We start from the raw sequence: 56,684 nt of genomic DNA on the forward strand, positions 1-56,684 counted from the left end.
CGTTTATCGTCACGTGGAATATTCCAATGACCTCTGGTGGGATTTCGCATGGAACGGCAATGCGCCCCGGTTCTTGCGTGCGACTGTCCTTGTCTTCGCCGTGGTCGCTGCAGTGGGCCTTTACTCGATTATCAACCGGGCTGGTCACCGCAAACGCAAGGTGGATTATTCCATACCTGATGCCGTGCCGGATCTCGTTGCCCAATGGCCACATACGGATGCCGCTTTGGCAATGCTTGGTGACAAGCAATTCCTCCTCGCGCCAGACAAGAGCGCCTTCATCATGTATGCGCAATCAGGGGGCAGCCTGATTGCGCTTGGAGAACCCATAGGCCAGGGACAGACGGCTAAGGAGCTTGCATGGTCATTTCACGCACTGGCCGACGAACTTGCCCTGCGAACCGTATTCTACGGTGTTGGCCCGCAAAGCCTGCCCCTGTTTCTGGATATGGGACTGATTGCCCTGAAGCTCGGCGAAGTCGCCCGTGTTGATCTCACCAATTTCTCGCTCGATGGTCCGCGTCGCCAGCCATTCCGATATGCCGACCGCAAGATCGACAAGGACGGCCTGACGTTTGAAATCATTCCGGCGGCTGACGTACCGCCACTCATTCCACGCCTGCGCGAGATTTCCGATGCGTGGCTCGATTTCAAGTCGGGCAGCGAGAAAGGCTTCTCGCTGGGGTACTTCGATGACGAATACATGAAACGCTTCGACGTCGCAGTGCTGAAAAGTGACGGAGAAATCGTGGCTTTCGCCAATATGTGGCGTGGTGCGGACAAGTATGAAATCACCGTCGACCTCATGCGCTACATGCCCAATGTACACAAGCTTCTTATGGACGCGCTGTTTGCAAAACTGCTGATGGCCAGCAAGGAAGAAGGTTACAAGTGGTTCAATCTTGGTGCCGCCCCGCTTTCCGGCCTGAGCGGCAGCAGGCTGGCATCCCGATGGAACCGCTTCGGCTCGTTCATCTACAAGCGTGGAGCCGATCTCTATCATTTTGACGGACTGAAAGCTTTCAAGGAAAAGTTCGATCCGGTCTGGACCCCGCATTACATGGTTTGCCCGGGCGGCCTGGAAACGCCGCGCGCGCTTCTCGATGCCACAACCCTCATCAATGGCAGTCCTTTGGAGTTCATCCGCAAATGACGAAAAGACGCGTTCTCTTCATTTTTCTTGGACTGGCGTTGGTGGCTGCGGTGGGCGCGTATGGCGCAATGCATACAGGCAAGATCGCCCGGCTCTGGACGAAAATCACCGATTCCGATGAACCGGTCATCCACGCCAGTGCTGAAAGACTGTCCAATATTCCGGTCTACATGCCGAAGAATGATCCCGTCGGCCTTGCGATTTTACTGAGTGACGAAGGAGGTATGAGCGACCGGGAGAAGAGCTTCATGGACGCCATGCTTGCCCGGAACATGATCGTTCTGCCGGTCGAGCTCGGCCCGTGGCGCGCCGCACTCGATAAGGAAGATGGCGATTGCAACTATCTCGACTCTGATTTCGAAGCCATCGCCAAGGAGGCTCTGCGTGGACTTGATTTGGGCGTCTATTTTCATCCCGTTCTGACAGGCGTTGGACAAGGCGCTACCATCGCATATGCCGCAGCCTCGGATTCTCCGGATGCGACGATTGCAGGCGCCGTATCGCTTGATCCGGTCCCAGCCAAGACCCGTCTGCCTTCCTGCACCGAGAAAGCCGAAGCGACCAAGGCGCCCGATGGCGGCTTCACCTATGGCTTCAACGCGGTAATTCCCGCCCCTGCCCTTGTGGTCGGTCCCAGCGGATCGCCGGTCAACAATCCGGTTACAGCCCGCCAGGAAAATGTTGCCGTGCTTCAATCCGCTCCGGAATTTCCTGCTCGCATGAAAATGGCTGTCGACAATGTCGTCGCCATGGCGGATCAGGATGCCAAGAACGAGGCCCTGCCTATCGTCGATCTTCCCGCCAAAGGCGGCAAAGCCGATATGGTTGCCGTTTTCTATTCGGGTGATGGTGGCTGGCGAGATCTCGACAAATCCATTGGTGAATGGCTGCAGGCTCATGGCGTTCACGTGATCGGTGTGGATTCGCTTCGCTATTTCTGGTCGGAACGAACGCCGGAAGAAATAGCCAATGACACGACGGCCATGATCAAGAAGGCCGACCCGACGAACAAATTGCCGGTTGCAGTTCTGGGCTACTCATTCGGCGCCGATACATTCCCCTTTGCCTGGAAATATCTCGACCCTTCCATACAGGACCGGACGAAAATGATCGGGCTTCTCGGTGTCGAGACGACGACGACCTTCCAGGTTTCGATTGAAGGCTGGCTCGGAATGGATGGCGACAAGGATGTCGTTCCTGCTATCTCGACAATCCCGCTTGATCGGGTTGTTTGCGTCTATGGCGAAGAAGAAGACGATACCGCCTGCACAGCTGCCGAGCTCAAAGGGATGGAAGTCATGAAACTGGCCGGCGGTCATCATTTCGATGAAAATTATGAGCCAATTGCCGCCAGTCTTCTGGAAAAGATGCGCGTCCGTGCCGGACTGCCGCCACGACCGGCCAGTTGATAATTAAGCCAGAGCTGGCGCCCGGAAGACGGACGCCAGCTTTTGATTTAGCGCACGACAGGTTTTTGACCACCAAACCACCAGCGCACGGAATCAACCAGCAAGAATGCAATCAGACTAATACCGACCAATGGCAGCGTCCAACCTACAAATACAGCAGCGATTGCGATCCCAATCTGTTGCGCGGCAGTGAGACGTCTCCAGCTTGCGATCAACGTTCTGGGCATTGATCCGGCAGGCGGGCGACGCTGCCACCAGATGCGATAGCCATAGACAATCATCACAATCAGCGAGAGGCCGAGCGCAGCCATCACGATCTGATTAGTGACCCCGAACAGGACACCCATATGGAGATCGATACCCCAGCGGATCAATTTTGCGATAAGCGGAAAACTCTCGAAGTCAGCACGGCTGATAACCTCCATATTTTGGGGATCGAGAGCAATCGTATCCACTTGTGTCGGCCAGGAACGGTCATATTCACGCACCAGCCAGCCTTGATCCGATGAACGGGGCAGTCGGATTTCAAGCATCGGGGAATCGAGGCCTGCCTGTTGTGCAGCCAGATAAACACTATCCAGCTGTCCGACATGATCCTGCACATCCCCTGTTCCGGACGGCATCGGCATGCCGCCATGGTCCTGATGCGCACGCTCTTGGCTAGATTCTGTCGCCTTATTCAGAACTGTCGAAACTGAAGGCGTAATCCAGCCAACCGCCGCTCTGAACTGATCAATCCTTTCCCCCGCCAATTGCGACCAGGTCATGCCGGTTGCCGAAAGGAACAAAAGACCGACAGCTATCCAGATACCGACCTGACTGTGAAAGCGACGGGTCTTCAGGTGGAGATTTTTCGTTTGTTTTTGTTTTCGCCGGATCTTCCGATTCCACCACCAAAGCAGAGTGCCGCCTAGAGCCGCGATCCACAGCCAGGATGCTGCGAGTTCACTGTAGTAACGCCCAAAATCCCCAAGCATCAGATTGCGGTGTAGGTAGTCGATCGCCGCGCGAAACGGCAAGGTCCCACTTGTGCCATAGACAACGAGGTCGCCCTTTACTGCCAGCGTGACGGGATCAATGAAGATTGCCCGGCTTTCAGATTCTCCCAATCCAGGCTGGGTGAACATGACCCGTGTATTCCAGCCGGGCGCAATTGAAGGCCTCACGGCAAAAAGTTTTGGGCCCTCGCCTATAAAGGCTTCGGCCGCCTTCACCTGGTCCGCCAATGGCTGCAAGGTTCCAAGTGATGCGGTACGCAACTGGTCGCGGTAGATGTAGTTTTCAAGCTGAGGCGTCAGCACATAAAGCGTGCCCGTCACAGCTGCAATCAAGATAAAAGGACCAACAAACAGGCCGACATAGAAATGAAGCCGTGTGATGAAGGCCTGGAAGCCGGAGTTCGCAGAACTAGTGGTATTCGGCCGTGCCTGTACCCCAGCTTTTCCTTCAAGAAGCGTATCCGTCATGGAACCCTCCTTGAAAAGCAGTCGAAGCACAGCACAGTGCGTGGGCAGCCAGCATTGGCTGCCGCGATAAAATCATGATTTTGCATCGATATCTCCAAACGATATGAAATTGCCGTCGCGGGGCGGCGGCGTCGTTTTCAAAGATCGTGCAAAGCGGGAGGCCCTCTGGCTTGAGCAGCCGTAACAAACTGACCAGGAGGTGCGCGAACCGCGAGAGGAAAAGCGACCGTGTCTTTCGCAACAATCGAATCGAAAGACACGGTGACAGGCTGTTCTGGCAATCCTGTCCCAATGGCACACGCGGCCTGACATAGGGTCGAGCAGCAATGTCTGGCGAGATCTTTCAGGGGAGCGTTCGCATCTGCCTGCGTCGTGTGGACTGAACAGATCACGGACGAGGGACCAGCGCTCCACGCCGCCATGGAAGCCTGCGCGTATGCCGTTACCAGCCCTTGCAGAAGAATAACAAGCGTCAGCGATACAACCCAAAGGGCGGTATCCGACCGATCGCCAACAATTCTTCTACGCAAGGTCATGATCGCTCATGGCATTCTTGCAATGCAAAGTCACTGCGACAAAGGTGAAATGAACCAATTTGAAGAGAAAGTGGTGAGCGCGCAGGGATTCGAACCCTGGACCTACTGATTAAAAGTCAGTTGCTCTACCGGCTGAGCTACGCGCTCCCTGTAGGAGCAAATCGCCCCCGGAAGTGCGGCGGAACATAAGGGCGGCTTACGGATTGGTCAACACCATAAAATCAGGTTTCTTCAACATAAATTCAAAAAAATCACAGGTTTGGGATACTCCATGCCAGACCGCCTCTTCCATATGCCGGTAAACAGGCGCTTTTCATGCTCGTTTGGATACTTAACACCCTGAGCAGAGGGGCGATTCTGAACCGCGAGGTGCCTAACCAGGACTATTCAGCTCCTGCTTCTCCGTGCCGGGCCTTGCCGCCCGCTCTTGCTACAGCTAGTTTCATTCCAATGACTTAATCTGCGTGGTGCTTCATGTCTCTGGCCACCAAGGCATTTTCTCATTTCCGACGTTCCTTGTCCGGCGTGGGTATCGCGCTCGGAACACTGTTTTTCGCCGCAGCCCTCACCCCCAGCCTTATCCCGCGAACCTACGTCATGCAGGGAATTCTCGGAGGTGTCGCCTTCGGAGCCGGTTATGGCATCGGCGTATTGTGGCGCTGGCTATGGCATTATCTGGAATTGCCTGAACCCCGGAATCGGCTGCGCAGTCGGGCCAATCTTGTGGTGGGTTTGGTTTGTCTCGCCGTGGCCGTCGTAGCACTCTATTTTGCCGCGGGCTGGCAGAACTCAGTTCGTGCAGTCATGGATATGGAGCCGGTGCCCAGCGCCTATCCAATGAGTGTCTCCGCGTTAGCTGTGCTGACATTTCTGGTTCTGCTAATTCTGGTTCGCCTTCTCATTCTACTAGGGAAATTCGTCTCCGCCAAAGTACAACTCGTTATGCCTCGCCGGTTAGCCAATGTCCTGGGCATTACGATCACTGTTGTGCTCATCTGGACCATCGCCAACGGCCTGCTCATCCAGTCCACTTTCAAGGTTCTGGATCGTTCGTTTCGCGAGTTTGACGCTCTGATCGAACCGGATCGCCCACAACCGACATCACCGAACGAGACTGGCAGCGCCGCTTCGCTTTTACACTGGAACGAGCTTGGGCGGGCTGGACGTGAGTTCGTTTCCTCGGGTCCCGGAGCTGCCGATATTGCTGCCTTGACTGGCGAAAAGGCTATAGACCCGATACGGGTCTATGCAGGTCTGCAAGTAGCCGATACGCCTGAACAACGAGCCGAACTAGCACTTGAGGAACTGAAGCGTCAGAACGGTTTTGAACGTTCTGTGCTGGTCGTCATCACTCCAACCGGTACAGGGTGGGTAGATCCAGCAGCCATGGACGGACTGGAGTTTCTGCACAATGGCGATGTGGCCAGCGTTGCCATGCAATATTCCTATCTTTCCAGTCCCTTGTCGTTGTTGTTCCAACCCGAATACGGAGCAGAAGCGTCCCGAGCTCTGTTCATAACCGTCTATAATTACTGGAAAGAACTTCCGCACGATCAGCGCCCACGTCTGTATCTCTATGGCTTGAGCCTTGGGGCGATGAATTCTGAAGTCTCAGCCGAGCTTTTCGAAATGCTTGACGATCCAATCAACGGTGCCTTGTGGAGCGGGCCACCTTTCCCGAGCAGGGATTGGAAAGCCATGACCAGACGAAGAAACCCTGGAACTCCAGAATGGCTACCAGTGTTCCGAGACGGCTCCTTTGCCCGTTTCATGAATCAGCATGGTGAAGCGCCGGGAAATGGAACCCGCTGGGGGCCGTTGCGGGTGGTGTATCTGCAATATGCCAGCGATCCGGTGACATTCTTCGACAGTCTATCGTTCTATCGTCAACCTGACTGGATGCAAGCACCGCGCGGACCGGATGTTTCACCGGAACTGCGGTGGTATCCTGTCGTGACCATGCTGCAATTGGCACTAGATATGGCTTTTGGGACCGCCACGCCGATAGGACACGGGCATGTTTATGCTCCGGAACACTATGTCAATGCGTGGTTGGAAGTCACCGACGTGACCGGATGGGACGCAGACAAGATCATGAGGCTAAAGCAGCACCTGCGCCAGAAAATGGACGGAGAAAACGTCGAAGGTTATGACCAGCGTGGCGGATAGAACACATCCCGAAAAGGGTGAAACGGTTTTCGGGATGTGCGTCAAACGTGACAGTCACGACCCAGCTGGTCTTTCTGCAACTATATCAATAGCCAGGTGACTTCTGCTGCGTCTGGGAACTGTTCAGGTTCAGCATGGGAATCGCCCCGTTCGGTAGCATCGTGCTTGGCAGCTGGCCGTCCCATCGTTCTGCTTGCGTCAGTGCGACAAGACCCGGATTGTCACGCAGTGCATCGCCACGCGCCTTGATCGCGGTTGCTTCCGCCTCGCCCTTTACCCGTATCGCTTCTGCGTCGGCTTCAGCCTGCAGACGAACCGCATCGGCCTGAGCCTGGGCTTCGGCACGGCGCGCATCTGCTTGAGCCTTTGCCTGCGTCACGGTGATTTCAGCCTGTACCTTTTCGCGCTCTGCATTCTGGCGGAGACGTTGCACTTCAACTTCGGCCAACATACGCTGTTCGATGGACTGCTCATAGGAGTCCGAAAAATCGATATTCTCGATCTGCACCGTGTCGATAATAACCGGACCGCGTACACTGCTCTGAATTGCCTCCGCAATTTCCTGATTGAGACGGCTACGCTCCTGAATGGCTTCCACAGCATTGAATTTGCCGAAAACAGTCTTGCTTTCCTCAAAAACGCGTCGCTCGACAAGGCGGGACAAGAGGCCGTCTTCACCGCCGTAGGTCGCGTAGACTTCCTCCACACGGTCTGGCGGAATGCGATAATTGACCGACAGGTTCATCGTAGCTGGTTGCTGATCGCGGCTATAGGCTTCCATGCTGTTATAGATCGCAGCCTTGGATTGCACCGATATTCGCACAATCGAATCGATCACCGGAATTTTGAAGCCCAGCCCCGGTTGTGCAACGCCGGAAACCGCCCCATAGCGCAAAACAACGCCGCGCTCACCTTCGTCAATCGTGTACCAGGAACCAAGTACTACGCTCAGTATGCCGAGTATAACTATACCGGCCAAAGCCTTGGGTAAAATCTGGCGCATCCCGTCTCCTTTAGCGCTTCATTATGAAATGGGGAGACCGAAGCGATTCAACAAATGCACCCCGGAATCTTATCCCGCCGCCTTTTAGAATGCACTGATATGGATGACAATTACTCACGGATACAGTTGATAGACTTAGTCCACAAAAACAAAGCCGCCCATGAAGGGCGGCTTCATTGAGTTTAACAAATTTCCACTGTCAGTATGGCGAATAACACTGCTGACGAGGACCGTTATACGGCTGGAAAGTGTTGTCGGAAGCCCGATAGGACCGATAACGATTATAACACCACTGGACATGCGAGTTGCTGTAACCGTAAGCAGGCGCGCGATAGACCGGTGGGGGCGGCGGAGCTGCAATTGCACCACCAATGATTGCGCCAGCGCCGAAAGCTGCGAGCGGATACCACCACCCGTCATTGCTGCGACGATAGCCATGACGGTAGTGCCGATAACCGCGGTGTCCATTCCAATAGCCAGGTCCCGGACGATGAGGACGGCCATGCCAGCCCGGACGATACCCAGGTCGGTGTCCACCCCAGTTTCCATGTCCTGGCCCGCGGCGCCAGCGGTCATCGCGAACCTGCTGAACATTCTCATTACTTGCCGCAGGCGCAGTTGGCATCACAGGTGCAGCCGAGACCGGCACCATTGCGCCGATCAGAAAGCTTGCACCGACGAGGCCAACCATCATCTTTTTGAAGGTGTTCATCCTGTGCTTCTCCATTTCAATGATGCCATCATTGCTTTCCGTTTATGAATGCACGCTGAATATTGTCGGTAAATTATGTGCATGCCTTATTTTCACGTCGCAATGCATGGCCATTCCATCAATGATTTAACGAAAGAGCCAATATTTTCGTTCGAGCTACTCCATTATTTTTGTTCGCAAATTAAGCGACAATGAGATAACTTGCGTGAATTAGGACAGCTTGTAAGCGTTTTCAGCGAGTGGGGTTTGCATTGGCAACAAGAGTACAGCCGTCCGTGAAAGTTTTGGGAGCATCTTTCTCCCAGGAAGCGAATCCCTTCACGGCAGCGGTTGAACTGACGCCCATGCCAATGCTCATCACAAATCCGCGTCTGCCGGACAATCCGATCATCTTTGCAAACGAGGCCTTCCAGAACCTCACTGGTTACGAGGCCGACGAAATCATCGGGAAGAACTGCCGCTTTCTTCAAGGCCCTGGCACAGACCCGAAACATGTCGAGATCATCCATTCGGCATTGGAAGCCGAACAGTCCGTTGAGATCGATATTCTCAATTATAAGAAATCTGGCGAGCCGTTCTGGAATCGACTTCATATCTCCCCGGTCAAAACCGAGAATGGCGAACTTCATCACTTCGTTTCGTCGCAGCTTGATGTGACGCTGGAACTCGGCAAACTGGTTGAGCTCGAAAAAGAACGCGAAACGCTCTCAATTGAAAAGCAGCGTAGCAGCGATCAACTCCAGTATATCGTTGAAGTGGCGAATGTCGGTTTCTGGACGCGGGATTACACGACCGGGGAGATTAGCTGCTCGGCCGAATATCGTCGCATTTTCGGACTGACGCCGGACGAACCAGTCAACTACGACAAGATCATCGACATGGTGGTGCTTGAAGACCGGATAACGCTTATCCAGCGTTCGCAGGAATCTTTTGCCACAGGCAAATCTTTCCGGGTTGAATATCGCATTACCAACAGGCTGGGACAGGTGCGCTGGGTGGAAACACGAGCCAAAGCTCTCCTCGGCAAATCACCTGCGCTTCTGGGTATCGTCATCGACGTCACCGAACGCAAAAAAGCCGAGGCTGACAAGGCACTTGTGACCCGCGAAATTTCGCACCGTTTCAAGAACTCAATGGCAATGGTGCAATCGATCGCCAACCAGACCTTGCGCAATGCCACCGATCCGCAAACCGCGAACGAACTATTCAGTGAGCGGCTGCGAGCGCTTAGTCAGGCTCATGACATGCTGCTTCGGGAGGACTGGACGGGCACAACGATCAGCCAGATCTGCGAAACTGCCCTCGCCCCTTTCAACAGCACGTTCGGTCATCGAATCCGAACCAGTGGTCCAGAACTCGTGGTAAGCGACCGTGTAACGGTTTCGCTTTCGCTTGGTTTGTACGAACTCGCGACCAATGCCGTGAAATACGGCGCGCTCTCCAATGAAAACGGCACGGTCCAATTCAGCTGGGATGTGCTCGAAAGGCAGGGCGAGCGAAAATTTCATATGCGCTGGGTTGAAGACGGAGGACCTGCAGTCGAACGCCCTACCCGTCGTGGCTTCGGCCAGCGGCTGCTCTATTCCGTTCTCACGGGCGAACTCAGGGCCAAATGCGACATCAACTTCGCGCCAGATGGACTGGTGATTGACGTCTTGGCCCCTATGACAGCGGATGTATTTCCGCAACTTGACAGTCTTTCCGACACACAAGCCGAGCCAGTATAAAAAAAGCAGCGAAATCGCTGCTCTTTTTCTTTGTTAGTTGTGCGGGCCGCGACGACGTGGCTCGATATAGATTCTGTCGCGATGACGATCACGATCATGGCGCCAGCGGCGATCACGATCCCGTTCGCGATAATAACGTGGTGAGTGACGATCCCATCCGCGACGATCATCCCGCCAGCGGCGATCCGTAACACAGCGACCGCTCGGCGTGCGAACCATGCCGCGACGGCAACGATAGTCGACCTGAATGGCCGAACCAGTGCTATTGGCGGCTACAGCCGAAATCGGAGCCGGAGCAACCGGTGTACCTGCTTCAGCAACAGCGGTAATCGCGAAGAGCGCGAGAGCCGCAGAAATTAACGTAAATCTCATTCCGGAGTCCTTTCCAGAGATGGCCAGAATTGGAATCTTGCCCACAGATAGGTAGGCCAAACAACCATTTGGTAAAGTCACTTAATCTTACGACGCTCTATCAATCTCGACCGCACTCTACAAAAAGCGCTGCCAATTAAACCAATTACTAACCCGCCATTTTGCGGAGAGACTTTTTAAGAAAGTCGGGATATTAGGTGCCTGTTGAATTCGCACACAGCCCTTTCCAAGCAAAGGGAAAGCCGCAGAATCTCCAATCCGCGAGGCCGATCCGGCACCGGTCCAAAACCGGTAGCGGGCGAAGCTTTGCGGCCATCGCAAGGAGCAGGAACATGGACTATTCGACCTCTGAAATCGACACGACATGGGGATCGAAAACTGGACTGGGCGCAACCCAGACCGAATGGGTCGAGCTGGTCAGCGGCCTGCCCGAAGAACATGCTCTCTTTCTCCGTGATCTGATTGACCGTCACCGCGAGCAGTTTGTCGGTGTTTTCTATAATCGCCTTATGAACAATCGTGATGCAGCGACATTCCTGTCCCAGAAAATGGTGCAGGAACGTTTGCACAATTCACTGAGCGACTGGCTGTTGAAAATGTTCCAGAGAACAGCCGACGATGTTGAGGCATTCATTCGTGAACAGCGCAAGGTTGGCGAGGTTCACGCCCGCATCGATGTGCCTATCCACGTCGTCATGCAAGGCGCGCGCCTGCTGAAAAACGAAATCGTCCGTCAACTGAAACTGGAAACTGCCTCAAGAGAGGTTCTGGCGCGCCTGATCGTACATGTCAGCAATGCCATCGACATCGCTATCGAAATCATGAGCCAAGCCTTCGTCAAGGACGCGCGCGAAAGTGCCCAGACCGACGAAGCCTACCGGGCTTTCACGCTAAGTCACGATTTTCCGCTTGAACGCGAATCGCAACGTGCAGCGCTTATGGAGTGGAGCCAGTCGCTCCTCTTCAACCTCTACGGCAATTCCGATAGTCCGCTTCACTCCCTTGCAAGCTCGGATTTCGGATTGTGGTTGCAACACAAGGCTGATCTGATGTTCTCCAACTCCGGCACGTTGGAAAACATCCGCCGGAATGTAGAACATATCGACAATGTTCTCCTGCCAGCCATCAACAGCGCACGCAAAGACAACCCCGCCGGCCTTGCGGCTTCGTTGGCACTGTTTCAAACCAAGATCGGTGAAGTGAAATTCCTGCTGTCCGAATTGTTTCAGGCGGCCGCCGCGATGGAAACAGGTCGTGACCCACTGACACGTGCTCTAAACCGGCGTTTCATGCCTTCGATCCTCACTCGTGAAGTGCGCATGGCCTCGCAAAAGGCCATGGATCTGAGCGTTTTGATGATCGATATCGATCACTTCAAGAACATTAACGACACATACGGACACAGCAGTGGCGATGCAGTCCTTCAGCAGGTGGCCGAAGCGATCCTGTCGCTTTGCCGCCCGAGCGACTTCGTGTTCCGCTATGGTGGCGAAGAGTTTCTCGTCGCTCTCGTAGAAGCCGACGAGAACAAAGCTTTTACAATCGCCGAAGAGCTTCGCAAACAGATAGCACAACAACCGTTGAACCTTCCCGATGGCGCACGCCAGTCTGTAACGCTGTCCATCGGGGTTGCAGCATTCAACGGTCACCCCGATTATAGCCATCTCGTCAATGCCGCTGACCGCGCGCTTTATCGGGCCAAGCAGGCAGGACGCAATCGCTGTGAAAAGGAAGTGCCGCTCGCGATTCATTGATCGGGGAGGCATTTTGCCATCTGGCGGTTGCGCTGCAAAACCGCCATATGCTGCCATCATGACGAATAATTCCGCCTTCCCCATTTTCGAGACAGCTTCACAAAAGCCGCGCGAACGCGATGCGCTGGAGGTCCATTTCCTGCCGGTTCCGGCGGATGCGCCGCCAGTCGATTGGATCGTTGCCGAAGGGCTGACGGACTATGAGGAGGCCCTCGCCTTCATGGAAGCACGTGTTCAGGCCATTCGGGAAGGCACCGCAAACGAACTTGTTTGGCTTGTGGAACATCCCTCGCTTTACACTGCGGGGACGAGCGCCAACGCGGGCGACCTCCTGATCCCCGATAGTCTTCCGGTGTTCAACACGGGACGCGGCGGTGAATATACCTATCACGGACCCGGCCAGCGCGTCGCCTATGTGATGCTTGACCTGAAACGCCGCCGCGAGGACGTGCGCGCCTTCGTGACCGCTCTTGAGCAGTGGATCATCGAGAGCCTGGCCGAATTCAATATCAAAGGTGAACGTCGCGAGGATCGTGTCGGCGTATGGGTTACACGCCCTGAAAAACCGCGCCTTGCCAGTGGCAGCATGTGCGAAGACAAGATCGCAGCCATAGGCATCCGCCTGCGTCGCTGGGTGAGCTTTCACGGCATAGCCATCAATGTCGAACCCGATCTCAGCCATTATTCCGGCATCGTTCCTTGCGGAATCTCGGAACATGGCGTTACCAGCCTTGTAGACCTTGGATTGCCGGTAACAATGGGCGACATGGACGTCGCTTTGGGAAGAGCGTTCGAGACGGTCTTCGGAGCCCGTCAGCTGAAATAGAGCATTTCCAGCAAAAGTGCGAAGCGGTTTTGCGTTGGATAATGCATAAAATAAAAAGATAGAGCGGTCCCACGATTCCGTTTTAACTGGAACCGCTCTAGCTCTGCCTCAGACCACGGCGTCGACTTTCACACGGCGCTCACGCATGAAGACATAGAATCCTGATCCGACGATGATCGCGATGCCGCACCATTTCGACGGTGTCGGGAAATCGCCGAACACGATCAGGCCAACGAGAACGGCATTGACTATTTCCAGATACTGGAACGGTGCCAGCATTGAGGCTGGTGCCAGCTTGAACGCCTGCACGACCATCAGATGGCTGACCGTGCCGATCGTGCCCAGAAGCAGCAGGAGCAACCATGGCTGGATGCCGTGCGGCAGGCCGAAACTCAGATCACCAAGCCCCGCCACGGTTCCAAAGATCATGACAACGCCGGCGAGCATCCACCCGCCCACACCCGCATAGAACTGCATGACGAGCGGGCTTTCCTTCGCACCATATTTTCGGTTCAGGATCAGGTAGATGGCAAAGGTTACGGCTGTCGCCAGCGGCAGAAGCGAGACGGCGCCGAAAATCTCGAAACTCGGCTGGATCACGATCATCGTGCCGATGAGACCGATGCCCACCGCGCTGAATCTTCTCCAGCCCACTTTTTCCTTTAGGAAAATGGCCGAAAAGAGCGTCAGAATAAGCGGCTCGGCGAAGAAGACGGCCATAGCATCGGCCAGCGGCATATATTTGACCGCCGTGAAGAAGCAGAGCCCACCAAACCCCATCAACGCGCCGCGAATGAGGTTGCCTGCCAGATATTGTGTTCGCAGCGCGGCGAAACCACCAACGATGAGCAGGATAAAGAACATCAGCCAGCATTGAATGAAAAAACGCATGAAGGTGACAGTGGCAGGAGGCATATTATCCACCATGGCGAGCCATTTGCCGATGGCATCCATCAGCGGCAGCAAAAGCACCGAGAGCACCATGATCGCCATGCCCTTTACGTGCGCTTCCATGCCGCTTGTCGCGCTGTTTTGCATTTCAAACTCTCGGTATTCTGAATATTCCCCGCTATCGCTCTATGCCAACTACTGCAGCGTTTCCATCCAATTTGATCGGAAATGTCCTGCTTGTTTGACTTTCGCCTTCTTTCTGGTGCAAATCAGTTCCGTTCTGAACAAAACCCTTTGAAAAAGCCGTGCGAAAACGGAACGTAAGGCGAACTTTAGTCGCCTTTCGTGAGCGCGCATGGCATCATTCAGTTGATTCGCGAACAGTATTTTCCGGTCGATGGCGAGCAGGCTCGGCAAAGACCTCCTGAAATTCAGATAGAGAGCTTTTCGGAACAGATGGACGATAGCAACGATCTCTTCTCGAGAGTGGTCAACAATGCCCGGGCCCGAGAACGGGAACAAGAACAGGGGCGCCAAGGGGAGAAACCCAGCGAAAAACCTGTGGCGCAGCCGATGGCAGCGCCGTCGCTCTCTGTTCCAAAGCCGGTAACGGCCAAGGCACCACCTGCTTCATCGGCAAGCGACGACTATAACGCATCATCCATCCGCGTTCTGGAAGGACTGGAGCCGGTGCGCCTGCGTCCCGGCATGTATATCGGCGGCACGGACGAAAAGGCGCTGCATCATCTCTTCGCTGAAGTCATCGACAACTCGATGGACGAAGCTGTCGCGGGGCATGCCAATTTCATCGAAGTGAGCTTCGATGCCGATGGGTTTGTAACGGTTTCGGACAACGGACGTGGCATTCCTGTGGATGAACATCCCCAGGTTCCCGGAAAGTCCACGCTCGAAGTCATCATGACCAAGCTACACGCAGGCGGCAAGTTCGACGGCAAGGCTTATGAAACGTCAGGCGGTCTGCACGGCGTCGGTGTTTCTGTGGTGAATGCCCTTTCTGACATGCTGGAAGTGGAAGTCGCGCGCAATCGCCGTCTTTATCGCCAGCGTTTCTCGCGGGGTATTCCGCAGGGCGGGCTGGAAGAACTCGGCGAAGTGCATAATCGTCGCGGCACCCGCGTCCGTTTCCATCCAGACCCTGATATTTTCGGCAAAACAGCGCAGTTCGATCCGCATCGTCTTTATCGCATGGCGCGGTCGAAAGCCTATCTGTTCGGCGGAGTTGAAATCCGCTGGAACTGCGATCCCTCCCTGCTCGACCCAAAGAAGGAAACACCTGAAAAGGCCGTGTTCCACTTTCCCGGCGGTCTGAAGGACTATCTTGAGGCATCGCTCGGCAAGGAACATCAGGTCACGCGCGAGATTTTCGCTGGCAAGACCGAAAAGCAAGGTGGCCACGGCGCCGTCGAATGGGCCGTTTCGTGGTTTGGTGGGGATGGTTTCGTCCACTCCTATTGTAACACTATCCCGACCGGCGATGGTGGCACACATGAAGCAGGTTTGCGTATTGCCTTGACGCGAGGGCTGAAAGCCTATGCGGAACTGACCAACAACAAACGCGCTTCGATCATAACCACCGATGACGTGATGGTGTCGGCTGCGGGAATGCTGTCGGTTTTCATTCGCGAGCCGGAATTTGTCGGCCAGACCAAGGACAAGCTTGCCACGGTCGAGGCACAGCGCATCGTAGAGAATGCGATCCGTGATCCATTCGATCATTGGCTCACGGCCTCTCCGCAGGAAGCATCTCGCCTGCTGGAATGGGTGATCGACCGCGCCGACGAGCGCTTGCGTCGCCGTCAGGAAAAAGAAACCGTTCGCAAGAGCGCAACGCGCAAACTACGCCTGCCCGGCAAACTTGCCGATTGCACGCAGAATGCCGCAGCCGGAGCGGAACTGTTCATCGTCGAGGGTGACTCGGCAGGTGGTTCAGCCAAGCAGGCGCGCAATCGCGCCAATCAGGCTATCCTGCCATTGCGCGGCAAGATTTTGAACGTTGCCAGCGCGGGACGCGAAAAACTAACGGCAAACCAGCAAATAAGTGATCTTGTGCAGGCACTCGGCAGTGGTACGCGCAAGAATTATCGAGAAGACGATCTGCGCTATGATCGCGTCATCGTCATGACCGATGCCGACGTCGATGGCGCACATATCGCATCGCTGCTCATCACATTCTTCTATCAGGAAATGCCCGACCTGATCCGCAACGGCCATCTCTATCTGGCAGTTCCTCCGCTTTTCCGCCTGAGCCAGGGCGGAAAGGTCGCTTATGCGCGTGATGAAGCACATAAGGACGAGCTTCTACGCACCGTGTTTACCGGGCGTGGTAAAGTGGAAATCGGTCGCTTCAAAGGCCTCGGCGAAATGCGCGCCGAACAGCTCAAGGAAACCACCATGGACCCCAAGAAGCGTACTCTGCTGCGCGTGCAGGTGGATGAAGAATATATCGATGAAACCCGCAACACTGTCGATGAACTGATGGGCACCAAACCGGAAGCCCGTTTCCGCTTCATTCAGGATCGTGCGGCTTTTGTCGAAGAACTGGATATCTAGAGCGCATCCTGAAAAGTAGGACCAGTTTTCGGCACGAGATGCGCGTTAACACACGAAGATGGAGCATTTTCAGCGAACCACGAAATGTGTCTAAAAATGCAGACCAGATGAACGGCAGTTCGCAAGCGCGACGCCGTTCATTTTCTTTTTCAATAAAGCTGGTTAAGCTACTGATAAAAGAAAGCTTCAGGCTTTCACATCAATGCCGAGCTTGGCTTCAATCTCCTCAATCGATTCTTTGACAAAGAAGGTCTGATCCGTACTCAGTGTCACAATGCGCGTGCCGGTTCCATAAGCGTTATAAGAAAGAACATGATTGAAATTCACCGCGAGCTTTTCGCCGTTCACTTCCGTCAACATGATCCACATCGCTTGCCCTCCTCCTGATGTTGTCCACTCCAAGGAAGGATAGGCGCGATAGAGCATTCGGCAACGGTTGCGGTAAGCAGGCCTTCAAAGATCAGCGCGCATCCTGACTTTCTCGACGGTTCTTCCGAAACTTTCCGACCACTCATCTCCTTGCCAGTCGATCCGGAAACCAGCCTTTTTATAAAGATTGATCGCAGGCATATTATCCGCATGTGTGCCGATCAGTGCTTCATCAAAACCATCAAGCAGAATTTGCGCCATCAGGGCATCAAGAATCTGTCTGCCAATCCCCTGCCCGTGATGCGGCGGATCGACCCATAAATCGGAAATGTAATTGCTTTGGGGCACCCGGGCACCCCAGCCTGCTAGTATTCCTGCCTTTTCGGCAACCAGAACACCGTCCGCAATTTCTTGGAGATCGTGCTGGAACCTGGCTTCCAGCACTTCCTGCCGCTCAGTGGTCAGTTCAATATCGCGCGCTGCTATCCGCCAGGCCCTGACCGCTAATGCAGCCATAGAAACAAATTCGCCGGGGAAACCCCGGCGAATAAGAAGTTCGGTTTTTACCACCACTTTGCCGGAGTAAACCGTCCGGCAGCCTGCTCAATGGCATGCGCTGCCTGGAACAAAGTCTCTTCCTCGAACGGACGCCCGATCAGCTGAAGGCCAAGCGGCAAGCCTTTGTCATTGATACCGGCCGGCACGGCAATGCCCGGCAGACCGGCCATGTTGACTGTTACCGTGAAGATGTCATTGAGATACATCTTGACCGGATCATTGGCGAGATCCTCATCGGCAAGACCAAAGGCAGCCGATGGCGTCGCTGGCGTCAGGATCGCATGTACGCCCTTGGCGAATACGTCTTCAAAATCCTTCTTGATCAGCGTACGCACCTTCTGCGCACGCAGATAATATGCATCGTAGTAGCCAGCCGACAGAACATAAGTGCCGATCATGATACGGCGCTTTACTTCCTTGCCGAAGCCAGCCGCGCGGGTCTGTTCGTACATATCGGCAATGTCCTTGCCGGGTACACGCAAACCGTAACGCACGCCGTCATAACGAGCGAGGTTCGAAGAGGCTTCCGCCGGTGCCACGATGTAATAAGCGGGCAGCGCATATTTCGTGTTTGGCAGCGAAATATCGATGATCTCAGCACCGGCGTCCTTCAGATACTGGATACCCTTCTGCCAAAGTTCCTCAATCTCGTCCGGCATGCCGTCAACACGATATTCCTTCGGAATACCAATCTTCATGCCCTTGAGTGACTTGCCGATAGCAGCCTCATAATCCGGAATAGGCAGATCGACCGATGTTGTATCCTTGAGATCAAGCGAAGCCATGGATTTCAACAGGATAGCGGCATCACGCACGTCACGAGCAATCGGTCCTGCCTGATCGAGCGACGAAGCGAAGGCAACCGTGCCCCAGCGTGAAACGCGGCCATAGGTCGGCTTGATGCCAACCGTGCCGGTGAAGGCTGCGGGCTGACGGATCGAGCCGCCTGTATCGGTTGCGGTGGCGCCAGCGCAAAGCTGTGCGGCGACAGCGGCAGCCGAACCGCCCGACGAACCGCCCGGCACCAAATCGGCGTTGGAGCCATTAGCGCGCCACGGATTTTTGACCGAGCCGTAATAGGAGGTTTCGTTGGACGAGCCCATGGCGAACTCATCCATGTTGAGTTTGCCGAGCATAACCGCACCATCAGCCCACAGATTGGCTGTGACGGTCGATTCATATTCCGGCTTAAAACCGTCAAGAATGTGGGAGCAGGCCTGCGTATGCACGCCCTTGGTGGCAAACAGGTCCTTCACGCCGAGCGGAATGCCTTCCAATGCACCCGCTTCACCCTTGGCAATACGCTCATCCGAAGCCTTGGCCATCGAGCGCGCCTGATCGTGAGTCACTTTCACGTAGGCGTTGATGGTTTCATTCGCGGAATCGATAGCGGAAAGATAGGCGTCGGTGAGTTCGGTCGCGGTGATGGCTTTGGCCTTCAGCTTGTCGCGCGCCTCAGCAATGGTCAGTGCGGTCAGTTCGCTCATTGTCAAATCCTGTCAGTGCGCCTCAACGAGACGCTTTTCAAAAAAGGCGCTGTATTCGGAATCCGGATAGTCCAGAACCACACCGCAGCGCGTAAAACCTGAATTCTCATAAAGCCGCCATGCACCTGCAAAACCGGGGCCCGTGCCCGTTTCGAGTACAAGGCGGGAAATGCCCTTGGCCCTCGCCTGATCGACAATCGCATCCACCAGAACCGAACCAACGCGCTTTCCGCGCACTTCCGGAAGTGTGAACATACGCTTCACCTCACCGACGCCATCTTCGTGCATCTTCAAGGCACCGCAGCCGACTGCCTTGCCGTCTTCATCGCGCGCCACAAAAACCGTCGTATCTGGCCCCGCCATCTGCTCAACTGTCATCTTGAACTGGAATTCCAGCGGTGACAGCGGCAGAAGATGCGCATTCAGGCCCTCGACCAGTGCGCACACATCATCCTGCAAAGGGGTCTCGACTGAAACCCGTATGGCCATAACCTACTCCACGACCTTTGGTACGACGAAGAAATTGTCTTCCGTAACCGGTGCGTTGGCCACCACTGCAGCAGCAATACCGCCATCCGTTACCTTGTCCTGGCGCATGCGCATGTCCATCGGCGTAACAGAAGTCATAGGCTCGATACCATCGACATTGACTTCGTTCAGTTGCTCGACAAAGCCCAGAATAGCATTGAGTTCGCCAGTCATGCGTTCGGCATCGTCGTCATTGACGGCAATGCGCGCCAGATGCGCGACGCGCTTGACGGTAGAAATATCGACGGACATCCTGTTCTCCGCAAATGCTAGATTGGGCGGCGAACCGCCACCCTGAAAAGTTTTCCTACCGGCTATAACGGCGCGATTGTTGAAGCGCAACATTTCTTGCGCTTCAAATCCAAAGTCAGAACGAATGAACGGTGCCAGCTGGATCAGCAATAACCTTCGTTTCCCGATGATCTGCCATTCCGGCCAAGAACTTGTCCGCCGTCTGGTCGATGATCGGAAATGAGGCGTAATGGCATGGCAGCACGGTTTTGAAGTTGAAATAGCGCTGGCAGGCGAGAGCTGCGACCGCGCCACCCATCGTGAAGCGGTCACCAATGGGAACGATGCCGATCTCAGGCTGATGAAGCTCATTGATAAGCCCCATATCCGAGAAGATATCCGTGTCACCCATATGATAGAGCGTCGGTGCATCTTCGAAATGGAATACCAGACCATTCGGATTGCCCAGCGCCTGCGAGACACCGTTTTCCGTCAGCATTGCCGAGGAATGAAGGGCATTGACGAAGGTAATGGTGAAACCGTCATGCGTCACCGTGCCACCCGTATTGCCAGGATCGAGCTTTTCCACACCCTGACTGCCAAGCCAGCTTGCAAGATCGGCATTGGCAATCACAATCGCGCCATGCTCCCTGGCGATGGCAACCGTATCGCCCACATGGTCGCCATGACCATGGGTCAGCGCTATATGGGTTACGCCCTTGGTCGCCTCCTTGAAGTCGATGCCCTTTGCACCGGGATTTCCGTTCAGAAACGGATCGATGAGAATAACAGCCTTTGCCGTTTCAATGCGGAAAGCGGCGTGGCCAAGCCATGTTAGTTTCATAAAGTCTCTCCTCAATCTCTGTTTCCGGCTCGATTTCCGGTTTGCGAACAGATATGACGCCGATAAAGTTGAAGGCAATATGAAACCACTTCAAAATCCGATGAGGACCAATGGCTGTCGTTGAAATCGAGGAAATTCCGGCGCTGCTTCAGTCCGGGCAGACCATTGCCGGACTGGATCTGGGAACCAAGACCATCGGCCTTGCGGTGTCTGATCTCGGTCTTTCCTTCGCGCATCCACGTCCCGTCATCAAACGGGTGAAATTTTCCATCGACGCACAGGTGCTTTTGAAGGCACTCGACGCCGACAAGGTCGGCGTTATCGTCATCGGTTTGCCTATGAATATGGACGGAACATCCGGTCCCCGCGTTCAGGCCACACGGGCATTTGTGCGCACCATGCAGCCGTTGACCGACCTGCCCTTCGTATTCTGGGACGAGCGCCTGTCGACGGTCGCTGCCGAACGGGCACTGATCGGTATGGACGTCTCACGCGGCAAGCGGGCCGATCGGATCGATTCGGCTGCGGCATCCTTCATTCTTCAAGGCGCACTCGACCGCCTGCACAGTATCAGGCGGTCGGCATCCGACGATTACGACGCCGGATAAAGCTGATCCAGAATCCGTTCCGCATTGTGGCGCGCATCCAGCATGCCATAGGTCGAACGCCACTGGCCGCCAAGACGGGTCTCGATGAACGCATCAGCCACATTGTCGGCGCCAATCTGACGCAATTCTGCTGCTGCAGCAGCATAGGCCAGTTGCTCGGTTAGAAGGCGTGCGACACCCGGATCGGTTTCGGTCAGCTGCAATGCAGCACGCAGCACATCAAGTGTCCCCTGTCCACGCGGACCAAGCTGCCCGCCGATCCACTCCAGCACTTCATCGAAAAGCCCCGGTGCGCGCGACAGCACACGTGCCACGTCCAGTGCCATGACATTGCCGGAACCCTCCCAGATCGCATTGACCGGCGCTTCGCGATAGGCGCGTGCGAGATTGCCTTCTTCGATGTAACCGTTGCCGCCAAGACACTCCATTGCTTCATAGAGTAATGCAGGTGCGATCTTGCAAACCCAGTATTTCACCACTGGCGTCATGCAACGGGCAAAAGCCGCCTCGGCACGATCACTGGCAGCCATATCGAAAGCGCGTGCCAGCCGCATGGAAAGTGCAGTCGCACCGGCAACATCGAGCGCCATGTCGGCAAGAACGCGCTGCATCAATGGCTGCTCGACAAGAGCCTTGCCGAATACCTGACGATAACGGCTATGGTGCACGGCTTCGGCGAGGCCTGAACGCATCAGTCCGGCCGACGCGATAGCGCAATCGAGCCGTGTCAGCGTGACCATATCCATGATCGTTTTGACGCCTTCACCGGGATTACCGATCAGATGACCGATGGCACCATCGAATTCAACCTCCGACGAAGCGTTGGACTTATTGCCGAGCTTGTCTTTCAGTCGCTGGAAAAAGAACCCATTTCCGCTTCCCTCTGAAGTCAGGCGCGGGAGCAGAAAACAGGAAAGGCCTTCTTCCGCCTGCGCGAGCGTCAGAAAAGCATCCGACATTGGTGCGGACATGAACCACTTGTGGCCGGTTATGGCATAGGTGCCATCGTCATTGCGTGTCGCGCGCGTCGTATTGGCGCGCACATCGGTTCCGCCCTGCTTTTCGGTCATGCCCATGCCAAGCGTAATGCCCTGCTTGGCAAAAGCGGGTTTCTGCGAAAAATCGTATCTGCGCGACAGGATGACCGGCGACCATTCCTTATAGATTTCCGGCGATGCCATAAGTGCTGCGAGCGACGCGCTGGTCATGGTAAGCGGGCAGAGATGTCCCGCCTCGAGCTGTGCGGTCAGGAAAAAGCGCGATGCACGCGCCTGATGACGGCGGCCGCTTTCGAGCGGATTGCCTTCCCAGATCGAGCAATGCAGGCCTGCCGCGATGGAACGGCGCATCAGCGCATGATAGGCAGGATGATACTCGACAAGGTCGATACGGTTGCCCTGCCTGTCATGCGTGCGCAATTTTGGCAGTTCGGTATTGGCGAGACGTGCAAGGTCCTGCGCTTCAGCCGACGACACAAAACGGCCCGTCTGTTCCAGATCGGCATGCAGTTCCTTCGGGAATCCTGCCGCAATCTGCATCAAGAGCGGATCGCCCAGATAGGCATTGTTGCCCGTCATGGGTGGCGTCAGGTTGGTAACGTCGTGCGTTTTCAAAAGCTCGTTCCGTATTGTGCGATTCAATTTAATTTAGGTTTCTTGCATTGCATTTGCTAAAATTTTGCCATCCCGAACACAATTTGTCGTCAGAACAGCACAGGTTTTTCTTGGTGAATCGCCTGAAGCCATTATAAGGACGGTTGCGGGACCTGCCTCATGGTCCTATACGGGTGACTTGCCATGACAAATCAAACGGTCCCTCCGCTTTTCCCTCACCGCCACCTGCTGGGCATCAAGGGGCTTTCGCCCCTGGACATTCTCTGCCTTCTTGATCTCGCCGATCAGGAAATCGCTGTCTCCAGACAGCCAGAGAAGAAAAAGTCCGTGCTTCGCGGTCGCACGCAAATCAATCTCTTCTTCGAAGCATCGACACGAACGCAATCGTCGTTCGAGCTGGCCGGAAAACGGCTCGGTGCCGACGTCATGAATATGTCTGTCGGCAACTCGTCGGTCAAGAAAGGCGAAACGCTCATCGATACAGCGATGACGCTGAACGCCATGCAGCCGGATATATTGGTTATCCGTCACGCTTCGGCGGGCGCGGCTGCCCTGCTCGCGCAGAAAGTCGGCTGTTCGGTGGTCAACGCCGGTGACGGCGCGCACGAACACCCCACCCAAGCACTTCTCGATGCGCTGACCATTCGTCGCGCCAAGGGCGGAATCGAAAACCTGATTGTCGCCATTTGCGGCGATGTGCTGCATTCCCGCGTCGCACGCTCCAACATTCTCCTTCTCAACGCGCTTGGCGCAAGGGTGCGTGTCGTCGCGCCGTCCACGCTTCTGCCTTCCGGCATGGCCGATATGAGCGTCGAAGTCTTCAATTCGATGGAAGAAGGCTTGAAAGATGCCGATGTGGTCATGATGCTGCGCCTTCAGCGTGAGCGCATGGCCGGCTCCTTCGTGCCTTCGGTACGCGAATATTTCCGCTTCTACGGTCTGGATAAAGAGAAGCTCAAAGTTGCCAAACCTGACGCGCTCGTCATGCATCCCGGTCCGATGAATCGCGGCGTCGAGATCGCATCCGACGTTGCCGACGGACCGCAGAGCGTGATCCAGCAACAGGTAGAAATGGGCGTCGCCGTGCGTATGGCCGTGATGGAAGCCCTGCTCGATCCGCGCCGTAATCCCAGTAACGGAGAAGCAGCATGAGCGCGATCCTGTTTGAAAACGCGCGCATCATCGATCCGTCGCGCGGTCTCGATGAAACCGGCAGCGTTCTGATCCGCGATGGCAAGATTGTTGCCGCCGGAGCGGATGCCCGCAATCAGGGCGCACCGGAAGGTGCAGAAATCATCGACCTGAATGGCAAGGCAGTATTGCCTGGCCTCGTGGATGCCCGCGTCTTCGTCGGTGAGCCCGGCGCTGAACATCGCGAAACCATCGCCTCGGCAAGCCGCGCGGCAGCCGCTGGTGGTGTAACCTCAATCATCATGATGCCCGACACCGATCCGGTGATTGATGACGTGGCTCTGGTGGAATTTGTCAAACGCACGGCGCGTGACACGGCTGTTGTCAATGTGCACCCGGCTGCGGCGATCACCAAAGGTCTGCGCGGCGAGGAAATGACCGAAATCGGTCTGCTGCGCGATGCCGGTGCTGTTGCCTTCACGGAAGGCAGGCAGACAATCGCCAATACCCAGCTCATGCGGCGCGCTCTGACCTACGCCCGCGATTTCAATGCCGTGATTGCCTGCGAAACGCGCGATCCGTTCCTTGGTGCGAATGGCGTGATGAACGAAGGCCTATTTGCAAGCTGGCTCGGTCTTTCCGGGAGTCCGCGTGAAGCGGAGGTGATTCCGCTGGAACGCGACCTGCGTCTAGCAGCGCTAACCAACAGCAACTATCATGCCGCACAGCTTTCCTGCGCAATGTCGGCGGAAGCCGTGCGCCGCGCCAAGGATCTCGGCGCGAAAGTAACGGCAGGCGTATCGATCAACCATTTGTCGCTCAATGAAAACGACATTGGTGAATTCCGCACGTTTTTCCGACTTTCGCCACCTTTGCGCGGAGAACAGGATCGCCTTGCTATGGTCGAAGCCGTGAAGAACGGCACCATCGATATTGTCGTTTCGGCTCATGATCCGCAGGATGTCGATACCAAACGCCTGCCCTTTGCTGATGCCGAAGCCGGTGCCATCGGCCTTGAAACATTGCTGGGGGCCGCACTTCGTCTCTATCACAATGACAGCATTCCGCTGCTGCGGCTGGTTGAAGTGCTATCAACAGCTCCAGCACGTATTTTCGGCCTTGATGCTGGTACGCTAAAGCCAGGCGCCAAGGCAGATCTTGCCATTGTCGATCTGGATGAGCCTTGGATCGTACGTGAAGAAGATCTGCACTCGCTATCCAAGAACAGTTGCTTTGAAAGTGCTCGCTTTCAAGGTCGCGTCGTCCACACCTTAGTGGCTGGCAAGACCGTTTACTCGGCTTGAAAAACACCGCATAACCCGGAACAATCATTCGAAAATTCCGGGTAGGCGGAATCAAGAAACAAGGGGACGTTCATGGCCGAACCGGGATTCCTTAGCTTGACGCTCATAGGGGCGCTCGTCTTCGGCTATTTTCTTGGCTCCATTCCATTTGGTTTGATCCTGACCCGGCTTGCGGGATTGGGCGACGTCCGGTCCATCGGCTCGGGCAATATCGGCGCGACGAACGTGCTGCGTACCGGTAACAAGAAGCTTGCCGCTGCGACGCTGATTTTTGACATGCTGAAAGGTACGGTCGCCGTTCTCGTCGCTTCACGCTACGGCCCGGACGCCGCTATTGGCGCAGGCTTCGGTGCCTTTATCGGGCATCTCTTTCCAGTATGGATCGGCTTCAAGGGTGGCAAAGGCGTCGCCACCTATCTGGGCGTCCTCATCGGGCTTGCATGGCCCGGAGCATTGGTCTTCGCTGCCGTCTGGATCGTGACGGCGCTTTTGACGCGCTATTCCTCCCTTGCGGCACTTATCGCCAGCATCGTTGTTCCCATTGCGCTCTATTCGCGGGGGTATCCAGCAATCGCAGTGCTCTTTGCGATCATGACGGTCATCGTTATCTTCAAGCATAAGGCCAACATTACGCGCCTCTTAAACGGCACCGAGAGCAAGATCGGAGCCAAGGGATGAAGGAAAGCGCGAATTCGAAAACTGGAATTCGCCTCTCTGATCGCCAGCGGCTTAACTGGCTACGCCTCATCCGAACCGACAATATCGGCCCTGTCACCTTTCGCGATCTGATTCTGTTTTGTGGCTCAGCATCAAGCGCGATAGAAATGCTACCTGATCTCAATATCAGAGGCGGCAGTGCCCGTCCGATCCGCGTTGCGTCCATGGACGACGCTGAGCGCGAGCTTGAAGCTATTGAACGCGCCGGTGCCCGTCTTGTCGGCATGGGCGAACCGGATTATCCACAGCAACTCAAGAATTGTGAGGCTCCGCCCCCTTTGGTTACGATCAAGGGGAATGCAGCCATTTTCAGCAAGCCACCCATCGCTATTGTCGGTTCACGTAATGCTTCGGTGATTGGCGCACGTTTTACCGAGCGTCTGGCACATGATCTTGGCGAGGCAGGATTTGCTGTGATTTCCGGACTTGCCCGCGGCATTGATGCCGCTGCGCACCGCGCAAGCATGAAAACCGGTACCGTAGCAGTACTTGCAGGTGGACTTGACTGCCCCTATCCGCCGGAAAACCTTCCACTCTATCACGCCATACCAGAACAAGGTGGCGCGCTCATAAGCGAAATGCCAATGGGCGCAGAGCCACGCTCGCGTGATTTTCCACGCCGCAATCGGATTATTGCAGGCTTGTCGCTGGGTTTGATCGTCGTCGAAGCAGCAGAGCGTTCCGGCTCGCTTATCAGCGCGCGTATGGCCGGGGACATGGGACGCACCGTGTTCGCTGTTCCTGGCTCTCCGCTTGATCCTCGTGCGCGCGGCACAAATCTGCTTCTGAAACAAGGTGCGACACTGGTTACCGAAGCAAACGATGTCATTGAAGCACTCCGGCCGCTGGCCGGTCCAAACGCCTATCAGGCGAATATACCAGCACAGCCCGATCTTTTATCTCCAGCGTTGGAAGAACCGGAATCGCTCCAACCGTTCGCAACGGAAGAGCAAAGAGACATCGTTATCGATGCGCTCGGTCCTGTACCGACCGACATTGACACCCTCGTTCGTCACACGGGTATGGATACTGGAGCTGTTCAGCTCATTCTGCTGGAACTGGACTTGGCAGGGCGGCTCCATCGATATGCCGGCAATCAGGTGGCATTGGTTCCGATGGAGTGACGACTGTTACGACCCGGCCTCATTGTGAAGCGCTTCCCGAGCCTCAATGAGAGCTATTTCGATCATATAAGCCAGCAACACATAATTCGTACTTTTCGCCATCAAACTGAGCTGTTCAAGCATCTGCTCTATATATGCTACCGTCTCGGAGCGAGTCGCGGTTTCCATATCCTCACCGTCTTCCATCTCTGGAAAACTCGCCGTATCATCCATACCTATCTCCTCGAGAGATAAACTCGATTTCTTCATACCCTATGCTACTATTGGTTTCATTCAACTTAACAGCAATCTTAAGTTGTATTTCGTGATTTTTGTTGTCCTGCTCTTGACCAAACGCTGCCCGCTGTTCATGTGAAGGCAACGAATTTCACGCGGAGAGGAGGTATTTTATCTCCATGGGGCGCGAATCTGGGCTGCTTTAAATGAACGTCGTCGTTGTCGAATCGCCTGCCAAGGCTAAAACCATCAATAAATATCTGGGCTCGAACTATAAGGTTCTGGCCTCGTTCGGTCATGTGCGGGACTTGCCAGCCAAGGATGGCTCGGTTCGTCCCGACGAAGACTTTGCAATGTCGTGGGAGGTGGATAGCAATTCCTCCAAACGCCTTGCCGATATTGTCAAAGCGCTGAAAGACAGCGATGGCATCATTCTCGCAACCGATCCGGATCGCGAAGGTGAAGCCATTTCCTGGCATGTGCTTGAAGTGCTCAACCAGAAAAAGGCGCTCAAGGGCAAGACAGTCAAACGTGTGGCTTTCAATGCCATCACCAAGAAGGCTGTTCTGGATGCCATCGCCAATCCGCGCGACATCGATGAACCTCTGGTCGATGCATATCTTGCACGCCGTGCACTGGATTATCTTGTCGGCTTCACGCTTTCGCCAGTTCTGTGGCGCAAACTGCCGGGCGCGCGCTCGGCTGGCCGCGTTCAGTCAGTGGCGCTGCGTCTCGTTGCAGATCGCGAATCCGAGATCGAACGCTTCATCCGTGAGGAATACTGGAATATCGCGGCGTTGTTGAAAACGCCGCGCAATGACGGTTTCACCGCCCGTCTCACTGCCGTTGACGGCAAGAAGCTCGGCAAACTCGATATCAAGAATGGTGAACAGGCAACGGCCATTCGCACCATGCTGGAAGGCGCAAGCTTCAAGGCTCTTTCTGTCGAGGCAAAGCCAACCAAGCGCAATCCGGGGCCGCCATTCACCACATCAACCTTGCAGCAGGCCGCATCCGGCCAGCTCGGATTTTCTGCCTCGCGCACCATGCAAGTGGCGCAGCGACTTTACGAAGGTGTCGATATTGGCGGCGAGACTGCCGGCCTGATCACCTATATGCGTACCGATGGCGTGCAGATAGCTCCAGAAGCCATCAATGCGGCCCGTGACGCCATCGGCAAAAGCTTCGGCGCAAAATATGTGCCGGAAAAGCCGCGCTATTATTCCAGCAAGGCAAAGAACGCACAGGAAGCGCACGAAGCCATCCGGCCAACGGATTTCTCGCGTCACCCGAAGGATGTGCGTCGCTATCTCGATGACGATCAGGCGCGGCTCTATGAGCTCATCTGGAAGCGCGCCATCGCCAGCCAGATGCAGGCTGCCGACATTGAGCGTACAACCGTCGACATTGAGGCGGTCAACAGTTCGCGCTCGGCCATGCTGCGCGCCAATGGGTCTGTCACTAAGTTCGATGGCTTCCTCGCAGCCTATATGGATCATCGCGAAGAAGAGGACGACGACGAGGATAGTGCAAAGCTGCCGGAAATTCGTTCCGGTGAAGCTCTGGCGCGCGAGAAGATCGATGCGACCCAGCATTCGACCGAACCGCCGCCGCGCTATTCGGAAGCTTCGCTCATCAAGAAGATGGAAGAACTCGGTATCGGTCGTCCTTCGACCTATGCCGCGACTCTGGCCACGCTGCGTGATCGCGAATACATCACCATCGACAAGCGCAAGCTCATTCCGGAACCCAAGGGTCGTCTGGTCACCGCCTTCCTCGAAAGTTTTTTCGAGCGCTATGTGGAATATGATTTCACGGCAGACCTTGAGGAAAAGCTCGATCTTATTTCGGACGGCAAGCTTTCCTGGAAAGACGTTTTGCGCGATTTCTGGCGCGACTTCTCGGGTAATGTCGATGACATCAAGGAATTGCGCGTCACCAATGTTCTCGACGCACTGAACGAAGAACTGGCGCCGCTGGTGTTCCCGGCACGAGAAGACGGTAGCGATCCGCGTTCGTGCCCGACCTGCGGCACAGGAATGCTGTCGTTGAAGCTTGGGAAATACGGTGCATTCGTCGGCTGCTCCAACTATCCCGAATGCAAGTATACCCGCCAGCTCGGCGGAGACGCCAACGGCGAATCTGCTGCTGCGGACGAACCGAAATCGCTCGGCAAGGACCCATTCACCGGTGAGGAAATCACTGCACGGACCGGTCGTTTCGGCCCCTATGTCCAACGTGGCGAGGGCAAGGAAGCAAAGCGCGCCAGCCTTCCGAAAGGCTGGACCGTCGACACGCTCGACCATGAAAAAGCCGTTGCGCTTCTGTCACTGCCGCGCGACATCGGGCAGCATCCAGAAACCGGCAAGATGATCTCCGCTGGTATCGGTCGCTACGGGCCTTACGTCAGCCATGACGGCACGTTCGCCAACCTGGAGAATGCCGAAGAGGTCTTCTCCGTCGGCCTCAATCGCGCCGTGTCGGTTCTGGCCGACAAACAGTCGAAGGGTGGCGGTCGTGGCCGCTCCACGCCGGCTGCATTGGCGACACTTGGCGACCATCCTGACGGTGGTTCGATCACTGTTCGCGACGGTCGCTATGGGCCTTATGTCAACTGGGGCAAAGTCAACGCCACTTTGCCGAAGGGCAAGGACCCGGCAAGTGTCACGCTGGAAGAAGCGTTGGCTCTGATTACGGAAAAGGCCGGGTCTTCCAAGAGTAAAAAAACCCCTGCCCGCAAGGCTTCAGCCAGCACTGAAAAGAAAGCTGCTGCAAAAAAGCCCGCGGCCAAGAAGGCACCAGCAAAAGCCAAGTCGACAGCCAAGCCGAAAGCCAAATCCAAGGCCGAGACGGTAGAGGAGTAGCAATTGGCACGCCGTTTTTCCAAATCCGATACCGGTCGATCCGCACGGACCGAACGGCGTGCAGCCAAAGCAAAATCTGCCGATGGGAACAGCGATCCCAATGCGTTTCTGCCAACCCGCGAAGAGGTTCTCAAATATATTGAAGAGAATCCTGACCGGGCAGGCAAGCGCGAACTGGCAAAAGCATTCAACATCAAGGGCGATGCGCGGGTTTATCTGAAAGATCTTCTACGCGAACTTTCTGATGAGGGTCTGGTTGAAAAACGCGCCCGCAAACTGTCTCGCCCTGGCGCACTACCTGCCGTTACTGTGCTTGATATTACAGGACGCGACGAGGATGGCAGCTTGCTCGCACGTCCGTCGGAATGGGACGAGGCCGGTTACGGCAAACCACCTATTGTCCTGATCCGCCGCACCCGATTGAATAAAGCTTCGGAAGGCGGTCCCGCAGTGGGCGTCGGGGATCGCGTTCTGGCGAAAATATTCCGCAGTGAAGATCGCGACGGACCGGATTATACCGCCCGCGTCATGAAGCGTCTCGAGCACCGCACGAACGCGGTGCTGGGTATTGTTCGCAAGCTCGGCAACGGTGAATGGCGGTTGGACCCGGTAAACAGAAAACAGCCTGAGGTGCAGCTCGATCCGGCACAGCTGGAAAATGCTGAAGCCGGTGATCTTGTTGAAGTGGACCTGATTTCCTCGCGTCGTCAGGGATTGCCGCGCGGCAAAGTTCGACAGGTGGTTGGGTCTATCGATAGCGAAAAAGCCCTGTCGATGATTGCCATCCATGAGCATGAAATTCCGCATGTTTTCCCGGCTGAAGCGCTGAGCGAAGCAGAAGCCGCCCAGCCTGCGACGATGGACGGTCGGGAAGACTGGCGCGACATTCCGCTTCTCACCATTGATCCGGCTGACGCCAAAGATCATGACGACGCCGTTTACGCCGAGCCGGACAAGGATCCTGAGAATCCGGGCGGCCAGATTGTCATCGTGGCTATCGCTGACGTCGCCGCCTATGTCCGTCCAGATTCCGCGCTTGATCGTGAAGCACAGAAGCGCGGTAACTCGGTCTATTTCCCGGACAGGGTCGTGCCGATGCTTCCCGAACGGATTTCAAACAATCTTTGCTCGCTGCGCGAACTGGAAGATCGCCCTGCCCTTGCGGTCCGTATGATCTTTGCGGCTGACGGGCGCAAGAAATCGCACAAGTTCCATCGCATCATGATGAAATCGGCGGTTAAGCTTGCCTATTCGCAAGCCCAGGCTGCCATTGACGGCGCGCCGGATGACAAGACCACGCCCATTCTCGACGGCATACTAAAACCGCTGTGGGGCGCCTATGCTGTGCTGAAGCGTGGGCGCGATGCTCGCGAACCGCTGGAACTCGATTTACCGGAAAAGAAAATCCTGCTCACGCCCGATGGCAAGGTAGACAAGGTTATCGTTCCTGAACGGCTCGATGCACACAAGCTTATCGAAGAGTTCATGATTCAGGCGAATGTCGCTGCTGCAGAAACATTGGAAGCGCACCGTCAGCCGTTGATTTTCCGCATTCATGATGCTCCGGCTCTTGCCAAACAGGAAACCCTACGTGAATTCCTGCGTACGCTTGATCTGAGTCTTGCCAAAGGCGCGGAGCTGCAACCCGCGCAGTTCAACCGGATTCTTGAAGCCGTTGAAGGCTCGGATCATCAAGAACTGGTCAATCAGGTCGTGCTGCGCACACAAAGCCAAGCGGAATATAACCCTGATAATATCGGACATTTCGGCCTGCATTTGAGCCGCTATGCGCATTTCACCTCGCCGATCCGCCGTTATGCCGATCTCATCGTTCACCGCGCTCTGATCAAGGCCCTGAACCTTGGAAGTGACGGACTAACGACAGAGGAGGAAGCGCATCTCGAAGAAATCTCCGCGCTCATCTCCTCGACCGAACGTCGCGCCATGCTGGCCGAGCGTGAAACTGTTGACCGTCTCATTGCACATTTTCTCGCCGCACATCTTGGAGACGAATATGAAGGGCGCGTGACGGGCGTAACGCGGGCCGGTCTTTTCGTGAACCTTGCGACATATGGCGCGGATGGGCTGGTACCCATTTCAACTTTAGGTCATGAATACTATTTATATGACGAAGCGAACCATGCGATTGCCGGTGAACGGAGCGGTAAAGGCTTCCGGCTTGGTGATACAGTGACGGTTCGGCTTGTAGAAGCGCTCCCCGTTGCGGGCGCGCTTCGCTTTGAGATGGTTTCGGAACCGCATCCCCTGCCGATGGCGACCCGCTCGCATCATAAGGCAAGCCGGACGATGCGTGGGCGAAGGGGTAAACCCGCGGGTATTCCGCGTCAGAAGAGAAGAGGTCGCTGATGAGCACGCTAGAGGCCAATTCCGCGCAGAATGTTCAGGTTTTCGGTGGCGAAAGCCCCAAGGCCGCTCACCCGAAACGCCCTTTGGGTGAAGCTATGTGGCGCGGCTTTCGCGGACGTTGCCCGCATTGTGGTGAAGGAAAGCTTTTCCGGTCGTTTGTGAAGCCAGTGGCGCAGTGTTCCGTGTGTGGCGAAGACTACACGGAACAACGTGCCGACGACCTTCCTGCATACCTCACCATTCTGATCGTGGGGCACGTGGTTGTAGGCGCTTTCATGGGTGTGGAAGCAACCACCAATCTGCCACTCTGGGCTCATATGGCGATCTGGGGACCGTTGACTGTGATCATGTCGCTGCTGCTGCTTCAACCTATGAAGGGAGCGACCATCGGCCTGCAATGGGCGCTCTACATGCATGGTTTCGGAGGTAAGGGCGAAGGTGAATATGGCGACGTGACCTGAAGGTCACCATGACTGCCATGGTTCAGCCCCCGTCCACTTCAACTAAAGCCGTGAAAGCTTTGCGACCGCGTGATGCCGCATCCCTTTTGCTTGTCGACCGGTCGGGCAGCAAGCCGCGAATTCTCATGGGCAGACGCCACGCCAGCCTCGCCTTTATGCCCGGAAAGTTTGTTTTTCCGGGTGGTCGTGCCGATCCTGTAGACGGCGCTATCGCTGCCGCGGCTGAACTGAATAGTAATGATGTTGCCAAGCTGCTCGCAGGCATGGGGGCTCGTGCATCGATGCGTCGCGCCCGTGCACTCGGCCTATGTGCCATTCGCGAAACCTTTGAAGAGACTGGCCTTCGCATCGGGCAAGCGATCTCAGCACCGGTTGCTTTGCCCACACATCACGACTGGTCGACCTTCCTCGATAAAGGCATGATGCCGGCTTTGGACAGCCTGCGCTATTTTGCTCGCGCGGTAACGCCCCCGGACTATGTTCGCCGTTTCGACACCCGTTTTTTTATCGCATTTCGCGATCATATACCGGAGCTCGATCAGCAGCCACTCGTTCCCAGTGGCGAACTGGAAGACCTCGATTGGGTTTCCATTGATCAAATCGATACACTCGACGTCGCTCATATTACTCAGGCGATCTTGAAAGAAGCGCGCGTGCTTCTAACGGATACCGAATTTGAACTGCCAGCCACCTTGCCGGTGGTACAATATTGGAAGCGGCATGGCCGCTTCATTCGCGAAGTGATCTGAACCCGATGAATAAAGAAATCCAACCCGCCGATCTTGTCCCGCAAGAACCTGGCGGCAGGCCGGCTGAGGGCCAGATGCACTGGCGTTCGCTTGCAGCAGCCATTGCCACGATCAGTGCAGTTGGTGCAGCAATTGGGCTGGGCATTCCGCTGTTGAGCGTTCTTCTGGAAAGCCGCGGTCATTCCGCCAGTCTGATAGGCGCTAACACTGCCGTGGCAGGACTGGCATCCATCGTTGCGGCTCCCCTTGCCGCCCCCATCGCCGCACGACTGGGTGTGGTCAAGGCGATCTTCCTTATGCTCATCATCGGAAGCGGAGCCTTTCTCGGCTTCCACTTCTTTCAACCGCTCTGGGCGTGGTTTGCGCTGCGCATCGTCCTGCATTTCGCGTTGACCGTGCTTTTCGTTTTGTCCGAGTACTGGATCAACGCCTCCGCACCACCTGAAAAGCGCGGGCTCGTGCTTGGAATCTATTCAACATCACTTTCGCTGGGCTTTGCGCTCGGACCGTGGTTGTTCTCGAAAATCGGGAGCACGGGCGGACTGCCTTTCTATGTCGGCTTCGTCATCATCCTGATCGCCCTCATACCGGTTGCATTCGCATGGCGCGACAGTCCCGATTTCGAAGAAGGCGAACACGTACCGTTCCTACCCTTCATCTTTGCCGTTCCGACTGCAACCATGGCTGTCTTTGTTTTCGGCGCTGTGGAAACGGGCGGCTTTGCCCTCTTTCCAGTCTTCGGAGCGCGTATCGGTTATCCGGAAGCAGACGCAGCACTTCTGCTTACGATGATCGGCCTCGGCAATGTGTTGATGCAGATTCCATTAGGCCTTGTCAGCGATCGCATTTCGGATCGCCGCAAACTTCTGCTCTTCTGCGCCACGACGGGCCTGATCGGTATGATCGCCCTGCCCTATCTCATGCAGCACTGGTATCTCATGGCAGCCATTCTGTTCCTGTGGGGTGGTGTAGTGGCTGGTCTCTATACGATCGGCCTCGCGCATCTCGGCTCCGAGCTGACGGGACGTGAGCTGGCATCCGCCAATGCCGCTTTCGTGTTCTGTTATGCCATCGGCATGCTTGCAGGACCGCAAGCCGTTGGTGTCGGTATGGACATGCTGGGACCAAAAGGATTCCCCATGACTCTCGGTGTGTTTTTTGCCGCATATGCACTCTTTGCAGCAGGAAGGCTGCTTTTGAGGAAGAAGCGGGCTTGACTTTTCGCCGCCAATACGTAGTGTCGCGCCAAATTTCCGCTGCCGGATGAGATTACCGGAATCGCTGGAGGTTTCCATCCATTGAGCATGATCCCGAGAATTGGGAACCGATTTTCGGCAAGATCATGCTCCGGCAAAGATACAGAGCAGGTAATTCGATATGGCCAAGGCTACGACGATCAAGATCAAGCTTTTGTCGACCGCTGACACCGGCTTCTTCTACGTAACGAAGAAGAACAGCCGCACGATGACGGAAAAGATGACAAAGACCAAGTACGACCCGATTGCGCGCAAGCACGTCGAGTTCAAGGAAACGAAGATCAAGTAATTCGTTTTCGGTCGTCATCGACAAGATGATTGAAATAAAAAGCCGTCTCTTTCGAGACGGCTTTTTTGTTTCCAGCTTCGTGGATTCTTCAGGCTGCCGAAGAGACAATGCGGTTGCGACCACCTTTCTTTGCCTGATAGAGCGCAGCATCTGTCCTCGAGAAAAGAGCGTCAGCGCTATCCCCCATCAGCCTCAGCCCTGCAACACCCATACTGATGGTCAAGTTGACCTTGTGTTTGCCGTTGGCAACCGCAAAGGGCGTGTCTGACACAGCAATCCGGATTCGCTCGGCAACAGCCTTCGCAGCCTCCACATCGCTATCCGGCAGAACGACGACAAACTCCTCCCCGCCGTAGCGACACATGAGATCCATCCCACGAATATTCTTGCGCAGGCGCGTCGCAAATTCGCGAAGAACATCGTCACCAGCATCATGCCCGTACTGGTCGTTGATCCGTTTGAAGTGATCGAAGTCGAGCATGATGACTGACAATGGCCGCTCGCGCCCCATGGCGCGGGTCAGCAGGACAGGCATATGTGTATCGAGATAGCGGCGGTTGTGCAGCCCTGTGAGACTATCCGTCACCGCCATGGTGATCGTACGGTTCAGGCTCTGCCGCAGTAAATCGTTATAACACTTCCGTTTGATCTGGGTTCGCAAGCGCGCAAACAGCTCCAGCTTCTCAAGCGGACGCATCAGATAGTCATTTACGCCAAGCTCCAGCGCACGCACCACGAGCGCGCCCTCATCTTCCCGAACAACGAGAATGATCGGCACCAGCCTTGTGCGTTCAATGGTTCGCAACTGCGAACAAAGGCGCAGCGGATCGTAATAAGTGAAGTTGGCTGAAACAACGATACTGTCGTAATCCGTATCTATCGCCCGGATCAAAGCCGTGTTGGCATCGCTGGCCACATCGACACGATAGGTCTCTCCAAGAATGAGACGAAGGCGTGCAGCCGCCAGTTCGTCCTCATCAACTATGAGAATGCGGGCGACCTCATCCTTATCGGCATAATTCCCGCCCATCTTGCTTGCCAGCAGCGTTTCCACTTCAGCGTCCGCAACCGTGCCCGTTCGCTGGAAAAGCTCATCAGAGACCAGTTTCAGCCGCGCCAGGCTCTTCACACGCGACAATAACTGAAGATCGCTGACGGGCTTTGACAGAAAGTCGTCGGCGCCAGCTTCAAGGCCGCGAATCTTGTCATCGACACCATCGAGCGACGTCACCATCACAACAGGAATATTGGACGTACGTGGATCATCTTTCAATCGACGACACACTTCAAAACCGTCCATCTCCGGCATCAATATATCTAGAAGAACGACGTCAATCTGGCCGCCCAGACAAAGCTCAATGGCTTCAGGACCGCTATAAGCCGTAATAACCTCATAATATTCGGAGAGGAGCCTTGCCTCGAGGAGCTTTACATTGGAATCCACATCGTCAACGACGAGAATTCGTGCAGTCATGATGCCCCTCGCCCTGATTTCCGCTAAGCGTCGCCCAAATAGGATTTGATTGTCTCTATGAAGCGCGGCACCGATATCGGCTTGGATATATAGGCTTCACAGCCGCCCTGCCGAATACGCTCCTCGTCGCCCTTCATTGCAAAAGCCGTCACGGCAATAACCGGAATGTGCCGCAACTCGTCATCGTCTTTCAGCCATTTTGTGACTTCCAGTCCCGACACCTCGGGAAGCTGTATGTCCATGAGAATCAGATCAGGTCGATGTTCGCGCGCAAGATCGAGCGCCTCAAGCCCGTTTCTCGTCCGGATGGTCTCATATCCGCTGGCTTCGATAAGATCGCGAAACAACTTCATATTGAGTTCGTTGTCTTCGACAATCATCACGCTTTTCGGCATCGAAAATTCCTTGGTCTTATTCCCTGCAGCAACCCGGCATTTGCTCGATTTTCTTATCCGCCAGAGAGTCCCCACTTCTTAGACTGCGGGTAGTTTAACCTCATTTCATTGATGAAAGGCAAATAATTCCATTGTTCCTCGACTGAGCGACCGTTACACATTCGGCAAAGCAACAGAAAAAGCGGAGAAACCACATGAAAACGCTGATGAGCCAGGCGGATGCGGAAGCGATCGCCATTGAAGCGTTGGCGTGGTTGGCTCAGGACAAGGACCTGCTGCCTCGCTTCCTCGCCCTGACAGGCATTGAAGCTGCGTCGATCCGGCAGGCAGCACGTGAACCTGGCTTTCTGGCGGGGATATTACAATTTTTTCTGACACATGAGCCGACGCTGCTGCGCTACTGCGAAGAGGCCGGCCGTGATCCGGCAACAATTGAGAAAGCCTTGTCATATCTGCCCGGCGGGCTGAACCAGCACCTTTAGAAAAGACTTCGATCCGCAAATTAAAAGCCCGACACTGCCGGGCTTTTTGCTAACTATTCAGCAGCAGGATTTGCTGCAGAAACCTGGGCTTCATTCGAAACCGACAATACGTTCAACTCGTGCTGCTTGCCATCGCGTGCCGTCCAGGAAATCGACTGGCCGGGTGCAAGGCCGATCAGCGCAGTACCGATAGGCGTGAGAATCGAAATTTTGCCCTGCGCGATATCCGCTTCGCCCGGATATACCAGAGTCACCCGACGCTCCTGCCCGTCATTGGAGCGAAACTCCACAGTAGAGCCCATGTGAATCACATTCTGCGGCAAACGCTTCGCAGGAACGACTTTCGCGCGGTCAAGTTCAACCATCAACTCCTCGGCGATCTCCTCGAGACGTTCCGAAACGTTTGTGGCCAGCCCCATCAGACGTTCATAGTCGATTTCGCTAACAACGATATTGGGCTTCTTGCGATTCTTTCCGCTCATGGCGAGTGCTCACTGCTGTTGAAAGGTAATAAGTCTCCGTGCTGTTTCTGCACGAAGCCGTTCAGATTGATTTTAATGAAAGCGCTTATTTGAAATCCGCTTTTGGACAAGCGGCGTACCGTCCCCCGGAGTTCCCCTGCGCTAGGCAGAACTCGAGGGTAGCTATCCCGTGATCGGATAAACCCGATGAAGTATGGATGCAAAACGGTTGTTCATATTGCTAAACTTGGTGATATTCCCGGCAATGTCAAGTGTAAGACCAACCGGGATGATATATCCCCATGGCACTTCGGCCTTTCGATGCTATAAAAGGATGTTCCTTTTATGTTCATCAGACGGTTCGTCCTCATGGCTGACACCATTGCACCTAACAGTTCGGAAAAAGGTGTATGCCGCGACTGCCTTGCGCCGCAAAAATCGCACACTGGCAGACGATGCCATGCATGCGGCAGCCCTCGCCTTCTCCGTCACAGCGAGCTTTATAAGCTCTCTCTGGCACACATTGATTGCGACGCTTTTTACGCATCAGTTGAAAAGCGGGACAATCCGGAACTGCGGGACAAACCGCTCATCATCGGCGGCGGAAAACGCGGCGTGGTATCGACGGCCTGCTATCTTGCCCGTATTCATGGCGTGCGATCTGCCATGCCCATGTTCAAGGCACTGGAAGCCTGTCCCGACGCCGTCGTCGTTAAGCCAAACATGGAAAAGTATGTTCGCGTCGGTCGTGAAGTGCGGCAAATGATGCGTGACCTGACGCCCCTCGTTGAACCTCTTTCCATCGATGAGGCTTTTCTGGATCTGAGCGGCACGGAACGCTTGCATAAGGCTCCACCCGCAATCGTTCTCGCAAGTTTCGCCAAACGCGTAGAGGATGAGATAGGCATTTCCGCCTCGATCGGACTATCCTATTGCAAGTTTCTGGCCAAGGTTGCATCAGATATCGAAAAGCCGCGCGGTTTTTCCGTTATCGGTGAAGCAGAAGCCCTGACGTTTCTGCGAGACCGATCCGTCAGCACGATCTGGGGAGTAGGCAAGGCTTTCGCAGCCAAACTGGAAAGTGATGGAATCAGGTCGATCGGCCAACTCCAGACGATGGAAGAAGGTGCACTTGTGAAGGCGTATGGCACTATGGGGCAGCGTCTTTACCGTTTGTCACGAGGACAGGACAGCCGCAAGGTCGAGCCGGACCATGATATGAAAAGCGTTTCGGCAGAGACAACCTTCAACAATGACTTGTCGGATGCCAACGATCTCGTTCCTGTTCTTCGGGCGCTCGCCGAAAAGGTCTCGCGGCGACTGAAAGCAAGTGAAATAGCCGGGCGTACTGTCGTTTTGAAGCTGAAAACACACGACTTCAAATCGCGTACGCGCAATCGGCAGCTTTCCGATCCGACCCAGCTCGCGGATAGAATCTTCCGCCACGGATTGCAGCTTCTCGAAAAAGAACTCGATGGTACACGATTTAGATTGCTAGGGATTGGGGTTAGCGAGCTTTCTTCAAGTGATCGCGCCGATCCGCCCGATCTAGTAGACACTCAGGCCACCAAACGCGCCGTCGCCGAAAATGCCATCGACAAGCTGCGAAACAAATTTGGATTGAGTGTTGTCGAAACCGGCTATACCTTCTCCAAGGGCAATCTGGCGCGCCCGCAAATGCCGCCAGATCGAGACGACCAGCATTGAAATTACAAAGCGCGAAGAAACCTTTGTAGAAATCTTCTACATTTGGCTCTAACGGCTTGACGAGACCGATCTGTATCAATATTGGAACGGGCCAAGGCGCTACCAACTGATTTGGCAACTGCCTTACGGAAGGCCTCGTGGCGGAGTGGTTACGCAGAGGACTGCAAATCCTTGCACCCCGGTTCGATTCCGGGCGAGGCCTCCAATATTTCCATATATAAAATCAATAGACTATTGAGATCAGCGTCGAATTCGACATGGCAAGCCTTGTTGCATCATGTTGGAAGTTAATGCCTATAAATTACAAATGGTTACGCAAAAATTGGGCGAACCCGTGTGACATCGAGCGGAACATACTTGGCTCTGTTTGTTGTCGTGAACAAAACAAAAGCTTCGGCAGGTGAAGTCTAAAGAAATTGCAGACATGTTTGGTGGTATTTGTGTTCGTGTAACGCGCAATAAATACGTAATTTGGACGCTTTGTAATTTCGACAGAATTGGCAAGCGCAATCCCGCTATTGCCAGATGAGAAATATTTCAAACACTTCTGAACTCCAACGGCGCAAGAACAAGACTTTGCGGCCACTATTCATATCAGCTGACTAAGAATCACGCCCGTACCGGCACTACAGAGCGCAACAAGCACCAAGAACCTCGGTATCGAAAGTTGCTCGATCCATTCAATCGCTCGTATACGAGGCGCTTCTATGCCTTTCTTATCAAACATTATCCCCTCCCACTATTTTTGTATATTTTTATCATACGGTCAAAATTTGTCACCCGTCACTTTAGTTTAGAACGAGATCAGCTATTTACCGATGTGTAAGAGCACCAAGCACCGCGAGAAAAAATTGAGAAACCATTGAAAAAAATGACGCATGTATTGTATGACTGATTTGATGCATCGGGCGGGACATAAACTATACTTGGCAGGAGAGCCAGCTATGTCACCGAAGCTTAAAGCTGCCCTTGTGGGTGCAGTCATCGCAGTTGTTGTCGGCTTTGCCGCATCGCAAGGACTGATCAGCCAACAGACAGCAGAAGACATAAAAACCAAGACAAATGAGGTCCTTGCAGAAGAACCCGCACCAGTACCTCAACAGCCTGCTCCCGCGCCTGCCGAAGCTACTCAGCCGCAAGAAAACGATACGCCGGCACAATAAGGCTCAAGGCGACTTCAACCCGTTGCTTCCGTCAGCATCGAAACCCGGATCAACCCGTACGAAGCGCCCAAAGAAGCGTCCGGTCAGAACTGTCGGTACAAAGATTGGCTCTGCGGGATAATCGTGGCCACAGTTTGCTTCGCTTGACCGAGGCCATATTATTCAGCGTCCGACCGTCTTCCGCCTGGGTACACAGAACCGCAGCTCAGCAAACGAGATATCCTGTTCAAGTCAACGGCAACAATCTTATCCGCCACGGCATCGGACTTGACCACCTTGGTGTGCGGACCAACGTCTATCAGTGCAGCATGAATGCCACTGCGGAAGCCATCGTTGACACTAACGCCAGAGCATCTCTCCTAGATTCAGCAAAAGCGGGCGATATGGAACCAGAGGTAGGTCACAAGTACGAGGTTGCCAGCAGGTGCTTAGATTACCCCTCAAAATTCGACTTTTATCTCGTATGGCAAGTCCAGTGTAGTGTAAATTTCGTTCGTTTTAGCGCGGAAGAGCTCAATAGAATCGGAGAAGTTATCCGTCCCGCGCCTCCCACAATAGTGAGGCGTTACAAGAACTTTTCCTGGAATCAACGACAGCTGAAACTAAGAGTTACGATGATTTCATACGGCATACTCACCAAACTTGATCATATCAAGTTGGTCTTCTCGACAGATCACCCAACCTTCAGTGACCTCTCGAAGAGATCGTGAACCAACGCTCCCCCACACGAGTGACTGGCCATTCAATTGACCTGCCATTACTGACTATCAATGTTACCTAATGTTTGTAACACGCCGAATTGTTATCGGATCAACTGAACAAACATGTGGGCGCAGACCGCGATTACAAAGACTGCGGCGAAGCCGGATTCGAGACGAAAATACCAAGGCATTGCCACTCTCCAATCATGGTTAACAGACAGCTAACCAACGCGCGAAGAACGATTTGGTTCAAAATGCTTCAGCAAGAATGAATATCGTCACCCGTTAAAGGGCGCATCATAGATTCATCGCTATCTATCCGCTTTGAATTGAGATGATGCCGGCGAGCTCACATGGAGGGATTCTGATCGTTCGCGAAGGTAATGGCCAACCGTACAATGCCTGCGCTCTCAAGCGCTTAGCTACGCCGTCCCGACAAACTCGCTAAATCGTTAGCGTGCCCTTACACCGCAATCAATAGAGTGTCCAAGTAGTTCGGTCACGCACCAAAGTGCACTGCGCCAGAAACTTCGTTTTGAATGCAGTGGAAAATTGAGCAACCTCATGAAATGAAGTGGCTCCCCGGGCCGGATTCGAACCAGCGACCAACCGGTTAACAGAGGGTTGCGATCGATATTTCAAGAGATATTCTGAGACGCTGTGAAAGTTTAATTCACAATGAATACAGCTATTTAGATGCATCTCCTCATGTCAAGCTCTGTCAACACATCTCGACATAGCTCGCAAAATTCCGTAGATCATTCCGTAGATCATAGTAACCGGTTGGTCGAGGGACACAATGCCGAAGCTGGAACTCACGGACAAAACAATCAAGGCCGCGAAAGTATCGGAAGGTACTCGTAAGCTGGATTTATTCGACACGCTGGCACGAGGACTATGTATCCGCGTTGGTGCTGGTGGGGTGAAGACGTTTTACTTCGTCTATAGTGACGCATCTGGAAAACGTGTTTGGAACAAGCTTGGCGAGTACGGGGAGCACACCGGGCAATTTACGCTCGCCGCAGCACGGAAACAGGCCAAGGAGCTTCGTGGATATGTCGCCGGAGGAAATGACCCGGCAGCGGAGAAACGCTCCGAGCGAGCCGCTCTGACGGTTTTTGACATGGTCGAGAATTATCTCACCCGCGCCGTTGCCAGCCGCCGCTCCGTTGACGAGATCGCACGCCGTCTACGAAAGAACGTCAGCGGCAAAGATTCAGAAGGCAACCCCCTTGTAGACGATAAGGGGAAAAGCACCGCATCAGAAGGCGTCATAGGTAACGTGAAACTTTCCGACCTCCACCGTCGCGACCTGACCAAGTGCATTGACGCTTTGAAGGATCGCGGTGCACACGTTGAAGCGAACAGACTCTTTGAGGATATTCGCGCCATGGTTCGGTGGGCGCGAGGCCGAGGCGATCTTGACGAGAACCTGACCGAGAACATGCGGAAGCCGACCGAGACCGCCCCTCGTGAGCGCTGGTTGACCGAGGACGAGATTAAAATCGTCTGGAAGGCCCTGCCCGATGCCGACATGCGCGAAAGCACCCGCCGCATCATCCGCCTTTGCCTTATCACAGGCCAGCGCGTTGGCGAGGTCAGCGGCATGACCCGCGAGGAGCTTTCGGACGATGCAACGCTATGGACGATTCCGGGCGAGCGAGCGAAGAACAAACAGCAGCATAAGGTGCCGCTTTCTAGCCTCGCGATGCAGATCATCCTAGAGCAACAAGCCGATGTTGAGGCACTGGCAGCACGGAAGGGCCGCGACGTGCCGGACGAGATTTTCCCGTCCCCGGGATTCCATGGCCCCGCCGGGGCCGACAGCATCCCGAAGGCGTTAAAGCGCTTGGACGTCAACGGCAATGTTCTTGGCGTTCCTGCATGGACGCCTCACGACCTTCGCCGCACCTGTGCCACGCACATGGAGATGCTCGGGGTGTCGCCTCATGTGATCGGCCACTGCCTGAACCATATCAGCACGACCAAGGCCACCGTCACGACGGCAGTTTATGCGAGGTACGATTATGCGAAGGAAAAGGCCGAAGCACTGTCTCTTTGGTCGGATCGGTTGACGGCAATCACCAGCGGCAGCGGCGCAAAGGTTCTGCCAATGCGGAAAAACGCGAAATAACCCAGATTATTCTGGTATTCCTAATTAGGGTTAAGTCTCAATGGCTTAGCCCTTTTTTATTTAGCTTTGCTCGAAATAAATGCGCAACGTACCGAAAAATATTTTTACCCTGTGGATAACTTTGCCATTCGTGGAATGGCGTTCAATTTATCACGATATAACAATGGCTTAAAGTATAATTCAAAGTGTATTATTAGTACGTAACGTATTTATTTATACGGAGTGAATTAAAAGCACGGTTCTACGTGTCAGGAAAAAACAAAAAACTCTTGCATGGTCTCAATTGCATGATGCAGATTAATAGCGCAACAACAAGAGAGGCTATGACATGAACAACGCAAACCAAGAAGTACTTACGAATGAGCCTAAAAAGACCCTGACAGAAGATCGTCTACTTGACAAAGCGGAAGCCCGTGCCCGACTCGGACGTATATCCGAAGCAACGTTTTACCGTTTGCAGCAATCGGGTCAGTTGAAGAAGCCGCTTAAGCTCGGCAATCGATCATTCTGGCGTGAAAGCTGGCTGGAAAGCTTCGTCGCAGGGCGGGAGGCTTCTCAATGACCACCACCACCACCGAACACCACGCCGCCGAAGTCGTCGGCCATCTCGTCGACGTCAATGACCTCGTCGAAGCAATTTCATCCCTTAGCGCCTGCATCGCAGCTGATCCCGGAATCTCACGCGCATCACAAAACGCCGCCGCCAGCATCGTGGCGTTGTGCCAGAGGATCGACATTGCGCTCGTGAAACTCTGCGAGCTGGAGGAAACACAACAATGAAATACGCGCACACCAGCAAAACCACCCGCCTGATGTTCAACGAGCGCGGCATTCGCAAACAGATCGCGCTTGAGCAACGCATTCGCCGCAAAGCCGCCCGCATGGGTGCCGGAGTGCATCACAGCCGCAAAGGGGGCTGGTTCCTTCTGTCGGAGCCCGGGCGCGCCGACCTCGATATAGCTGGACCCATGCTCGACACCGAACTCGAGTCCTTGCTCAACCGGCTAATCGAGGCAGACGCCGCAAACAAAAACCCCGCGCTGGCAGGAACCTCGCGCGGGGCAGAAATCCTCTCTGGAAGCACCATCAAGGAGAATGCACAATGACAAATTTGATCCAGGGTTTCAAGCATAGCCTTCGTTTCGCAGCGTGGGCCGTGCTTCTGGGCAACGCCGGTAACATGGCCGATGCAATTGCGAGGGCCGGACAATGACCCAGCTAAAAGAAAAGCCTGTGACCGGCGGCAACCGGTTGCAGGGCGACGACGAAACGAGCGTGATGTCACAGTACTCGAAAGCGCTGGAGGCAGCGACAGAGGCATTACTTGAGGATTCCAAGGCTGATGATTTTAACGCTAAGGCCTATTACAAATCGCTGCCGACGTTCGCGTATTTATTCGGAATCACGCTTGCAGACGCCCGCAGCATTTTCAACGCGACGAAACCGAAGGCGAAACCCGCCCGGTTTATATGGCTGGAATCCATAAACCGCCGCCGAGAATTGGGCGTACGTGCGCTTCGTGTTGCCAATGCGATTTTCTTCTCCACCGGAGCGCACGGCTATTGCTGGCCGTCGCAGAGCCGCCTTGCCGATCTGGCAGGATATGAGGATCCAGCGGAGATACGGCGCGGCCTCACCGTGCTGATAAGGCACGGTATGCTTCGTTCGCTCAAGGTTTACAATTTGCCGAAGCATTTAGCCGAGATTGCCACACGCCCAGTGAAGCAAAACGGCTCTGGCAGATCGTTGCGCGGGACCGCCTATTCCATCGTTGCGCCAACCGAGTGGGAACGGCACGAAAAAAGGACGTCACGTCCCTCCAACATGAGGGACACGGAGTCCCTTCTTAATCTTAAGAGTAACCCTAAATCTCTTCGCGATGGGATTCCAACTCAATCGTCTGGTGCTAGTTCTGATACGTCGCAGAATGTGGCACCGTTTATACAGGGCACTGATCTGGCAGAACTTGACTCCTACATAGGGGGATTAAATGGTTGAAATTGTTATATTTCCCAATGATCTGGAAAACCGCGCCCGGTTGTTTGCAGCGGAGATAAACGGGCAGCGTCAAGCGATCCAGCATCGCGAGATCAGACATGAGGCTGGTCGCCTTGGCGAGAGCGTCATCAAGAACGGCGGCGAGCGCTGGCAGGGCGTCCGCGTCGAAGATCACTTTCGAGCTCTAGTTTTGCGGCGGCTTGCCGAACTGAAGGGGTCAAATCATGCCCACCCCGCACCACTGCTAGCATTCGCCGCAGGAGGCAGACCATGACCCATAACCACGAAATTGAAAGCATGGCGCAAGACGCCGTCGCCGTCATCGAAGCCGAAACCGTATTCGAAGGCATCCGGTTTGCATCGGGCGACATGCTGACGATAGCGCTGGAGAGACCGCGCAAAAGCTTCGCTGTCATTCGCAGAGTCGGCGAGCAAATCGATGTCATGTCGCTGCATGACGACAGAGCGTCCGCCGTGAACCGCGCCAAAATGATCGTAGACCTGATCAAAGAGGAAAAGGCCATGGACGCAGAGGGGCCGAAGGCCGGAGGGCCGGTACAATGAGGACGCCCAAGGTAAAGCCACAGCCGAAGGAAGACGCAACGATAGCCGTTATCCCTATGACTGACGTTCGGTTGCAATGGGCTTCTGATGGAGTGCACCGCGACGGACTACCTGAAGGCAATCCCGACACACAGTTCGGCGTCTGGCAGTTTGGATGCCTGCTATGCATGACGCCGGTTCATCACGTCGCCGTCAACGTCGCGTTGCTCCAAGCCGGGGATGAACACAACGTCGTCGATCTATCGACCGAGACGATCTTGCTTGCCGGACAAGAGACGTGGGCGCAGTGGCCGACCGGCTGAGCCAGCGCTGGCATGGGGGTGTGGCTCTAGGTTCTTTTACCCCCCACCCCCTCCCGCCCACGGGTGCTGCGCAGCGCAGTCTTTGAGTAAATTCCGCAATCTCAAACCCATTTCCGTTTCCGAATAACAGGAGTTAAGACATTGAAAACATTAGAAGTGACACTGTCCGGCGAAGAGCTGGCGACCATTTTGAATCTGACCGACCGTCGAATCCGGCAGTTGGCCACTGAAGGGGTGATCGAGCGCGCGGTCGAACATGGCCAATACTTGCTTCATCCGAGCGTCTCTCGCTACGTCACTGCGCTGGAATCCCGCCGAGATCCCGAGCTGCAAGAGCTGAACCGCACACGGGCGAAAATGGCGAAAGTCGACTTAGCGAAGCGCGAGGGCTCGTTGATCGCGTTGGACGAGTCGCTGGGCATTGTCGACGAATTGGTAGGAACATTCGTCTCGACGTTGAACATGATTCCAGCAATGATTATCGACCAGGCTGGCCTGTCACAGGCCGAGTTCGTCCGCCAGCGCCGCCGCGTTGAAGACATTATCGACACCGTCCGCATGAAGTTGGTCGAGGACTTGGCGAAGGTTGCGGACCAGCTGCCGAAGCCGCAGGCCGTGGAGTGAACAGCACCCGAATATAAAGGGGGCCTCGTGCCCCCTTTTCTCCATACGCGGCGACAGGGACCGGCGTACTGTCTCTACCGAATAGTTCGGTACTGTGAACCGGAACGGTCCCCACGCCATAAGCATCACGCATCTCCATAAGCTATGTTGGTGAATGCGACTTCGAGAGAGCGCCGCAATTTCGCATCAAGCTGACTGACAGCCTGATCGACTCCTTGCTGGACCGCAGCCTTGATGCTGGCAGCATCTGCGCCAGCACCGACAGTTATGCCGCCGAGGTTGATCGGCGCATGAACAGTCACCCCGCCGCCACCGATCTTGTGGTTCGGGATGATCGTTCCGTTAGATCCCGGTACGAAAATCTCCTGCCCACGCTCGTTGATCTGGTACACGCCGCCTGCCTTCACCGGGCCGCCAGCAGCACGCTTGCCGTCAAGCTTCGGATCAAGTGAACCGCCGGACGGTGAAACGGTTGGAGCGGTTCCACTGCGAGCGGTGGCGATTGTCGAGCCTAACAACCGAGCCTTCGCAATGGCCGAGTCTAACTGGCTTGTATCGATCGACAGCTTGCCGTCGATCGTGAGGGCTTGTGTAATCTGTGCCGCCGCCTGATTGGCCTTGGCTTCGCCATCAGCGCCGCCTTGCGCGACCGCTTGCACATAACCACGCATCGCCTCTTGAGCTTGGATCGGCCATCGCATGGTTGCGACCGAGAGATCGGACTCCCCGGTTGCGACGGATGTGCGTGCGGATGAACCACCGGTCCCTATCCCCAGCCAAGAGCGAGGCGTTCCGACTTTTTCCTCAAGGTAGCGGTTCCAGCGTTCGGAGCGTTCCGCGTTCGCTTGCACAAACTGTTTGAACTCGGTCTCGTCAGTCGGAATCGACAAAACGGCTCCCACAGCGCCGAGAGCACCTAAACCGAGCCGACCAGCACCGACACCGCCTCGACCGCCTCCAGAGCCTCCAGAAGGGGCAGACGGGCCAGACTTCCACGGGCCGGGGCGATCACCGCCACCACGCCGAACGCCGAGAACCGTCTTCCCCAGCCCGTAGAGGCCAGCGCCAGCGGCCAAGGCCCCCAGCGCAGTTGCGGCGGCGTATGCACCGGCGGTTAGCTTTGGATACGCGGCGGCGGCGTCCGAAGCTGATTTTGCCAGATCCCCGAGCGGACCGGAAAGCGCGTCGTAAGTTTGTTCATTCGCGCGGTCGCCAGCATTACGAACGTCCTGCACTTTCGACCACGCTTGCGACCTGACAAACTCGGACTCGGTTGCGACGGCACCGCCAGAACTGGCAAGCTGGTTTTCAATCTGCTTTTGCTGGTCTTTGTAAACCTGTAGTGCAATAGCACCGAACAACGCTTGCCGGTCTGCAAATATTTCTCCGAACGTGCTGCCTTCTGCGATGTTTAAAGCACCTTCGATATTCTTCAGACGCTCGTTATTGCTTTTGGAGTCACGAGCCTTTCCGAGTAGCTCCTGATACTGCTTGTTATCCTCCAGCTGCCGATTAAGTATTTCGGAAAGAGCTTCCGGTCCTGAGACGCCAGACTGCCGACGCTTAACCATGTAAGATTGCCAGTCAAACTCGCCATCTTCATTCTTAGGGTCGCCGTCCCTCGCTTTTACTTGATCAGCCATTTGCTTTTGTAGCTCGCGACTGTTCAATTTCTGTAGCGTATTGACTAAATTATTACCGGCTTCGTCAGGGCTGCCAGCCGTTTTGATTTGAGTCTGGTTGGCAGCGGCGAGATACTTGACGGCATCAAGGCCAGTGAGGCCCGACCCGCGTGCAAGTGCCAACTGGCCGGGCAGCCATCGCGCCATGTCACGTAGTTCGAAACCGCCGAGTTGGCCCGCTCGAAGAGCGCTATCAAATGCGAGCTGCATGTCTTCCGATGAATTAATGCCGGAGTTTTTGAAGGCAACGCCCATTCGCGCAACATCTTCCGGATTGGCACCGGACGCGAACGCGGTTTTCAGTATCGGTGTCAGCGCTTGTAAAGCCGAATCCCCTTCGAACAGACCGGACCCGACGAGGGTATTCAATGCCGCCGCCGCTGAATCACGGGTGCCGCCAGACTCTTGCAGTGACCGATTGACGGAATCGGAAGCGCGCACCTTGGCAGCTTGCTTATCCTCTACAGAGCCATCGCCCGCCATTGTGCCAGCGAGAAAAGTCAACGTCTCGTCATAGCTCAATGCTTTTGCGACAGGGCGCGTCAGCATGGAACCGGCGGCATACCCACCAGCCGCAGCACTTGCAGCACCCGACCAGAAACCACCGCCAGCACCACGACCAGGCCGCACAGGCTTCGCAGCTTCCGCTCGCATACGACGCATTTGCGCAACGGTTTTCGCCATCTCGCCGCGTATCGCCGTTTGAGACGACGCAATCGCCGACCGGCTGTTCAACCCGAAAGATCGAAGACTTCGTTCTGTGGCGCGAGCCGCGGCCGCCTGTTGCCTGAATGACGCGCCGAGCGACTTTACAGTGCTTTGCGCGGATCTCAGTTCCGCCTTGAGCTTGCCAGTCGGGCCGGTTGCCGATGCTAGGGCAGCTTCCAGTTCTTTGACGCGGGATCGTGCAGTTCGAAATTGATCGAACGTGGTGCGCATGCCGTTGCGCAGTTCGGTAAACCGACCAGCCGCCGCGGCCTTCTGTCGAAGGTGGTCGAGCTGGTTGCCGAGATTCTTCGCACCAGCCACGCCATTGCGACCGAGCTTGGAAATGTCGCGCTCCAGCTGACCGAGCGCGGCCCCAGTCTTTTTCGCTGGGCCGCTGGCTTGGTCGAGGAGCTGGAGGCGGAGTTGAGCAACACGCGATGTCATTTATAAACTCCATTGATGAGATTGCTTGGACTCATTCATTTCAGTTACATGATTTACATGAAATAAATTGATGTGTCGTGCTTAATCAATAATCGGAGATTATAGGTGGAACAGTTGAGACAAGTCGATATTGCCGAGGCGCTGAACATCAGCGAGCCATCCGCCAGCCGCCTTATGCGTGCTTTGAATCGTTCGGCGTTGCCGCTTAACGACCTCGACATCGTGAAAGCCTTAACCGTTGGCGAGCTGGCGCAGCTTGGTTTCACCATGGCGGTCGGCGCGGAATTGATGAAGGAAGTCGAGCAAGAGGTTCGTTATGTGTTCGAAGGGCATGGCCGCAAGTGCTGGATCTTGTTCGTTGAGACGGAAAAACAGTCTTATCGCGTAGCAGCCCTCACAGCCGGTCACCTCGAAGGCCTCATGGACTCGGTCGGCATGGCTATGGTTCTGCCGCTGCACCGCGCCATTGAGGATGCCCGTGCCAATCTGGAACGCATCCGTCGGCGCAAGTCACAGAGGGCCGCAGCATGAGCGACAAACTCCTCACCAGAGCCGCAAGCATTGCCGCCGGTTCGTCAACGTTGAACGTCGAAGCCCGCACCGTCGAGGTGTGCTGGACGACTGGCGCAGCTGTGAAGCGGTACTCGTGGGACGACGGCTACTACATGGAAGAGCTGGCCGTCACGGCGAAAGCCATCCGTATGGACCGCTTCAACGCCATGTCCCTGCTGGACGGCCACGAACCGACGATGGACGCCCGCCTTGGCACAGTCGTGCCCGGTTCCGTTCGCATCGAAGGTGGCAAGGCTTTCGCCACGCTCAGGCTATCCCGCCACGAGAGCGCCGAGCGCATCCTCCAAGACCTACAGGACGGCCACCCGCTGTCTATCTCGGTCGGATACCGCGTCCACAAATCCGAAAAGACCGAAGGGGAACGAGGCCAGTTGCCGACCCTTCGCGCAATCGACTGGGAGCCGCTGGAATTATCCGCAGTCGCTGTTCCAGCCGATCCCGCAGCAACAAGCCGAAAGGACCCTGCAATGCCTGAACCTATCGAATCCGCCGAAAACGAACAGCGTTCGTTCAAGAAGAGCAACCTCATCACTGAACGCAAGCGTCAAAAGGACATCCGTGACCTTGGCGCGATGACGCGCGGAGTCATCACCGAGGGCGAGATCGAACGAGCCTTGGACGGTGGCACGGACATCGAAGAGTTGCGCACGCTGTACTTCGAGCGCATGGTCGAGCGCCAGAGCGCAACGCCGACTTTCCCAGTTGTCGCAACGCAGGGCATGGGCGGCGGCACCTATGACGACCCCGCGTTCTTCCGTGCAAGCGCCGTGGAAGCCCTGCTTGGCCGTATGCGTGGCACCGAACTATCCCCGGCAGCGCGTGGCGTATTCGCCGACGGTGAAGCCGCTTTCGCCCGCCGTTGCCTTGAGCGCAGCGGTAAGGACGTTCGCGGCTGGTCGGACCAGAGTGTTTTGCGAGCATACGTCACAACCAGCGATTTCGCGCTGATCACCGGAGACGTTGCTAATCTGCGCATTGTCGATTTCTATAAGGAGAGTGTCTCGCAGCTCGGCTTGGTATTCGGTAAGCGAGACGTGACCGACTTCAACGTTCACACGGAGGCATTTGTCGACTGGACGACTCTCCAGTTCGGCAAGGTAAACGAGCACGGCGAGTATCGGTCATCTTTCGTAGATGAAGGCGGCGAGACCATTCAGGTTTCAACCTGGGGCGGAATCGTTGGCCTTTCTCGTCAGTTGGTCATTAACGCCGCTGGCGTGCTGGATAGCATGTCACAAATGCAAGGCCGGGCACTTGCCGGTTATGTCAACAAGCAACTGTCTGATTTTATTCAGCAGTCCGGTATGGCCGGGCCAAAGATGCGCGACGGAAAAACGGTATTTCACGCCGACCGTGGCAACATCGCGGAGCTGGACATTTCCTCGCCTGCCGCCACCGCTATGGACCTAATGACCAAGCGGGCGGAAATGGCACAGCGCAAGGGGCGTGGGGATTTCATCATCGGTGCATATCCCAAATACTGGATTGTGCATCCAAAGTATGAGGGCCGCGCTATTCAGGCTCTTGCCAGCGTACAGGCTTCTGCCGTGGCGGACGTTAATCCGGTCGCCGGTCGCTTGACGATTATCTCCGACGCGCGCCTCACCAGCGAAACAACATCGTGGCTTGTGGCTGACCCGAAGGAGATGGAAGGCCCAGTTCGCGTATACCTGAACGGGAACGAGAGCCCTTACACGGAAGCAGAGGTCGGATTCGAGATCGACGGCGTGAAATACAAGATCCGCCTCGACCATGGCCTTGGCTGGCTGGAATGGCGTTCGTGGACGCGTCTGGATCATGTCATCCCAGAAGAGCCCGCCGCATAAGCGGAACTGAATTGAGGGAGGTGCGGATCTCCCTCATGTCGCGCCGGTGATCGTGGCGTCTCAAACAATCACCCCCTTGCTTGCCCGGCCGCAGCGGGAGTGGTGCAAGCATTCGATGCCCCCGTGGTTTGTGAGGACTTGCCACGGGGGCACCTCTCCCAGAAAGGACCGCCCACCATGGCTATTTTCGACCGGCTTGAACGGCAGCTGAGCCGCACCGTTGACCGCACGTTCTCTATCAGGTTCGTCTTCACGCCTATGCGCTCCAGCCCGAACGGTAGGTCGGCTGTAGACCCCGAGCGCCAGAGCTGGACCGGCAAGGGCATTCTCGAGCAGAACTTCGAAGCAGCTGGCGTTGAAATCGGCAAGCGCGACGGCACCGGCAACTCACTGCAAAGCCTCGTGAATGGCCACCGCAGCGAGTTCTCGGTCGACATTCACAGATATCCGGACGCCGTTCATGCCAAGCAGGGCGACGAGATCCAGTTCGATGACTTGCGCCGGTTCCGCGTCACTGACACCCGCCGGGATGGAATGTCGCGAATCGTTTGGGCGCTTACCGAGCTGTAGATCACCGCCGTAGATCACGCCTAGCACTTTGCGATTCCGTAGATTTTCCGTAGATCGTAGGTTTTCTGAAGATTGCCGACTTGAGCTAAGTCATTGAAAGTATTGGCTCCCCGGGCCGGATTCGAACCAGCGACCAACCGGTTAACAGCCGGTTGCTCTACCGCTGAGCTACCGGGGAACAGGTGCTCGTCGTGTCAGCGAGGTGGCGTATAGCAAAAGGATTTCGCGTTTGCAAAGGGCTAAATCCATTTTTTTTCATCTTTTTGCATTATGGGACAAAAACCCTATATTCTCTGGGACGTTTTCCTCCTGTGAATTGTAACATATCAGCCTAAGAGATGCGCCTGTGAGTGACGAATACGCCGAAACACCCCGGAAAAAAGCCATCGTGATTCTTGGTCGGCGAATCCCAATGCCGCAATCAGTCATGATGCGGCGCATGCTTGGCGGCACACTCGTTGTCGGCGGCTCGTTGGGGTTTCTCCCGATTCTCGGTTTCTGGATGCTTCCACTTGGGCTTATCGTGCTTTCTCACGATTCTCATCGTGTCCGCCGCTTGCGCCGCAGAAGTGAAATCCACATCTGGCGCAAATGGCTGAAACGAAGGCCGACCGACGCGTAAAGTTGATCAACTATTTCGTGCCTGATGTTACCATCGCCCAGACCCATTGCTCTATGAGGACGACACAAGAATGGGCCATTATTGCCAAGAGCGCCCCGATAGCTCTACTTGCGTAATTCGCCTGGCGTGGTCTGTCGATGTTTTCGCAAAGCCGTTGTAAGGTGGCTCTGGCTGGAAAAATTCAAATGGCGTGCGATCTCATTTATTGGCATCGATGTTTTTCTGAGGCACCGCTCAGCTTCGTCAAGTCTCAGTTCCATCAGGTACTGGTGAGGCGTCTGCCCAAAACTCTTTCGAAAGCATGTCGAAAAATGCCCTGCTGAAATTCCCAACAATGCTGCCATGTCCGGAACCGAAAGAGGCTTGTGAAAGTTTTGGTTGAGATAGGCTTCTATCTGATGACGCGCTGCTTTGCTGAGTCCGATCTTACTGTCAGTTGAAGCGCGCTCATTCAACAAGACGCGTGCGATCGTACGCATTAGAACCAACCCTAGAGCATTCAGGTAAGCTTCATCCTGTCCGCCTCGCTGGCAAATTTCATCCCAGATCAAATGAGATAGCGGCATGCAATCTTTGCATGAGAAACTCGTAACGTTCTTGGGGCCGTTGTTTTCCTTGAATAGAGAATTCTGAAAAAAACTATCCTGAAAAAATTGCTGATCAGGCTGCATGATTATGATTTCGACGGGATCAGACCAGTTAATTGATAAAGTTGTAAAAGCCGGAACAATGAAAACAGTTCCGGCTGGGAAACTAAAGCATGTCGCTGTTAACCGGATTCGGGATTCCCGTTTGGCTTGATCTGTGATTCACTTGTCTCATGGAAGGAGATGCACCATGGGCAAGCCGCATCCAATTGAGTTGCGTGAGCGTGTCGTTGCGTTTGTGAATGAGGGCAATAGTCACCGGGAAGCCGCTCGGCATTTCCGTGTTTCGCCTCGGTTCGTCAACAACATGATGATCCTGCATCGGTCATCCGGCTGTCTGGCCGCCGCCAGGCAGGGCCACCCGCCTGGAAGTGTGAAGCTTTTGGCTCATGGTGATTGGGTCCGCGAGCAGATGTCCGCCCGTGGCGAAACGACTTTGGACGAACTGTGCGTTGCGCTCGCGGAGCGCGGTATTGAAGTCCACCGCGCCACGGTCGGGCGATTTCTACACCGACTTGGGCTGAGCAATAAAAAAAAGCCTCAAGGCAAGCGAGCAGCGTAGACCAGAGATCGCCAAGGCGCGTGATCTTTGGATCAATCGCCGAAAGCGGTTCTTCAACAAGGCCTTGTCGCGTCTCATCTTTATCGATGAGACTTCCACAAATACGCGCCTGACAAAACGCACCGGATGGTCTACCAAAGGCAGGCGCTTTGCCGCCTATGCGCCCTTCGGAAAATGGAAGACACAGACCTTCATTGCCGGACTGCGCTGCCATGGCCTGACCGCGCCGTGGATCGTCGATGCACCGATGAACAGCCGCATCTTCGAAACCTGGATCGAGACACAGCTTGTGCCGACACTGTCAGCCGGTGATATAGTCATCCTCGACAATGTCGGCTTCCACAAAAGCCAGAAGGCTGAGCAACTGGTCAAGGCAAAGGGCGCTTGGTTTCTCTTCCTGCCGCCCTATTCGCCGGACCTGAACCCAATCGAAATGGCTTTCTCAAAACTCAAAGCACTTCTGAGAAAGCGAGCAGCACGCAGCTTCGACGCCATCTCAAAAGCACTTGGCGATATCATCAGTCTCTTCTCCATCAATGAATGCCAGAACTTCTTTAAGGCTGCTGGGTATGAGGCCGAATAAATGCGACACGCTTTAGATTTCTCATCCGTCTCCACAGAAGAATACCATTTTAAATTGCGGGCGTGCTCTCGCAGGATAATGATGGTTGTAATATCTCTGTGGTAACTCGCCACCCCGATTTGGGTAGTCGCGCACGTTAAACCGCTCTTGCTCACTTTCGTCTGCACTTTTGTACCAGCCTCCTTCCCCGCTCTCTAATCTATAATAATTGATTGAAATTCAATCACTAAGCTCATCCTCACCTTAATCATTCGATCTGAAAACAGAGAATAAGAACACACAGTTTGTTGCTAGACCGCGCACAGCCTCCCTGTCGTACACTTGTCAAAAATACAACCAATAAACTTCAGTATTTACAATAATACAATTTAAACGTGTAATTGAAATTTGCAATCGGAATCTCAAGCGCTAAACATCGACCATTCTTTTGCAAATGGTTTGCAATAGCACTTGATCGTAAAACAGCGATCGGCTATGCAATTGCAACTGATTGGCAACAAGGATTTGGATATGCTGCGTCGTATTTTACGAACAACGACACTCGGTCTCGTGAGCGGAGCTCTTCTCTGGACAAGCGCAAGCGTTGCTTTTGCGGAGAAATTCAAGGCCGTGACGACATTTACTGTTATCGCCGATATTGCGCAGAATGTTGCGGGCGATGCCGCGACGGTTGAGTCAATCACGAAGCCAGGTGCCGAGATCCACAATTATCAGCCAACACCGGGAGACCTGATTAAAGCCCAGGACGCCAAGCTGGTCCTCTGGAATGGCCTTGGCCTGGAACTATGGTTCGAAAAATTCTTTTCACGTCTCAAGGATGTTCCAAGCGCAGTTGTTTCCGATGGCGTTGAGCCAATCGATATCAGCGAGGGACCTTATAGCGGCAAGCCAAATCCGCATGCCTGGATGTCACCGAATGCCGCATTGATCTACGTGGACAATATTCGGGATGCGTTCGTCAAAAATGATCCGGCGAACGCTGACATCTACAAGGCGAATGCAGAGATTTACAAAGCGAAGATTAAAGCGACGATCGATCCTATCCGGGCTGAGCTGGCAGCTATTCCTGAAGACAAGCGTTGGCTCGTTTCAAGTGAAGGCGCATTCTCCTATCTGGCTCGGGACTTCGGTTTGAAAGAGCTTTATCTCTGGCCAAT

General features: G+C 55.0%; 55 protein-coding genes and 3 tRNA genes (2 of these 58 cut by a window edge). 38 read left to right on the top strand and 20 right to left on the bottom strand.

All coding sequences use genetic code 11. From position 1 onward, the window contains the following. On the top strand, positions 1 to 1,153 hold the final stretch of the coding sequence (mprF, locus tag OANT_RS18835) for a bifunctional lysylphosphatidylglycerol flippase/synthetase MprF (RefSeq protein ID WP_012093030.1). 1,466 nt of this gene lie to the left of the window's left edge; 1,153 of the gene's 2,619 nt are visible here — the last part of the coding sequence; its start codon lies off the left edge, out of view; the stop codon is at positions 1,151 to 1,153. Continuing rightward, the gene (locus OANT_RS18840; protein ID WP_012093032.1) at positions 1,150 to 2,562 is read left to right on the top strand and encodes a virulence factor family protein; all 1,413 of its coding nucleotides are present in this window, start codon (positions 1,150 to 1,152) and stop codon (positions 2,560 to 2,562) included. The genes mprF and OANT_RS18840 overlap by 4 nt, the downstream gene beginning before the upstream one ends. Before the next feature lie 47 nt (positions 2,563 to 2,609). Here the strand turns inward: OANT_RS18840 and OANT_RS18845 are convergent, their stop codons facing one another. Continuing rightward, the gene (locus OANT_RS18845; RefSeq protein WP_012093033.1) at positions 2,610 to 4,028 is read right to left on the bottom strand and encodes a PepSY-associated TM helix domain-containing protein; all 1,419 of its coding nucleotides are present in this window, start codon (positions 4,026 to 4,028) and stop codon (positions 2,610 to 2,612) included. A gap of 607 nt (positions 4,029 to 4,635) precedes the next feature. Then, a tRNA-Lys gene (locus OANT_RS18850) sits at positions 4,636 to 4,711 on the bottom strand. A gap of 327 nt (positions 4,712 to 5,038) precedes the next feature. Here OANT_RS18850 and OANT_RS18855 point away from each other — a divergent pair. Then, positions 5,039 to 6,733, top strand: a complete 1,695-nt coding sequence (locus OANT_RS18855; protein ID WP_012093034.1) for an alpha/beta hydrolase — start codon at positions 5,039 to 5,041, stop codon at positions 6,731 to 6,733. 85 nt (positions 6,734 to 6,818) lie between these two features. Here OANT_RS18855 and OANT_RS18860 read toward each other — a convergent pair whose 3' ends face one another. Both OANT_RS18860 and OANT_RS18865 read right to left on the bottom strand, forming a co-directional pair. Further along, positions 6,819 to 7,736 carry a prohibitin family protein gene (locus OANT_RS18860; RefSeq protein ID WP_012093035.1) on the bottom strand — a complete coding sequence of 306 codons (918 nt, stop codon included), beginning with the start codon at positions 7,734 to 7,736 and terminating at the stop codon, positions 6,819 to 6,821. A 199-nt stretch (positions 7,737 to 7,935) separates the two neighbouring features. Beyond that, entirely contained in the window at positions 7,936 to 8,448 is a 513-nt protein-coding gene (locus OANT_RS18865; protein WP_010658849.1) for a BA14K family protein, read from the bottom strand. Positions 8,449 to 8,798: 350 nt separating this feature from the next. On the opposite strand from OANT_RS18865, the gene OANT_RS18870 reads away from it, so the two are divergent. Beyond that, entirely contained in the window at positions 8,799 to 10,175 is a 1,377-nt protein-coding gene (locus tag OANT_RS18870; RefSeq protein ID WP_231771611.1) for an HWE histidine kinase domain-containing protein, read from the top strand. Positions 10,176 to 10,208: 33 nt separating this feature from the next. Here the strand turns inward: OANT_RS18870 and OANT_RS18875 are convergent, their stop codons facing one another. After that, on the bottom strand, positions 10,209 to 10,547 hold the full coding sequence (locus tag OANT_RS18875) for a hypothetical protein (RefSeq protein ID WP_040128308.1): 339 nt from the start codon (positions 10,545 to 10,547) through the stop codon (positions 10,209 to 10,211). A 332-nt stretch (positions 10,548 to 10,879) separates the two neighbouring features. Between OANT_RS18875 and OANT_RS18880 the strand changes: the two genes are divergently transcribed. Next, positions 10,880 to 12,301, top strand: a complete 1,422-nt coding sequence (locus OANT_RS18880; RefSeq protein WP_012093038.1) for a GGDEF domain-containing protein — start codon at positions 10,880 to 10,882, stop codon at positions 12,299 to 12,301. 58 nt (positions 12,302 to 12,359) lie between these two features. Beyond that, a complete protein-coding gene (gene lipB / locus OANT_RS18885) occupies positions 12,360 to 13,127 on the top strand; it encodes a lipoyl(octanoyl) transferase LipB (RefSeq protein WP_172488810.1) in 768 nt (255 codons plus the stop codon). A 108-nt stretch (positions 13,128 to 13,235) separates the two neighbouring features. Here lipB and OANT_RS18890 read toward each other — a convergent pair whose 3' ends face one another. Further along, positions 13,236 to 14,165 (bottom strand): DMT family transporter, encoded by a 930-nt coding sequence (locus OANT_RS18890; protein WP_012093040.1) that lies wholly within the window; start codon positions 14,163 to 14,165, stop codon positions 13,236 to 13,238. A gap of 309 nt (positions 14,166 to 14,474) precedes the next feature. On the opposite strand from OANT_RS18890, the gene parE reads away from it, so the two are divergent. After that, the gene (gene parE, locus OANT_RS18895; RefSeq protein ID WP_012093041.1) at positions 14,475 to 16,589 is read left to right on the top strand and encodes a DNA topoisomerase IV subunit B; all 2,115 of its coding nucleotides are present in this window, start codon (positions 14,475 to 14,477) and stop codon (positions 16,587 to 16,589) included. A 186-nt stretch (positions 16,590 to 16,775) separates the two neighbouring features. Here parE and OANT_RS18900 read toward each other — a convergent pair whose 3' ends face one another. From OANT_RS18900 to OANT_RS18925, 6 genes are all read right to left on the bottom strand, one after another. Further along, on the bottom strand, positions 16,776 to 16,958 hold the full coding sequence (locus OANT_RS18900; RefSeq protein ID WP_010658857.1) for a flagellar FlbD family protein: 183 nt from the start codon (positions 16,956 to 16,958) through the stop codon (positions 16,776 to 16,778). 84 nt (positions 16,959 to 17,042) lie between these two features. Next, complete coding sequence (locus OANT_RS18905; RefSeq protein WP_231771556.1) at positions 17,043 to 17,528, bottom strand: GNAT family N-acetyltransferase; 486 nt, start codon at positions 17,526 to 17,528, stop codon at positions 17,043 to 17,045. Further along, positions 17,522 to 19,003, bottom strand: coding sequence for an Asp-tRNA(Asn)/Glu-tRNA(Gln) amidotransferase subunit GatA (gatA, locus tag OANT_RS18910; RefSeq protein ID WP_012093044.1), 1,482 nt, complete (start codon positions 19,001 to 19,003; stop codon positions 17,522 to 17,524). The genes OANT_RS18905 and gatA overlap by 7 nt, the downstream gene beginning before the upstream one ends. Positions 19,004 to 19,015: 12 nt before the next feature. After that, positions 19,016 to 19,492 (bottom strand): GNAT family N-acetyltransferase, encoded by a 477-nt coding sequence (locus OANT_RS18915; protein WP_012093045.1) that lies wholly within the window; start codon positions 19,490 to 19,492, stop codon positions 19,016 to 19,018. 3 nt (positions 19,493 to 19,495) lie between these two features. Further along, entirely contained in the window at positions 19,496 to 19,783 is a 288-nt protein-coding gene (gatC, locus tag OANT_RS18920; protein ID WP_010658861.1) for an Asp-tRNA(Asn)/Glu-tRNA(Gln) amidotransferase subunit GatC, read from the bottom strand. 115 nt (positions 19,784 to 19,898) lie between these two features. Next, positions 19,899 to 20,606 carry a metal-dependent hydrolase gene (locus tag OANT_RS18925; protein ID WP_012093046.1) on the bottom strand — a complete coding sequence of 236 codons (708 nt, stop codon included), beginning with the start codon at positions 20,604 to 20,606 and terminating at the stop codon, positions 19,899 to 19,901. Positions 20,607 to 20,716: 110 nt separating this feature from the next. Between OANT_RS18925 and ruvX the strand changes: the two genes are divergently transcribed. After that, positions 20,717 to 21,214, top strand: coding sequence for a Holliday junction resolvase RuvX (gene ruvX, locus OANT_RS18930; RefSeq protein WP_012093047.1), 498 nt, complete (start codon positions 20,717 to 20,719; stop codon positions 21,212 to 21,214). Here ruvX and OANT_RS18935 read toward each other — a convergent pair. Then, positions 21,199 to 22,827 carry an acyl-CoA dehydrogenase family protein gene (locus OANT_RS18935; protein ID WP_041545665.1) on the bottom strand — a complete coding sequence of 543 codons (1,629 nt, stop codon included), beginning with the start codon at positions 22,825 to 22,827 and terminating at the stop codon, positions 21,199 to 21,201. The two genes, ruvX and OANT_RS18935, sit on opposite strands and share 16 nt — an antisense overlap. A 183-nt stretch (positions 22,828 to 23,010) precedes the next feature. Here OANT_RS18935 and OANT_RS18940 point away from each other — a divergent pair, with 183 nt between their 5' ends. The 4 genes from OANT_RS18940 to dprA all read left to right on the top strand — a co-directional run bounded on the left by OANT_RS18940 (position 23,011) and on the right by dprA (position 27,103). Then, a complete protein-coding gene (locus tag OANT_RS18940) occupies positions 23,011 to 23,979 on the top strand; it encodes an aspartate carbamoyltransferase catalytic subunit (RefSeq protein WP_012093049.1) in 969 nt (322 codons plus the stop codon). Beyond that, positions 23,976 to 25,262 carry a dihydroorotase gene (locus OANT_RS18945; RefSeq protein ID WP_012093050.1) on the top strand — a complete coding sequence of 429 codons (1,287 nt, stop codon included), beginning with the start codon at positions 23,976 to 23,978 and terminating at the stop codon, positions 25,260 to 25,262. The genes OANT_RS18940 and OANT_RS18945 overlap by 4 nt, the downstream gene beginning before the upstream one ends. A 72-nt stretch (positions 25,263 to 25,334) precedes the next feature. After that, on the top strand, positions 25,335 to 25,940 hold the full coding sequence (plsY, locus tag OANT_RS18950; RefSeq protein ID WP_010658867.1) for a glycerol-3-phosphate 1-O-acyltransferase PlsY: 606 nt from the start codon (positions 25,335 to 25,337) through the stop codon (positions 25,938 to 25,940). Beyond that, entirely contained in the window at positions 25,937 to 27,103 is a 1,167-nt protein-coding gene (gene dprA / locus OANT_RS18955) for a DNA-processing protein DprA (RefSeq protein WP_012093051.1), read from the top strand. Before plsY ends, dprA begins: the two co-directional genes overlap by 4 nt. A 6-nt stretch (positions 27,104 to 27,109) precedes the next feature. On the opposite strand, the gene OANT_RS18960 is transcribed toward dprA, so the two are convergent. Then, positions 27,110 to 27,316 carry a hypothetical protein gene (locus OANT_RS18960; RefSeq protein WP_040128683.1) on the bottom strand — a complete coding sequence of 69 codons (207 nt, stop codon included), beginning with the start codon at positions 27,314 to 27,316 and terminating at the stop codon, positions 27,110 to 27,112. A 209-nt stretch (positions 27,317 to 27,525) separates the two neighbouring features. Here OANT_RS18960 and topA point away from each other — a divergent pair, with 209 nt between their 5' ends. The 6 genes from topA (at position 27,526) to rpmG (ending at position 35,305) form a co-directional block, all read left to right on the top strand. After that, positions 27,526 to 30,183, top strand: a complete 2,658-nt coding sequence (topA, locus tag OANT_RS18965) for a type I DNA topoisomerase (protein WP_012093053.1) — start codon at positions 27,526 to 27,528, stop codon at positions 30,181 to 30,183. A 3-nt stretch (positions 30,184 to 30,186) separates the two neighbouring features. After that, a complete protein-coding gene (gene rnr / locus OANT_RS18970; protein WP_012093054.1) occupies positions 30,187 to 32,550 on the top strand; it encodes a ribonuclease R in 2,364 nt (787 codons plus the stop codon). After that, positions 32,550 to 33,011, top strand: a complete 462-nt coding sequence (locus OANT_RS18975; protein ID WP_010658872.1) for a DUF983 domain-containing protein — start codon at positions 32,550 to 32,552, stop codon at positions 33,009 to 33,011. The genes rnr and OANT_RS18975 overlap by 1 nt, the downstream gene beginning before the upstream one ends. 8 nt (positions 33,012 to 33,019) lie before the next feature. Then, the gene (locus tag OANT_RS18980; protein WP_012093055.1) at positions 33,020 to 33,760 is read left to right on the top strand and encodes an NUDIX hydrolase; all 741 of its coding nucleotides are present in this window, start codon (positions 33,020 to 33,022) and stop codon (positions 33,758 to 33,760) included. Between the two features lie 74 nt (positions 33,761 to 33,834). Next, a complete protein-coding gene (locus OANT_RS18985) occupies positions 33,835 to 34,977 on the top strand; it encodes an MFS transporter (protein WP_010658874.1) in 1,143 nt (380 codons plus the stop codon). Between the two features lie 160 nt (positions 34,978 to 35,137). After that, the gene (gene rpmG, locus OANT_RS18990; protein WP_002966024.1) at positions 35,138 to 35,305 is read left to right on the top strand and encodes a 50S ribosomal protein L33; all 168 of its coding nucleotides are present in this window, start codon (positions 35,138 to 35,140) and stop codon (positions 35,303 to 35,305) included. A gap of 88 nt (positions 35,306 to 35,393) precedes the next feature. On the opposite strand, the gene OANT_RS18995 is transcribed toward rpmG, so the two are convergent. Both OANT_RS18995 and OANT_RS19000 read right to left on the bottom strand, forming a co-directional pair. Continuing rightward, complete coding sequence (locus tag OANT_RS18995) at positions 35,394 to 36,779, bottom strand: PleD family two-component system response regulator (protein WP_012093056.1); 1,386 nt, start codon at positions 36,777 to 36,779, stop codon at positions 35,394 to 35,396. A 23-nt stretch (positions 36,780 to 36,802) separates the two neighbouring features. Next, on the bottom strand, positions 36,803 to 37,174 hold the full coding sequence (locus tag OANT_RS19000; RefSeq protein ID WP_010658876.1) for a response regulator: 372 nt from the start codon (positions 37,172 to 37,174) through the stop codon (positions 36,803 to 36,805). A 194-nt stretch (positions 37,175 to 37,368) separates the two neighbouring features. Between OANT_RS19000 and OANT_RS19005 the strand changes: the two genes are divergently transcribed. Then, positions 37,369 to 37,656, top strand: a complete 288-nt coding sequence (locus OANT_RS19005; RefSeq protein WP_012093057.1) for a DUF3572 domain-containing protein — start codon at positions 37,369 to 37,371, stop codon at positions 37,654 to 37,656. 53 nt (positions 37,657 to 37,709) lie between these two features. On the opposite strand, the gene rnk is transcribed toward OANT_RS19005, so the two are convergent. Then, a complete protein-coding gene (gene rnk / locus OANT_RS19010; protein ID WP_012093058.1) occupies positions 37,710 to 38,138 on the bottom strand; it encodes a nucleoside diphosphate kinase regulator in 429 nt (142 codons plus the stop codon). A 348-nt stretch (positions 38,139 to 38,486) separates the two neighbouring features. Between rnk and OANT_RS19015 the strand changes: the two genes are divergently transcribed. The 12 genes from OANT_RS19015 (at position 38,487) to OANT_RS19075 (ending at position 47,310) form a co-directional block, all read left to right on the top strand. Beyond that, the gene (locus OANT_RS19015) at positions 38,487 to 39,824 is read left to right on the top strand and encodes a DNA polymerase IV (RefSeq protein ID WP_040128682.1); all 1,338 of its coding nucleotides are present in this window, start codon (positions 38,487 to 38,489) and stop codon (positions 39,822 to 39,824) included. A gap of 131 nt (positions 39,825 to 39,955) precedes the next feature. Continuing rightward, positions 39,956 to 40,029: transfer RNA gene (locus tag OANT_RS19020), tRNA-Cys, on the top strand. Positions 40,030 to 40,768: 739 nt separating this feature from the next. Further along, entirely contained in the window at positions 40,769 to 40,987 is a 219-nt protein-coding gene (locus OANT_RS19025) for a hypothetical protein (RefSeq protein ID WP_040128300.1), read from the top strand. Between the two features lie 1,500 nt (positions 40,988 to 42,487). Further along, the gene (locus tag OANT_RS19035) at positions 42,488 to 43,822 is read left to right on the top strand and encodes a tyrosine-type recombinase/integrase (RefSeq protein WP_012093061.1); all 1,335 of its coding nucleotides are present in this window, start codon (positions 42,488 to 42,490) and stop codon (positions 43,820 to 43,822) included. A 328-nt stretch (positions 43,823 to 44,150) separates the two neighbouring features. Then, entirely contained in the window at positions 44,151 to 44,384 is a 234-nt protein-coding gene (locus OANT_RS19040; RefSeq protein ID WP_012093062.1) for a helix-turn-helix transcriptional regulator, read from the top strand. After that, positions 44,381 to 44,602 carry a hypothetical protein gene (locus OANT_RS19045; RefSeq protein WP_041545669.1) on the top strand — a complete coding sequence of 74 codons (222 nt, stop codon included), beginning with the start codon at positions 44,381 to 44,383 and terminating at the stop codon, positions 44,600 to 44,602. The genes OANT_RS19040 and OANT_RS19045 overlap by 4 nt, the downstream gene beginning before the upstream one ends. After that, positions 44,599 to 44,928: a hypothetical protein gene (locus OANT_RS19050; RefSeq protein ID WP_012093063.1), complete on the top strand. Its 330-nt coding sequence runs from the start codon at positions 44,599 to 44,601 to the stop codon at positions 44,926 to 44,928. The genes OANT_RS19045 and OANT_RS19050 overlap by 4 nt, the downstream gene beginning before the upstream one ends. Before the next feature lie 103 nt (positions 44,929 to 45,031). Next, complete coding sequence (locus OANT_RS19055; RefSeq protein ID WP_012093064.1) at positions 45,032 to 45,820, top strand: helix-turn-helix domain-containing protein; 789 nt, start codon at positions 45,032 to 45,034, stop codon at positions 45,818 to 45,820. Then, on the top strand, positions 45,813 to 46,094 hold the full coding sequence (locus tag OANT_RS19060) for a hypothetical protein (protein ID WP_012093065.1): 282 nt from the start codon (positions 45,813 to 45,815) through the stop codon (positions 46,092 to 46,094). Before OANT_RS19055 ends, OANT_RS19060 begins: the two co-directional genes overlap by 8 nt. Beyond that, positions 46,091 to 46,384 carry a hypothetical protein gene (locus tag OANT_RS19065; RefSeq protein WP_012093066.1) on the top strand — a complete coding sequence of 98 codons (294 nt, stop codon included), beginning with the start codon at positions 46,091 to 46,093 and terminating at the stop codon, positions 46,382 to 46,384. Before OANT_RS19060 ends, OANT_RS19065 begins: the two co-directional genes overlap by 4 nt. After that, positions 46,381 to 46,686 carry a hypothetical protein gene (locus OANT_RS19070; protein ID WP_012093067.1) on the top strand — a complete coding sequence of 102 codons (306 nt, stop codon included), beginning with the start codon at positions 46,381 to 46,383 and terminating at the stop codon, positions 46,684 to 46,686. Before OANT_RS19065 ends, OANT_RS19070 begins: the two co-directional genes overlap by 4 nt. Before the next feature lie 141 nt (positions 46,687 to 46,827). Beyond that, the gene (locus OANT_RS19075; RefSeq protein WP_012093068.1) at positions 46,828 to 47,310 is read left to right on the top strand and encodes a hypothetical protein; all 483 of its coding nucleotides are present in this window, start codon (positions 46,828 to 46,830) and stop codon (positions 47,308 to 47,310) included. 125 nt (positions 47,311 to 47,435) lie between these two features. Here the strand turns inward: OANT_RS19075 and OANT_RS25155 are convergent, their stop codons facing one another. Next, entirely contained in the window at positions 47,436 to 50,144 is a 2,709-nt protein-coding gene (locus tag OANT_RS25155; protein ID WP_012093069.1) for a phage tail tape measure protein, read from the bottom strand. A gap of 105 nt (positions 50,145 to 50,249) precedes the next feature. Here OANT_RS25155 and OANT_RS19085 point away from each other — a divergent pair, with 105 nt between their 5' ends. The 3 genes from OANT_RS19085 to OANT_RS19095 all read left to right on the top strand — a co-directional run bounded on the left by OANT_RS19085 (position 50,250) and on the right by OANT_RS19095 (position 53,113). Then, positions 50,250 to 50,675 (top strand): hypothetical protein, encoded by a 426-nt coding sequence (locus OANT_RS19085; RefSeq protein ID WP_012093070.1) that lies wholly within the window; start codon positions 50,250 to 50,252, stop codon positions 50,673 to 50,675. Continuing rightward, entirely contained in the window at positions 50,672 to 52,543 is a 1,872-nt protein-coding gene (locus OANT_RS19090; RefSeq protein WP_012093071.1) for a phage major capsid protein, read from the top strand. Before OANT_RS19085 ends, OANT_RS19090 begins: the two co-directional genes overlap by 4 nt. Positions 52,544 to 52,720: 177 nt before the next feature. Further along, positions 52,721 to 53,113: a hypothetical protein gene (locus OANT_RS19095; RefSeq protein WP_012093072.1), complete on the top strand. Its 393-nt coding sequence runs from the start codon at positions 52,721 to 52,723 to the stop codon at positions 53,111 to 53,113. A gap of 103 nt (positions 53,114 to 53,216) precedes the next feature. On the opposite strand, the gene OANT_RS19100 is transcribed toward OANT_RS19095, so the two are convergent. Next, positions 53,217 to 53,291: transfer RNA gene (locus tag OANT_RS19100), tRNA-Asn, on the bottom strand. Between the two features lie 234 nt (positions 53,292 to 53,525). Between OANT_RS19100 and OANT_RS19105 the strand changes: the two genes are divergently transcribed. Continuing rightward, positions 53,526 to 53,735: a hypothetical protein gene (locus OANT_RS19105; RefSeq protein ID WP_010658883.1), complete on the top strand. Its 210-nt coding sequence runs from the start codon at positions 53,526 to 53,528 to the stop codon at positions 53,733 to 53,735. A 104-nt stretch (positions 53,736 to 53,839) separates the two neighbouring features. On the opposite strand, the gene OANT_RS19110 is transcribed toward OANT_RS19105, so the two are convergent. Further along, positions 53,840 to 54,406 (bottom strand): helix-turn-helix domain-containing protein, encoded by a 567-nt coding sequence (locus OANT_RS19110; protein ID WP_012093074.1) that lies wholly within the window; start codon positions 54,404 to 54,406, stop codon positions 53,840 to 53,842. Positions 54,407 to 54,572: 166 nt separating this feature from the next. On the opposite strand from OANT_RS19110, the gene OANT_RS27195 reads away from it, so the two are divergent. From OANT_RS27195 to OANT_RS19125, 3 genes are all read left to right on the top strand, one after another. Beyond that, entirely contained in the window at positions 54,573 to 54,944 is a 372-nt protein-coding gene (locus OANT_RS27195) for a winged helix-turn-helix domain-containing protein (RefSeq protein WP_011982874.1), read from the top strand. A gap of 64 nt (positions 54,945 to 55,008) precedes the next feature. Then, positions 55,009 to 55,527: an IS630 family transposase gene (locus OANT_RS27200; protein ID WP_011982875.1), complete on the top strand. Its 519-nt coding sequence runs from the start codon at positions 55,009 to 55,011 to the stop codon at positions 55,525 to 55,527. A gap of 474 nt (positions 55,528 to 56,001) precedes the next feature. Further along, on the top strand, positions 56,002 to 56,684 hold the 5' portion of the coding sequence (locus OANT_RS19125) for a metal ABC transporter substrate-binding protein (protein WP_086000500.1). 256 nt of this gene lie beyond the right edge of the window; only the first 683 of its 939 coding nucleotides appear in the window; its start codon is at positions 56,002 to 56,004; the stop codon falls past the right edge of the window.

The organism is Brucella anthropi ATCC 49188 (assembly GCF_000017405.1).
Lineage (GTDB): Bacteria > Pseudomonadota > Alphaproteobacteria > Rhizobiales > Rhizobiaceae > Brucella > Brucella anthropi.

What these genes read in the sequence shown, in the direction of transcription:
- OANT_RS18840 (WP_012093032.1), top strand. Translation starts at nt 1,150, where the DNA reads ATGACGAAAAGACGCGTTCTCTTCATTTTTCTTGGACTGGCGTTGGTG.
- OANT_RS18845 (WP_012093033.1), bottom strand. Translation starts at nt 4,028, where the DNA reads ATGACGGATACGCTTCTTGAAGGAAAAGCTGGGGTACAGGCACGGCCG.
- OANT_RS18855 (WP_012093034.1), top strand. Translation starts at nt 5,039, where the DNA reads ATGTCTCTGGCCACCAAGGCATTTTCTCATTTCCGACGTTCCTTGTCC.
- OANT_RS18860 (WP_012093035.1), bottom strand. Translation starts at nt 7,736, where the DNA reads ATGCGCCAGATTTTACCCAAGGCTTTGGCCGGTATAGTTATACTCGGC.
- OANT_RS18865 (WP_010658849.1), bottom strand. Translation starts at nt 8,448, where the DNA reads ATGAACACCTTCAAAAAGATGATGGTTGGCCTCGTCGGTGCAAGCTTT.
- OANT_RS18870 (WP_231771611.1), top strand. Translation starts at nt 8,799, where the DNA reads ATGCTCATCACAAATCCGCGTCTGCCGGACAATCCGATCATCTTTGCA.
- OANT_RS18875 (WP_040128308.1), bottom strand. Translation starts at nt 10,547, where the DNA reads ATGAGATTTACGTTAATTTCTGCGGCTCTCGCGCTCTTCGCGATTACC.
- OANT_RS18880 (WP_012093038.1), top strand. Translation starts at nt 10,880, where the DNA reads ATGGACTATTCGACCTCTGAAATCGACACGACATGGGGATCGAAAACT.
- lipB (WP_172488810.1), top strand. Translation starts at nt 12,360, where the DNA reads ATGACGAATAATTCCGCCTTCCCCATTTTCGAGACAGCTTCACAAAAG.
- OANT_RS18890 (WP_012093040.1), bottom strand. Translation starts at nt 14,165, where the DNA reads ATGCAAAACAGCGCGACAAGCGGCATGGAAGCGCACGTAAAGGGCATG.
- parE (WP_012093041.1), top strand. Translation starts at nt 14,475, where the DNA reads ATGGACGATAGCAACGATCTCTTCTCGAGAGTGGTCAACAATGCCCGG.
- OANT_RS18900 (WP_010658857.1), bottom strand. Translation starts at nt 16,958, where the DNA reads ATGTGGATCATGTTGACGGAAGTGAACGGCGAAAAGCTCGCGGTGAAT.
- gatA (WP_012093044.1), bottom strand. Translation starts at nt 19,003, where the DNA reads ATGAGCGAACTGACCGCACTGACCATTGCTGAGGCGCGCGACAAGCTG.
- OANT_RS18915 (WP_012093045.1), bottom strand. Translation starts at nt 19,492, where the DNA reads ATGGCCATACGGGTTTCAGTCGAGACCCCTTTGCAGGATGATGTGTGC.
- gatC (WP_010658861.1), bottom strand. Translation starts at nt 19,783, where the DNA reads ATGTCCGTCGATATTTCTACCGTCAAGCGCGTCGCGCATCTGGCGCGC.
- OANT_RS18925 (WP_012093046.1), bottom strand. Translation starts at nt 20,606, where the DNA reads ATGAAACTAACATGGCTTGGCCACGCCGCTTTCCGCATTGAAACGGCA.
- ruvX (WP_012093047.1), top strand. Translation starts at nt 20,717, where the DNA reads ATGGCTGTCGTTGAAATCGAGGAAATTCCGGCGCTGCTTCAGTCCGGG.
- OANT_RS18940 (WP_012093049.1), top strand. Translation starts at nt 23,011, where the DNA reads ATGACAAATCAAACGGTCCCTCCGCTTTTCCCTCACCGCCACCTGCTG.
- OANT_RS18945 (WP_012093050.1), top strand. Translation starts at nt 23,976, where the DNA reads ATGAGCGCGATCCTGTTTGAAAACGCGCGCATCATCGATCCGTCGCGC.
- plsY (WP_010658867.1), top strand. Translation starts at nt 25,335, where the DNA reads ATGGCCGAACCGGGATTCCTTAGCTTGACGCTCATAGGGGCGCTCGTC.
- dprA (WP_012093051.1), top strand. Translation starts at nt 25,937, where the DNA reads ATGAAGGAAAGCGCGAATTCGAAAACTGGAATTCGCCTCTCTGATCGC.
- OANT_RS18960 (WP_040128683.1), bottom strand. Translation starts at nt 27,316, where the DNA reads ATGGATGATACGGCGAGTTTTCCAGAGATGGAAGACGGTGAGGATATG.
- topA (WP_012093053.1), top strand. Translation starts at nt 27,526, where the DNA reads ATGAACGTCGTCGTTGTCGAATCGCCTGCCAAGGCTAAAACCATCAAT.
- OANT_RS18975 (WP_010658872.1), top strand. Translation starts at nt 32,550, where the DNA reads ATGAGCACGCTAGAGGCCAATTCCGCGCAGAATGTTCAGGTTTTCGGT.
- OANT_RS18980 (WP_012093055.1), top strand. Translation starts at nt 33,020, where the DNA reads ATGACTGCCATGGTTCAGCCCCCGTCCACTTCAACTAAAGCCGTGAAA.
- OANT_RS18985 (WP_010658874.1), top strand. Translation starts at nt 33,835, where the DNA reads ATGCACTGGCGTTCGCTTGCAGCAGCCATTGCCACGATCAGTGCAGTT.
- rpmG (WP_002966024.1), top strand. Translation starts at nt 35,138, where the DNA reads ATGGCCAAGGCTACGACGATCAAGATCAAGCTTTTGTCGACCGCTGAC.
- OANT_RS18995 (WP_012093056.1), bottom strand. Translation starts at nt 36,779, where the DNA reads ATGACTGCACGAATTCTCGTCGTTGACGATGTGGATTCCAATGTAAAG.
- OANT_RS19000 (WP_010658876.1), bottom strand. Translation starts at nt 37,174, where the DNA reads ATGCCGAAAAGCGTGATGATTGTCGAAGACAACGAACTCAATATGAAG.
- OANT_RS19005 (WP_012093057.1), top strand. Translation starts at nt 37,369, where the DNA reads ATGAAAACGCTGATGAGCCAGGCGGATGCGGAAGCGATCGCCATTGAA.
- rnk (WP_012093058.1), bottom strand. Translation starts at nt 38,138, where the DNA reads ATGAGCGGAAAGAATCGCAAGAAGCCCAATATCGTTGTTAGCGAAATC.
- OANT_RS19015 (WP_040128682.1), top strand. Translation starts at nt 38,487, where the DNA reads ATGGCTGACACCATTGCACCTAACAGTTCGGAAAAAGGTGTATGCCGC.
- OANT_RS19025 (WP_040128300.1), top strand. Translation starts at nt 40,769, where the DNA reads ATGTCACCGAAGCTTAAAGCTGCCCTTGTGGGTGCAGTCATCGCAGTT.
- OANT_RS19035 (WP_012093061.1), top strand. Translation starts at nt 42,488, where the DNA reads ATGCCGAAGCTGGAACTCACGGACAAAACAATCAAGGCCGCGAAAGTA.
- OANT_RS19040 (WP_012093062.1), top strand. Translation starts at nt 44,151, where the DNA reads ATGAACAACGCAAACCAAGAAGTACTTACGAATGAGCCTAAAAAGACC.
- OANT_RS19045 (WP_041545669.1), top strand. Translation starts at nt 44,381, where the DNA reads ATGACCACCACCACCACCGAACACCACGCCGCCGAAGTCGTCGGCCAT.
- OANT_RS19050 (WP_012093063.1), top strand. Translation starts at nt 44,599, where the DNA reads ATGAAATACGCGCACACCAGCAAAACCACCCGCCTGATGTTCAACGAG.
- OANT_RS19055 (WP_012093064.1), top strand. Translation starts at nt 45,032, where the DNA reads ATGACCCAGCTAAAAGAAAAGCCTGTGACCGGCGGCAACCGGTTGCAG.
- OANT_RS19060 (WP_012093065.1), top strand. Translation starts at nt 45,813, where the DNA reads ATGGTTGAAATTGTTATATTTCCCAATGATCTGGAAAACCGCGCCCGG.
- OANT_RS19065 (WP_012093066.1), top strand. Translation starts at nt 46,091, where the DNA reads ATGACCCATAACCACGAAATTGAAAGCATGGCGCAAGACGCCGTCGCC.
- OANT_RS19070 (WP_012093067.1), top strand. Translation starts at nt 46,381, where the DNA reads ATGAGGACGCCCAAGGTAAAGCCACAGCCGAAGGAAGACGCAACGATA.
- OANT_RS25155 (WP_012093069.1), bottom strand. Translation starts at nt 50,144, where the DNA reads ATGACATCGCGTGTTGCTCAACTCCGCCTCCAGCTCCTCGACCAAGCC.
- OANT_RS19090 (WP_012093071.1), top strand. Translation starts at nt 50,672, where the DNA reads ATGAGCGACAAACTCCTCACCAGAGCCGCAAGCATTGCCGCCGGTTCG.
- OANT_RS19095 (WP_012093072.1), top strand. Translation starts at nt 52,721, where the DNA reads ATGGCTATTTTCGACCGGCTTGAACGGCAGCTGAGCCGCACCGTTGAC.
- OANT_RS19105 (WP_010658883.1), top strand. Translation starts at nt 53,526, where the DNA reads ATGCCGCAATCAGTCATGATGCGGCGCATGCTTGGCGGCACACTCGTT.
- OANT_RS19110 (WP_012093074.1), bottom strand. Translation starts at nt 54,406, where the DNA reads ATGCAGCCTGATCAGCAATTTTTTCAGGATAGTTTTTTTCAGAATTCT.
- OANT_RS27195 (WP_011982874.1), top strand. Translation starts at nt 54,573, where the DNA reads ATGGGCAAGCCGCATCCAATTGAGTTGCGTGAGCGTGTCGTTGCGTTT.